The 57,228-nt window shown below is 68.0% G+C and carries 44 protein-coding genes and 3 pseudogenes; 22 read left to right on the top strand and 25 right to left on the bottom strand.

Features of this window, described 5'->3' with window-relative positions; translation table 11 throughout:
* From MXD57_RS26315 to MXD57_RS26305, 3 genes and pseudogenes are all read right to left on the bottom strand, one after another.
* Nucleotides 1-183: pseudogene (locus tag MXD57_RS26315) on the bottom strand (IS1380 family transposase); the annotation flags it as partial.
* A 26-nt stretch (nucleotides 184-209) separates the two neighbouring features.
* Entirely contained in the window at nucleotides 210-1,403 is a 1,194-nt protein-coding gene (locus MXD57_RS26310; protein ID WP_250404514.1) for an IS110 family transposase, read from the bottom strand.
* 228 nt (nucleotides 1,404-1,631) lie between these two features.
* Nucleotides 1,632-2,289: pseudogene (locus MXD57_RS26305) on the bottom strand (transposase); the annotation flags it as partial.
* A 947-nt stretch (nucleotides 2,290-3,236) separates the two neighbouring features.
* On the opposite strand from MXD57_RS26305, the gene larB reads away from it, so the two are divergent.
* The 3 genes from larB to MXD57_RS26290 all read left to right on the top strand — a co-directional run bounded on the left by larB (nucleotide 3,237) and on the right by MXD57_RS26290 (nucleotide 5,813).
* Entirely contained in the window at nucleotides 3,237-4,061 is an 825-nt protein-coding gene (gene larB / locus MXD57_RS26300; protein ID WP_250404513.1) for a nickel pincer cofactor biosynthesis protein LarB, read from the top strand.
* Nucleotides 4,058-5,302 carry a nickel pincer cofactor biosynthesis protein LarC gene (gene larC, locus MXD57_RS26295; protein WP_250404512.1) on the top strand — a complete coding sequence of 415 codons (1,245 nt, stop codon included), beginning with the start codon at nucleotides 4,058-4,060 and terminating at the stop codon, nucleotides 5,300-5,302. The genes larB and larC overlap by 4 nt, the downstream gene beginning before the upstream one ends.
* 193 nt (nucleotides 5,303-5,495) lie before the next feature.
* The gene (locus tag MXD57_RS26290; protein WP_250404511.1) at nucleotides 5,496-5,813 is read left to right on the top strand and encodes a hypothetical protein; all 318 of its coding nucleotides are present in this window, start codon (nucleotides 5,496-5,498) and stop codon (nucleotides 5,811-5,813) included.
* Nucleotides 5,814-5,878: 65 nt separating this feature from the next.
* Here MXD57_RS26290 and MXD57_RS26285 read toward each other — a convergent pair whose 3' ends face one another.
* Nucleotides 5,879-6,607 carry an adenylate kinase family protein gene (locus MXD57_RS26285; RefSeq protein WP_250404510.1) on the bottom strand — a complete coding sequence of 243 codons (729 nt, stop codon included), beginning with the start codon at nucleotides 6,605-6,607 and terminating at the stop codon, nucleotides 5,879-5,881.
* 557 nt (nucleotides 6,608-7,164) lie between these two features.
* Here MXD57_RS26285 and ileS point away from each other — a divergent pair.
* From ileS to MXD57_RS26250, 7 genes are all read left to right on the top strand, one after another.
* A complete protein-coding gene (ileS, locus tag MXD57_RS26280) occupies nucleotides 7,165-10,302 on the top strand; it encodes an isoleucine--tRNA ligase (protein WP_250404509.1) in 3,138 nt (1,045 codons plus the stop codon).
* A 304-nt stretch (nucleotides 10,303-10,606) separates the two neighbouring features.
* Nucleotides 10,607-11,632: a radical SAM protein gene (locus MXD57_RS26275; RefSeq protein WP_250404508.1), complete on the top strand. Its 1,026-nt coding sequence runs from the start codon at nucleotides 10,607-10,609 to the stop codon at nucleotides 11,630-11,632.
* Nucleotides 11,633-11,691: 59 nt separating this feature from the next.
* On the top strand, nucleotides 11,692-12,624 hold the full coding sequence (locus tag MXD57_RS26270) for a PHP domain-containing protein (protein WP_250404507.1): 933 nt from the start codon (nucleotides 11,692-11,694) through the stop codon (nucleotides 12,622-12,624).
* The gene (locus MXD57_RS26265) at nucleotides 12,621-13,925 is read left to right on the top strand and encodes a lactate racemase domain-containing protein (RefSeq protein ID WP_250404506.1); all 1,305 of its coding nucleotides are present in this window, start codon (nucleotides 12,621-12,623) and stop codon (nucleotides 13,923-13,925) included. The genes MXD57_RS26270 and MXD57_RS26265 overlap by 4 nt, the downstream gene beginning before the upstream one ends.
* 95 nt (nucleotides 13,926-14,020) lie before the next feature.
* The gene (locus MXD57_RS26260; RefSeq protein WP_250404505.1) at nucleotides 14,021-14,965 is read left to right on the top strand and encodes an alcohol dehydrogenase catalytic domain-containing protein; all 945 of its coding nucleotides are present in this window, start codon (nucleotides 14,021-14,023) and stop codon (nucleotides 14,963-14,965) included.
* 38 nt (nucleotides 14,966-15,003) lie between these two features.
* Nucleotides 15,004-15,849, top strand: a complete 846-nt coding sequence (locus tag MXD57_RS26255; RefSeq protein WP_250404504.1) for a carbohydrate kinase family protein — start codon at nucleotides 15,004-15,006, stop codon at nucleotides 15,847-15,849.
* Nucleotides 15,846-17,087, top strand: a complete 1,242-nt coding sequence (locus MXD57_RS26250; protein WP_250404503.1) for a ferric iron reductase — start codon at nucleotides 15,846-15,848, stop codon at nucleotides 17,085-17,087. The genes MXD57_RS26255 and MXD57_RS26250 overlap by 4 nt, the downstream gene beginning before the upstream one ends.
* Nucleotides 17,088-17,769: 682 nt before the next feature.
* Here the strand turns inward: MXD57_RS26250 and MXD57_RS26245 are convergent.
* Nucleotides 17,770-19,008 (bottom strand): cytochrome P450, encoded by a 1,239-nt coding sequence (locus tag MXD57_RS26245; protein WP_250404502.1) that lies wholly within the window; start codon nucleotides 19,006-19,008, stop codon nucleotides 17,770-17,772.
* A 153-nt stretch (nucleotides 19,009-19,161) separates the two neighbouring features.
* On the opposite strand from MXD57_RS26245, the gene MXD57_RS26240 reads away from it, so the two are divergent.
* The 6 genes from MXD57_RS26240 to MXD57_RS26215 all read left to right on the top strand — a co-directional run bounded on the left by MXD57_RS26240 (nucleotide 19,162) and on the right by MXD57_RS26215 (nucleotide 24,807).
* On the top strand, nucleotides 19,162-20,202 hold the full coding sequence (locus MXD57_RS26240; RefSeq protein ID WP_250404501.1) for an aldo/keto reductase: 1,041 nt from the start codon (nucleotides 19,162-19,164) through the stop codon (nucleotides 20,200-20,202).
* Nucleotides 20,203-20,244: 42 nt separating this feature from the next.
* Complete coding sequence (locus MXD57_RS26235) at nucleotides 20,245-21,201, top strand: TIGR03557 family F420-dependent LLM class oxidoreductase (protein WP_250404500.1); 957 nt, start codon at nucleotides 20,245-20,247, stop codon at nucleotides 21,199-21,201.
* Between the two features lie 86 nt (nucleotides 21,202-21,287).
* On the top strand, nucleotides 21,288-22,280 hold the full coding sequence (locus MXD57_RS26230; RefSeq protein ID WP_250404499.1) for a phosphotransferase family protein: 993 nt from the start codon (nucleotides 21,288-21,290) through the stop codon (nucleotides 22,278-22,280).
* Complete coding sequence (locus tag MXD57_RS26225; protein ID WP_250404498.1) at nucleotides 22,277-23,257, top strand: hypothetical protein; 981 nt, start codon at nucleotides 22,277-22,279, stop codon at nucleotides 23,255-23,257. The genes MXD57_RS26230 and MXD57_RS26225 overlap by 4 nt, the downstream gene beginning before the upstream one ends.
* Nucleotides 23,254-24,141, top strand: coding sequence for an ATP-dependent sacrificial sulfur transferase LarE (larE, locus tag MXD57_RS26220; RefSeq protein WP_250404497.1), 888 nt, complete (start codon nucleotides 23,254-23,256; stop codon nucleotides 24,139-24,141). Before MXD57_RS26225 ends, larE begins: the two co-directional genes overlap by 4 nt.
* 33 nt (nucleotides 24,142-24,174) lie before the next feature.
* The gene (locus MXD57_RS26215; RefSeq protein ID WP_250404496.1) at nucleotides 24,175-24,807 is read left to right on the top strand and encodes an HAD family hydrolase; all 633 of its coding nucleotides are present in this window, start codon (nucleotides 24,175-24,177) and stop codon (nucleotides 24,805-24,807) included.
* 18 nt (nucleotides 24,808-24,825) lie between these two features.
* Here MXD57_RS26215 and MXD57_RS26210 read toward each other — a convergent pair whose 3' ends face one another.
* The 3 genes from MXD57_RS26210 to MXD57_RS26200 form a co-directional block, all read right to left on the bottom strand.
* Nucleotides 24,826-25,542: an HAD family hydrolase gene (locus tag MXD57_RS26210; RefSeq protein ID WP_250404495.1), complete on the bottom strand. Its 717-nt coding sequence runs from the start codon at nucleotides 25,540-25,542 to the stop codon at nucleotides 24,826-24,828.
* A gap of 14 nt (nucleotides 25,543-25,556) precedes the next feature.
* The gene (locus tag MXD57_RS26205; RefSeq protein ID WP_250404494.1) at nucleotides 25,557-25,901 is read right to left on the bottom strand and encodes a hypothetical protein; all 345 of its coding nucleotides are present in this window, start codon (nucleotides 25,899-25,901) and stop codon (nucleotides 25,557-25,559) included.
* A 419-nt stretch (nucleotides 25,902-26,320) separates the two neighbouring features.
* Nucleotides 26,321-27,673 (bottom strand): glutamine synthetase family protein, encoded by a 1,353-nt coding sequence (locus MXD57_RS26200; RefSeq protein ID WP_250404493.1) that lies wholly within the window; start codon nucleotides 27,671-27,673, stop codon nucleotides 26,321-26,323.
* Between the two features lie 513 nt (nucleotides 27,674-28,186).
* Between MXD57_RS26200 and MXD57_RS26195 the strand changes: the two genes are divergently transcribed.
* A complete protein-coding gene (locus MXD57_RS26195) occupies nucleotides 28,187-29,164 on the top strand; it encodes a LuxR C-terminal-related transcriptional regulator (protein ID WP_250404492.1) in 978 nt (325 codons plus the stop codon).
* Between the two features lie 75 nt (nucleotides 29,165-29,239).
* On the opposite strand, the gene MXD57_RS26190 is transcribed toward MXD57_RS26195, so the two are convergent.
* The 15 genes and pseudogenes from MXD57_RS26190 to MXD57_RS26125 all read right to left on the bottom strand — a co-directional run bounded on the left by MXD57_RS26190 (nucleotide 29,240) and on the right by MXD57_RS26125 (nucleotide 49,353).
* A complete protein-coding gene (locus tag MXD57_RS26190; RefSeq protein ID WP_250404491.1) occupies nucleotides 29,240-33,511 on the bottom strand; it encodes a non-ribosomal peptide synthetase in 4,272 nt (1,423 codons plus the stop codon).
* Between the two features lie 114 nt (nucleotides 33,512-33,625).
* A pseudogene (locus tag MXD57_RS32085) lies at nucleotides 33,626-33,676 on the bottom strand (hypothetical protein); the annotation flags it as partial.
* Nucleotides 33,677-33,704: 28 nt separating this feature from the next.
* Nucleotides 33,705-35,000, bottom strand: a complete 1,296-nt coding sequence (locus MXD57_RS26185) for a condensation domain-containing protein (RefSeq protein WP_250404490.1) — start codon at nucleotides 34,998-35,000, stop codon at nucleotides 33,705-33,707.
* A 12-nt stretch (nucleotides 35,001-35,012) separates the two neighbouring features.
* The gene (locus MXD57_RS26180; protein ID WP_250404489.1) at nucleotides 35,013-35,789 is read right to left on the bottom strand and encodes an ABC transporter permease; all 777 of its coding nucleotides are present in this window, start codon (nucleotides 35,787-35,789) and stop codon (nucleotides 35,013-35,015) included.
* Nucleotides 35,786-36,583: an ABC transporter permease gene (locus MXD57_RS26175; protein WP_250404488.1), complete on the bottom strand. Its 798-nt coding sequence runs from the start codon at nucleotides 36,581-36,583 to the stop codon at nucleotides 35,786-35,788. The genes MXD57_RS26180 and MXD57_RS26175 overlap by 4 nt, the downstream gene beginning before the upstream one ends.
* Nucleotides 36,580-37,545 carry an ABC transporter ATP-binding protein gene (locus MXD57_RS26170; protein WP_250404487.1) on the bottom strand — a complete coding sequence of 322 codons (966 nt, stop codon included), beginning with the start codon at nucleotides 37,543-37,545 and terminating at the stop codon, nucleotides 36,580-36,582. The genes MXD57_RS26175 and MXD57_RS26170 overlap by 4 nt, the downstream gene beginning before the upstream one ends.
* Nucleotides 37,538-38,983: an AMP-binding protein gene (locus MXD57_RS26165; RefSeq protein ID WP_250404486.1), complete on the bottom strand. Its 1,446-nt coding sequence runs from the start codon at nucleotides 38,981-38,983 to the stop codon at nucleotides 37,538-37,540. Before MXD57_RS26165 ends, MXD57_RS26170 begins: the two co-directional genes overlap by 8 nt.
* 3 nt (nucleotides 38,984-38,986) lie before the next feature.
* Nucleotides 38,987-40,729 (bottom strand): non-ribosomal peptide synthetase, encoded by a 1,743-nt coding sequence (locus MXD57_RS26160; protein WP_250404485.1) that lies wholly within the window; start codon nucleotides 40,727-40,729, stop codon nucleotides 38,987-38,989.
* Nucleotides 40,726-43,731: an AMP-binding protein gene (locus tag MXD57_RS26155; RefSeq protein ID WP_250404484.1), complete on the bottom strand. Its 3,006-nt coding sequence runs from the start codon at nucleotides 43,729-43,731 to the stop codon at nucleotides 40,726-40,728. The genes MXD57_RS26160 and MXD57_RS26155 overlap by 4 nt, the downstream gene beginning before the upstream one ends.
* On the bottom strand, nucleotides 43,725-44,939 hold the full coding sequence (locus tag MXD57_RS31885; RefSeq protein WP_250404483.1) for a cytochrome P450: 1,215 nt from the start codon (nucleotides 44,937-44,939) through the stop codon (nucleotides 43,725-43,727). The genes MXD57_RS26155 and MXD57_RS31885 overlap by 7 nt, the downstream gene beginning before the upstream one ends.
* The gene (locus MXD57_RS26145; RefSeq protein ID WP_250404482.1) at nucleotides 44,936-45,616 is read right to left on the bottom strand and encodes a hypothetical protein; all 681 of its coding nucleotides are present in this window, start codon (nucleotides 45,614-45,616) and stop codon (nucleotides 44,936-44,938) included. The genes MXD57_RS31885 and MXD57_RS26145 overlap by 4 nt, the downstream gene beginning before the upstream one ends.
* A gap of 62 nt (nucleotides 45,617-45,678) precedes the next feature.
* Nucleotides 45,679-46,644, bottom strand: coding sequence for a thioesterase II family protein (locus tag MXD57_RS26140; protein WP_250404481.1), 966 nt, complete (start codon nucleotides 46,642-46,644; stop codon nucleotides 45,679-45,681).
* On the bottom strand, nucleotides 46,641-47,885 hold the full coding sequence (locus tag MXD57_RS26135; protein WP_250404480.1) for an aminoacyl--tRNA ligase-related protein: 1,245 nt from the start codon (nucleotides 47,883-47,885) through the stop codon (nucleotides 46,641-46,643). Before MXD57_RS26135 ends, MXD57_RS26140 begins: the two co-directional genes overlap by 4 nt.
* Before the next feature lie 17 nt (nucleotides 47,886-47,902).
* Nucleotides 47,903-49,075, bottom strand: coding sequence for an acyl-CoA dehydrogenase family protein (locus tag MXD57_RS26130; protein WP_250404479.1), 1,173 nt, complete (start codon nucleotides 49,073-49,075; stop codon nucleotides 47,903-47,905).
* The gene (locus MXD57_RS26125; RefSeq protein WP_250404478.1) at nucleotides 49,072-49,353 is read right to left on the bottom strand and encodes an acyl carrier protein; all 282 of its coding nucleotides are present in this window, start codon (nucleotides 49,351-49,353) and stop codon (nucleotides 49,072-49,074) included. Before MXD57_RS26125 ends, MXD57_RS26130 begins: the two co-directional genes overlap by 4 nt.
* 308 nt (nucleotides 49,354-49,661) lie before the next feature.
* On the opposite strand from MXD57_RS26125, the gene MXD57_RS26120 reads away from it, so the two are divergent.
* A protein-coding gene (locus tag MXD57_RS26120) for an IS5 family transposase (RefSeq protein ID WP_250404477.1) occupies nucleotides 49,662-50,470 on the top strand; the annotation gives its coding sequence in 2 pieces (ribosomal slippage) (nucleotides 49,662-50,009 and nucleotides 50,012-50,470; 807 coding nt in all).
* A gap of 36 nt (nucleotides 50,471-50,506) precedes the next feature.
* On the opposite strand, the gene MXD57_RS26115 is transcribed toward MXD57_RS26120, so the two are convergent.
* Entirely contained in the window at nucleotides 50,507-51,052 is a 546-nt protein-coding gene (locus tag MXD57_RS26115) for a DUF3885 domain-containing protein (protein ID WP_250404476.1), read from the bottom strand.
* Between the two features lie 1,515 nt (nucleotides 51,053-52,567).
* A complete protein-coding gene (locus MXD57_RS26110) occupies nucleotides 52,568-53,707 on the bottom strand; it encodes a PucR family transcriptional regulator (protein ID WP_250404475.1) in 1,140 nt (379 codons plus the stop codon).
* Nucleotides 53,708-53,794: 87 nt separating this feature from the next.
* On the opposite strand from MXD57_RS26110, the gene MXD57_RS26105 reads away from it, so the two are divergent.
* The 4 genes from MXD57_RS26105 to MXD57_RS26090 all read left to right on the top strand — a co-directional run.
* A complete protein-coding gene (locus tag MXD57_RS26105) occupies nucleotides 53,795-54,850 on the top strand; it encodes a ferredoxin reductase (protein WP_250404474.1) in 1,056 nt (351 codons plus the stop codon).
* A gap of 7 nt (nucleotides 54,851-54,857) precedes the next feature.
* Complete coding sequence (locus tag MXD57_RS26100; protein WP_250404473.1) at nucleotides 54,858-55,976, top strand: fatty acid desaturase family protein; 1,119 nt, start codon at nucleotides 54,858-54,860, stop codon at nucleotides 55,974-55,976.
* A gap of 422 nt (nucleotides 55,977-56,398) precedes the next feature.
* Nucleotides 56,399-56,845: a hypothetical protein gene (locus MXD57_RS26095; RefSeq protein ID WP_250404472.1), complete on the top strand. Its 447-nt coding sequence runs from the start codon at nucleotides 56,399-56,401 to the stop codon at nucleotides 56,843-56,845.
* A gap of 84 nt (nucleotides 56,846-56,929) precedes the next feature.
* Nucleotides 56,930-57,228: cyclic nucleotide-binding domain-containing protein (locus tag MXD57_RS26090; RefSeq protein WP_250404471.1), on the top strand; the 299-nt coding region annotated here is incomplete at its 3' end.

Below are 57,228 nucleotides of genomic sequence, written 5' to 3'. Positions count from 1 at the left end.
GGCGGAGGATCCGCCGACGGCCGGTGGTCACGAGCTGTCCGGCCGCGGTGAACAGGCGGTGCCGCAGGCGTCGGGCCCCCAGAGTCTGGCTTTCCCGGTCAGCGCGAGCATCAGCATCCAGGCCAGCCGGTTCAGCGCGATATGCACGATCTCCAGCCAGATGCGGTTTTGGGCGGTGTGCTGCGGGGGGGGTGCCCCTATGGGTTTCGTCAACCCGTGGCGGCGGGTTGGGGGTCGTAGAAGGTGCCGTCTCGGAGCATCGCGAAGAACACGTCGGCTCGTCGTCTCGCGAGGCAGAGGAGGGCTTGGGTGTGGTGCTTGCCCTGAGCAATCTTCTTGTCGTAGTAGGCCCGCGAGACAGGGTCGGCCAGGGCCGCGAACGCGGACAGGAAGAAGGCCCGTTTGAGCTGCTTGTTTCCCCGGCGGGAGGGCTGTTCGCCGCGGATCGACGAGCCCGAACTGCGGGTCGCCGGAGCGAGTCCGGCATAAGCGGCGAGGTGGGCGGCGGACGGGAAGCTGCTGTCGTCGCCGACATCGATGAGCATCCTGGCTCCGGTCCTGACGCCGATGCCGGGCATGGACGTCAGGACCTTGGAAAGAGGGTGGGCCTCCAGCAGTTGCTCGATTCTCGTGGCGAGGAGTTTGCGCTGGTCGAGGACGGCTTGGAGCGAGCTGGCGAGGCTGGGGACGATCAGGGCGGCGGCGTCCGTGCCGGGGACGACGACGGTCTGTTCGTCGAGCGCGGTAAAGATGTCCTGGCCCAGCCGCTCGGCCATCCTCGGAGCCTTCGGGCGTATCAGGCTGATCAGTCGGCGCCGTCCGGCCTTGCGGATCAGGGCCGGCGAGCCGAACTGGTCCAGCAGTTGGAGCACGGGGATGCGCGGGCCCAGGACACGTTCGAGGTGCGTGCGGATCTGGGTGAGCAGGCCGCGCAGCCGGTTGCTGATGCGGGTGGCCTCGTCGGCCAGGTCGTCGTCGAAGCCGACGATCATCTCCAGTTCGGCGATGGTCTCGTCGTCCAGCTCGATGGAGCGGAGCGTGTGCGGCATCGACCGGGCGGCGTCGGCGATGACGAAGGCGTCACGGGCGTCGGTCTTGGCCTCGCCGGGGTAGAGGTCCGCGATCCGCCGCATCGTCAGACCGGGCAGATAGGCGACCTGGCAGCCCATGTCGCGGGCGACCGCGATGGGCAGGGCGCCGATGGAGGCCGGCTGGTCGACGACCACGAGCACGGTGCCGTGCTTGGCCTGCAACTTCGCAAAGAGCCCGCGGAGTTTGGGCTCGCTGTTGGGCAGCCGCTTGTCGAAGGCTTTCTTCCCGGTCGGGGTGACGGCGGTGGCGTGGTGTTCGCCCTTGCCGACGTCCAGGTCGAGGTAGACGCCGATGCCGCTGGTGTCGATCACGTGCAGTCTCCGGTCGTTCTCGCCCGGCCGTCCAGCGGCACCGATCGCCACATCCACATTACAAAGAGCCTCCTTGCCTCCGGAGAAGCCGGTGGTCATGCCCCTAATCAGCGGTCTGTCGATGCCACCGGAGCTGGCGCCCCCCGGGCCATGCATTCGACAGGGGCGAGAAGTCATGCCAGCTCCAGAGGCCGGGGCCCCATTGCGGGGCCACGAAGAAGGTAATGGGGGGAGGTTCCTCAGCCCGGTGGCCCGGGCGGCAGGACTCGGTCCTCGGCCCGAGCCCGCAACCGGTGACGGAACTCGAGCTCGGCGACCGGCCGGCCAGAGATGTTGGTGGCGAAGCACGTCAGTGGCATGCCGTCCGCGCCGGTCAGCCTCGACTGAGTCCTGGGGTGCTGCGGCCATTCCTTCCGAAGGATCAGCCGCATACCTTTGGGCCAGCCATCGTGGACGTCGCCGGTGAGTTCGGAGACCGAGGCGCCGTCGCGGATCTCGCTGTCCGCTTCGACTGCCGGTGTCCAGGCGGACGCCGGAACCTTCAGCACGTGCTCGTGGATCGCATCTGTGATCATCATGCTGACCGAGTAGGACAGCCACCGTCCCCGCCGGTCCAGCCAGGCGACGAAGTCATGGGTGCCACCCGCGGAGTCGGTGTGGATCAAGGTCTGAAACCCGCGCCGGTATCGATTCGGCAGCTGGGCCAGGCCGGCGGCTGTGGTGTGGTCGACGGCCGTGTTCAAGCCCGCGTTCCCGGCCGCAGCAGGACGGCGACAGGTTCGCCGGTGCCGCCCAGACCGTGGTCGACGAACCCCATCAACGGGTGACGGCCGTAGGACTTCTTCCAGGTGGGGGCAGCGTCCTGCTTGTCCGAGTGATCGATCACGCCGGTGGCACAGCGCCTTGACGCCGGTGTCGTTCAGCGGCATGGCGTCGGCATAGAGCCGGTGCGGCAGCATCCAGGACAGCACGCACCGACTGAGCCTCGTGACCGGCATACCGTCGATGTCGACGTGCAGCGTGTCGGTCAGCCGGACCTCTTCTGCGGGCCTCACACGGGTACCAATATCGTCAGAGAGATGCTTGAGCGTGTAATGGAGGCCGACCGACAACTTGAGGCTGGCCCGGCCGTCCGAGAACAGAACAGCGGCGGAAAGATCTGCATGACCCGACTGCTCTGAGCGACCAGTTCCGGTATCGGGGCCATCGTGCCAGAGGAGCACGCTGGCCGAGCGAGCAGACCGGCCGCTCCGTCACCTCGACCACGTGCGCGGGCATGCAGTACGCCTTCCCACTCTGTGCCCGAAGGTCCGGGACATAGCCCAAATCCCACACCTGCGCCACGGCTCGGTCGAGATCGCGGCGACGAGCATTCCGGGTGATCGCATTGTCTTCGTCCTCGTCCGCTGCATCCGGAAAGGGCCGTAGCGCCGTTCTGATGAGGTCGATGCGATCGCGGGGACTGGAAGTGGGACTGCTCAGCGTTCCCCTTTAGCAGTCCGCACGCAAACACGTCCCCATCCGGTGTCGTCGCCATTTTCACCGTTTTCGATTCTGGAAACATGGATATGCACAGTCCGTTCCCCCTTCGGTTTGTGCCGTCAACCGGACCTCACGGAAAGCCTCTCGGGCATTTGGCGCGGTCCGACGATAGAAGGTCGTTCACAACTTGTACAGCGCCAGGAACGTCATCAAACTGCATGGCAGCAAGCGGGCAATCGGACGGGCAAACAACAATAAAAAGGACATCCCTCTCTCCGGGAGAATAGACAGTCGAAGAATGCGGCTCCTAGACTTCCGGCACCAGACCGGAATCCACGAGAGCGAGGGAACATGGACCGAGCCGACGTCCACGATCTGCTCATCCGCGTCTCCCGCGGTGAGGAGTCGGTCGAGGTGGCCCTTTCGCACCTGACCACGGGTCCGCTCACTCCCGGCTTGGCCACGGACCCGGACCGGGCGGACGGCTTCGTTGACCTCGGGTTCGCCCGGGTCGACACCCACCGCGGGATGCGCACCGGCGATCCCGAGGTGGTGTACGGCGCCGGCAAAGGCCCTCGGGAACTGGTCCCGATCGTCGAAGCACTGCGCGCCGCCTCCAGCACCCGGCCCGTGCTCGTCACGCGCCTGTCCCACGACGGTGAGGTCGAACTGCGCGCGGCGATCCCAGGAATCACCGTTGACGAGCCGTCCCGCTGCGCGCTCGTGGGCGAACCGCCCAAGCCGATGGGCCGTGTTGCAGTGCTCAGCGCGGGAACGTCCGACGGACCCGTGGCGGCGGAAGCCGCGTTCGTGGCCCGGGCGATGGGCGCGGTGGCCGTCCGCTACAATGACGTGGGCGTCGCCGGGATCCACCGGCTGCTCGCCGTCGCTCCCGAACTCGACGCATATGACTGCCTGGTGGTTGTGGCCGGCATGGAGGGGGCTCTGCCCAGCGTCGTCGGTGGCCTCGCCGGGGTCCCACTAGTAGCGGTGCCCACCAGTGTGGGCTACGGCAGCTCTTTCGCCGGGCTGACCGCGCTCTTGGCGATGCTCAACTCCTGCGCGCCCGGCGTTGTCGTGTCCAACATCGACAACGGCTTCGGCGCGGGCGCGTTCGCGGCGCGCGTGGCGCGGCGTTCGGCGTCGCAGGCCCCGGCCGCGGGAGCCGTACGATGACCACTGCCTGGTTCCACTGCGCCGCGGGGGTGAGCGGCGACATGCTGCTCGGGGCGCTGATCGATGCTGGCGCGGATGTGGAGGCGGTGCAGCACGCCATCGACGCGGTCGTGCCGAGCAGGGTGCGGCTACGTACCGAGCGGGTCTCGCGGCGCAGCATCTCCGCACTGAGAGCACACGTGGAGGTCGCAGACGAGGCGCACCACCGCACCTGGTCGACAGTCGAGGCGCTGATCACCGGCGCAGACCTGCCCGCACAGGTGCGCACCCATGCGCTGGGGGCCTTCGCCCGGCTGGCCCGGGCAGAGGGACGGGTTCACGGCGTTCCGGCCGAGGACGTGCACTTCCACGAAGTGGGCGCCCTGGATGCCATCGCCGACATCGTCGGCAGCGCGATGGCGTTGCACTGCCTCGGCGTGGAGCGGGTGGTGAGCTCGCCCCCGACCTTGGGTGCCGGACAGGTCGGCACGGCCCATGGGCTGCTCCCCGTGCCTGTGCCGGCGGTCGTCCAACTGCTCGCGGAGGAGGGTGCCCCCGCCCACTCCGGAGGCGAAGAGCACGAGATGTGTACGCCCACCGGTACCGCTTTCCTCCTGACGGTCGTCTCGGCCTGGGGAGGCATGCCGACCCTGCAGGTCCTCGGCACCGGAACTGGAGCAGGCGGCCGGGACCTGCCGCGCGTCCCCAACATCCTGCGCGTGGTACTGGGCACGCCGGTCGCTCCGTGGGACGCTCCCGAACACCGTGCGGAAATGAGCGACCTGCAGGTGCGTCCGGCTCTCGTCGTCGAGTGCAACGTGGACGACATGGACCCGCGCATCTGGCCCCATGTGCTGTCCCGGCTGCTGGAGGCCGGCGCCGCCGACGCCTGGCTCACTCCGATCCTCATGAAGAAGGGACGGCCCGCGCACACCCTGGCGGTGCTCTGCCCGCCCGACCGGGTGGACGCCGTCAAGGAGACGATCCTCGTGGAGACGGCGACGATCGGCATGCGCGTCCACTGGGTCGAGAAGTGGGAGGCGGCACGGGAGTTCGTCACGGTGGTCGTGGAGCGTGTGCCCATCCAGGTGAAGGTCGCGCGACTGCGCGGACGCGTGGTGAACGTGCAGCCTGAGCACGGCGAGGTGGCGGCGGCCGCCCAAACCCTAGGAATCCCGGTGAAAGCCGCCCATGCCCGGGCTCTGGCAGCAGCGCAGGCCCTGTGGGACGAGCGCGGCGAACCGGTGCCGTCGGTTTCCTGAATCAAGCCGCATCGTGAACCCAGCCGGTGCGCAAGCCCAGCCCCCTCATAAGCCAAACCGTCATCGGTCCTGCCGCGCCAGGATGGAGCCGGCCCGGTCGATGTCACCCGCGTCGCCCTCGTCACCGCCCACGTCTGGGCTGAACACAGGGCCGAGCCCTGTGGACCGGGGCAAGCCGGGTTCACTGGCCCCGGTGAAGGGCCTGTTGCGCAGGGCTCCCCCGCCGCTGGTCCTGGACGAGCCGACCTCGGCGCTGGACCCGCAGGCCGAGCACGATCACTTCGACCGGTTCCCGGCCCGGACTCGCGACGTCTCCGCACACCTCGGCCCGATCACCGTGCTGATGTCCCACCGGTTCTCCACGGTGCACATGGTCGACCACGTCGTCGTCCCGGAGGAAGGCCGCATCACCGGACAGGGCAGCCATACGGAACCACTGGCCGTGAACAGCCTGCGCTCACGGCTCTTCACCGCGCAGGGGGCGGCATACGGCGCACCCGGACCCCGCTGAGAAACCCTTGACCGTGCCCGCCACTCGGGCACGGTCAAGGGCCACTGCTCATCCGGCCGTCACGATCACTCGCCTCGAGGCGCCGTGTCGCCGGCCTCCACCAGCGCCCCGGGCAGCATCGCATCGCACAGCGCATGCGCCACCACCTCGGGGGTCCCTGTACCGTCGACGCGCATCACCAGGTCACGAGTCGCGTAGTGGGCGAGCAGCTCCCGCACACTCTCGCGGTGGTGCCGCAACCTCTCCCGGAAGACCTCGGGCGCGTCGTCCCGGCGCAGCACCACGGGGCCCCCGCACCGCGGGCAGACAGCGTCCGGCACGGGGATCCCGTTCTCCACGAACGTCTCACACCGCTGACAGACTCGGCGCTGCCCCACGCGCGCCGTCGCGACCTCGTCCGGCACGTCCATGTATACGAAACGGGCCAGTTCAAGGCCGAATCCGGCAAGCACACGGTCGAGGACCCGCGCCTGGTCCGCGTTGCGGGGAAATCCCTCGAGCACGACGCCCTCGGCGTCGGGAAGTTCCGCCTCGAGGAATGCGGTCAGCCCCTCACCCACGAACTCGTCGGGCAGCCAACGGGCCTGCGCAGCATACTCCTTCGCGCGCAGTCCCAGGAGAGTTCCCGCTGCGGCCTGCCGTCCGAAGAAGACCCGGACGGCAAAGTGCACAAGCCCCGGTCGCGCCGCGAAGACCGCACGCATCGCCGTGCTCTTTCCGGCGGCTGGCGGACCGACCAGCGCGATGACAGGTACGGCCGGACGGGCGGCACCATTCGACTCGACGTTCGTCAAGGCGTTCCCCTCAGGTGGAAGTCGTCAGGACAGTTTCGCGTTCGCTTCCCGTTCGGCCTTTTCCCCTGTGATGCACGGGGTGGCGCAGCGTCACACGCAGTGAGCGGCCGGTGCGACGAAGATGTGGCCCGGGCCGCTGGAGCGCAGAAGTAAGTCCGCTCGGCGCGCAGTCTACCCATTGCCGTCGGAGCCAACTCCCCATCAGTGACAGAAAATCGACGCGTGCATCGACTCCTGCCTCTACACTGGGCGAAGCGAGAAGCGTGGATGGGGACGAGTAGCGGCGTACGCAGCCCAGAGCGACCCGGGGACGGTGTGAGCCCGGGGGCACGCGCGACGTGAAGATCACCCCGGAGCCGCCGGAAGAAAGCCGCAGGCAACCCACCGCGGCCAGTAGAACCGGCATCGCGACCCCAATGAGGGGGCTCACCGAGGCACCATGCGTCGGCGGGCCAAGGAGGGTGGTACCGCGGGAGCGCGCCGAAAGCGGCGTAAGGAAAGACATGGCTCTCGTCCCTCCGACGGAATGCAGCAAGTCCGTTGGAGGATGCTCGCAGATGACAGCGCCGACGTACCGCCAGGTGCCCGCCCAGGTCGACCTGCCCGCGCTTGAGCACGCCGTGCTCGACTTCTGGCGCGAGCAGAAGATCTTCGCCAAGAGCCTGGAACAGTCCGAGGGACGCCCCGAGTGGGTGTTCTACGAGGGCCCGCCCACCGCGAACGGCATGCCCGGCGCCCACCACATCGAAGCGCGCGTCTTCAAGGACGTCTTCCCGCGCTTCCGCACCATGCGCGGCTACCACGTGGCCCGCAAGGCCGGCTGGGACTGCCACGGACTCCCGGTGGAGCTGGCCGTCGAGAAGGAGCTCGGCTTCTCCGGCAAGCAGGACATCGAGGCGTACGGCATCGCCGAGTTCAACGCCAAGTGCCGCGAGTCGGTGACCCGCCACACGGACGCCTTCGAAGAGCTCACCACCCGCATGGGCTACTGGGCCGACCTCCAGGACCCGTACCGGACGATGGACCCCGAGTACATCGAGTCCGTCTGGTGGTCGCTGAAGGAGATCTTCGGCAAGGGCCTGCTGGTCCAGGACCACCGGGTCGCCCCCTGGTGCCCGCGCTGCGGCACCGGCCTGTCCGACCACGAGCTGGCGCAGGGCTACGAGACGGTCGTGGACCCGTCCGTGTACGTCCGCTTCCCGCTCACCTCCGGCCCGCTGGCCGGCGAGGCCGCCCTCCTGGTGTGGACGACGACCCCCTGGACCCTGGTGTCCAACACCGCGGTCGCCGCGCACCCCGAGGTCACCTACGTCGTCGCCACCGACGGCCAGGAGAAGATCGTCGTCGCCGAGCCGCTCGTCGCCAAGGCGCTCGGCGAGGGCTGGGAGACCACCGGCCAGACCTTCACCGGCGCCGAGATGGAGCGCTGGACGTACCGCCGCCCCTTCGAACTCGTCGAGTTCCCGGAGCCGGCGCACTACGTGGTGAACGCCGAGTACGTGACCACCGAGGACGGTACGGGCCTGGTCCACCAGTCCCCCGCGTTCGGTGAGGACGACCTCAAGGTCTGCCGCTCCTACGGCCTGCCCGTGGTCAACCCGGTCCGCCCGGACGGCACCTTCGAGGAGGACGTCCCGCTCGTCGGCGGCGTCTTCTTCAAGAAGGCCGACGAAAAGCTCACGGAAGACCTCCAGCAGCGCGGCCGGCTCTTCAAGAACATCCCCTACGAACACAGCTACCCGCACTGCTGGCGCTGCCACACCGCGCTCCTCTACTACGCACAGCCGTCCTGGTACATCCGCACCACGGCGATCAAGGAGCGCCTGATCCAGGAGAACGAGAAGACCAACTGGTACCCGGACACGGTCAAGCACGGCCGCTACGGCGACTGGCTGAACAACAACATCGACTGGGCCCTTTCCCGCAACCGCTACTGGGGCACCCCGCTGCCGATCTGGCGCTGCGAGGACGACCACCTCACCTGCGTCGGCTCCCGCACCGAGCTGACCGAGCTCACCGGCACCGACCAGTCCGGCCTCGACCCGCACCGCCCGTACATCGACGACGTCACCTTCGACTGCCCGCGGTGCGCGAAGAAGGCCACGCGCGTACCGGAGGTCATCGACGCCTGGTACGACGCCGGTTCGATGCCGTTCGCACAGTGGGGCTACCCACACCGCAATAAGACTCACTTCGAGTCGCACTATCCGGCGCAGTTCATCAGCGAGGCCATCGACCAGACCCGCGGCTGGTTCTACACGCTGATGGCGGTCGGCACGCTGGTCTTCGACAAGTCGTCGTACGAGAACGTGGTGTGCCTCGGCCACATCCTCGCCGAGGACGGCCAGAAGATGTCCAAGCACCTGGGCAACATCCTGCAGCCGATCCCGCTCATGGACCAGCACGGCGCGGACGCGGTGCGCTGGTTCATGGCGGCCGGCGGCTCCCCCTGGGCGGCCCGTCGCGTCGGCCACGGCACCATCCAGGAGGTCGTCCGCAAGGTGCTCCTCACGTACTGGAACACGGTGGCCTTCCAGGCGCTGTACGCCCGTACGTCGAACTGGGCGCCGTCCGAGGCCGATCCGGCCCCGGCCGAGCGCCCGCTGCTGGACCGCTGGCTGCTGTCCGAGCTGCACGCGCTCACCGACCAGGTGACGCAGGCGCTGGAGGCGTACGACACCCAGCGCGCCGGCAAGCTGCTGTCCGCGTTCGTCGACGACCTGTCCAACTGGTACGTCCGCCGCTCCCGGCGCCGCTTCTGGCAGGGCGACAAGGCGGCGCTGCGCACGCTGCACGAGGTCCTGGAGACGGTCACGAAGCTGATGGCCCCGATCACCCCGTTCATCACCGAGCGAGTGTGGCAGGACCTGGTCGTGCCGGTGACCCCGGGCGCCCCGAAGTCGGTGCACCTGGCCTCCTGGCCGCAGGCGGACCTCGGCGCGATCGACCCGGAGCTGTCGAAGCAGATGGTGCTGGTGCGCCGCCTGGTGGAGCTGGGCCGTGCCACGCGCGCGGAGTCGGGTGTCAAGACCCGCCAGCCGCTGAAGCGCGCGCTGATCGCGGCGACAGGCTTCGAGTCCCTTGAGCGCGAACTGCACACGCAGATCACGGAGGAGCTGAACGTCGAGTCGCTCGCGTCGCTGAGCGAGGTCGGCGGCAGCCTGGTCGGCACGACCGCGAAAGCCAACTTCCGCGCCCTGGGCAAGCGCTTCGGCAAGCGTGTCCAGGACGTGGCGAAGGCCATCGCGAACGCGGACGCGGCGGCGCTGTCCCTGGCCCTGCGCGAGGGCACGGCGTCGGTCGAGGTCGACGGGGAGACGGTCGCCCTCGCCCCGGACGAGGTGATCATCACGGAGACCCCGCGCGAGGGCTGGTCGGTGGCGTCCGACTCGGGCGTGACGGTCGCCCTGGACCTGGAGATCACCGAGGCGCTGCGGCAGGCGGGCCTGGCCCGTGACGCGATCCGGCTGATCCAGGAGGCCCGCAAGAACAGCGGCCTCAACGTCGCCGACCGGATCACCCTGCGCTGGACCTCCACGGACACGGCGGTCGTCACGGCCCTGACCGAACACGCGGAGCTGATCGCCGACGAGGTCCTCGCCCCGGAATTCGCCCAGGGCGAGGCGGACGACAGCTACGGCGACCCGTTCACGGACGAGTCCCTGACCCTGACGTTCCGCCTGCGCAAGGCGTAGCCCTCCCGCCCTCGCCCACGCCCCGTCCACGGTGCCAGTCGATCGGGGGTGTCTGTCACTGCGCAGTGACAGACACCCCCGATCGACGTCTTTCCTCTTCCTGCCATGCATTTTCCTGAATACCCGCGACTCTGGACTCCGGTCACCTTGCGTTGCGACGCTGATCACACGGCCTTTGATCGAAAAACCGTGTGTGCCGTCTCGTCAAGGAGACCTCGTGACCGTTTCCCCGGAAATATCCCTGGCAGACCGACCCACCCTCGAGGACCCGACCCGGTGCGTGGTCCGGAGGATCGGGCCCGAAATGGAGGAATACAACGGCCGCCGGTACCAGAACTGTAATGTTCTGCATTTCGACGGTACGGAATACCTGTTCAGCCATCGCGCCATATTGACGCTGGTGACCACGGCGTCTTGCAACGCCGCCTGCAAGTTCTGCTCGAACGAGATCACCTTCACTCCCAACGGACCCTTCCTGGAGATGAACCCGGATCTGGGGCGAGTCATCGACTTTGCCGAGCTTGCCGGTGTACGGAAAGTCGCCTTCACCGGTGGCGAACCGACGGCCAACCCCGCCAAATTGGCGCGACTGGTCAGCGCCGTGGCACCGCGCTTTCATCGTGCCAGGCTCCACACGAACGGGTTCGGCCTCGCCAAGACCGTTGAGACGCCGCACGGGCACCGCGAGCTGCTCCCTGTGTTGATTGCGTCCGGCCTGACCGGAGCGAGCCTCAGCATCGCGCACCACGAGACCACGACGAACCGGCACATCATGCGGATCAAAGGCCGCTGGGGCGGGATGAGCGAGGACGACGTGCGCTGGGTGGCGAGCCATGCCTCGGACCGGTTCACGCCGCGGCTCAGCTGTGTTCTCAGTTCGGAGGGCGTACACAAGCTGAAGGATATCCTCGAGTACATCGAATGGGGTGTCTCGCTCGGCATCAAGAAGTTCATCTTCAGATCCTGCTCACAGATCCCGGAGCCTTTCCAGAAGGGGACAGCGTATTCGGACTACAACGAGGCAGAGTACATTCCGATCGAGCCGCTGGTCAGGGAATTCGGGATGCTAGACGGCGTCCAGGAAACATACACTCAGCACAAATCAGACTCCCACGTGCATGTTTTTCAGCTCGGCGACGACGTCACCGTGGACATCGACGAGTCAAGCGAGGAAGAGGATCCGGATTCCAAGATCCGCCGCATAAACGTCATGCCCGACGGTGTGGCTTACACGAGTTGGATCGACCCCCGGTCCCATCTGTTCGCCGATGACGCGACCCGGGTGAGCGACACCATCCGCCGCGAGCTTCCCCTGCTCTCAGCCCTGTGACTCAACCACCCTCGAGGCAGGAGGAGACTGTGCTGACGCCCATCGCTGAGGAGCGGTCCGTGGCGCCTGTCGACCTGCATACCCACACATCGGTCAGCGACGGCCGACTCGGTCCGGAGCAACTGATCGCGGCCGCGGCCGAAAGCGGCGTACGGGTCCTGGTCATCACCGACCACTCAGCAGTCACCTGGTCGAAGGCACTTGTGCGTCGTGCCGCGGCTCTCGGCGTGTCACTGCCCTTCCCCGGCATGGAACTGAGCACGGTGCACGAAGGCGAGCGCTACCACGTGCTCGTCTACGGCTCGGGCTGCCTGGATCCCGGCTTCGCCGTATACGCGAGCCGACCGAACCAAGTCAAGAACGAGCGCATCGGACGGGCCCTCGACGTGCTGCGAACAGAGCACCGAGGAATACCCGACCTGCCCGCCGTCCTGCGGGGCCGGCTGCCCGACGGCTCGCAGCTCCACCCGCACAAGCGGCTTCTCTCCCGCACCGACACCTGCAACGTCCTCGCCTCGTTCCTGGACCGCGGTGTGGAGGACACGCGGGTACTGCTCAGCGCCGCCCTGAGGGAAGTGGACCGGCGCGACCCCATCTTGGGAAGCCACGAGAACACGTACTTGCCTACTGCGGAGACGATCGAACGGGCCGTCGAGGCCGGTTGCCTGCCAGTCCTCGCGCATCCCCTGTGGCGTCTGCCCGATGAGGACAGCGACCGTTCACGGCTCGAACGGGATCTGCGGCTGTTCCGGCGGCTGGGCCTGCGCGGCGCCGAAGTCGCCTCCTACCATCACCCGCGTCCGGGTGCCGATCCCCGGCTAGTGGCTCTGCTCCCGGATCTCGGTCTTGAGCGCTCAGGCGGCTCGGACTTCCACGGCAACGGAAAGAGCTGGTTGGGACGGTACGGACTGACGTCTGCCGAGTTCGACCGGCTGGCCCGCCTCATGCCGAGGAACGGCAGTGAGACGAAACAGAGTGGGACCCTGGTATGACAGTGCTGTCACCGGTTCGCAAGCCGTCTCCCGGTACGTGCTCCGTGGCACTTCCGTTTGGGGCCGGCGCACAGACTGTGCTTCTGCCGGCCTCGACCGAGGTGGTCGGTCCCAGTGACTCATTGGGCCGCTGCACCGAAGGGCACACGGCGGCGGACTCCTCCAAGGAGGTACAGCGCGCCGTCGAGCCGGGGTTGACGGCACTGGACAGCGACGGACGTCTGCGCAGGGCCCGGCGCATCGCCGTATGCGTGACCGACGGAACACGCCCGACGCCCGTGGAGCTGATGCTGCCCGTGCTTCTGCGTGCTCTGCTGCGAGCATGTCCTGAGCTGGTGGAGCTGACGTGCGTGATGGCCACCGGTCTGCACCAGCCAGTCGGTCTGGAACGGCTGGTGGCCGGAGTGGCAAGGGCCGGTCTGACCGGCCGGGTCGGCGTCCTCGCGCACGACGCTCACGCCGACGACCTGGTGGAAGTGGGCACAACGAGCAGTGGGACACCCGTCCTGATCAACGCCACCGTGGCCCGGGCTGACGTCGTGCTATGCGTAGGGGTGATCACCGCCCACGCCGAGGCCGGCTATTCGGGCGGTGCGAAGTGCGTGGTCCCTGGAGTGGCCGGCGCCAAGACCATCGCGGCCTTGCACGACCATGCCCGGCAGCCCCTGGAACTTCGGGGCGAGTTGCGGTGCAACCCTTTCCGCGCCTTCTTGGAGGAGGCTGCCGGTCTCCTCGGCTCTGTCCACGTCCTCAACGCCGTGCTGCACGCGTGCGGGCAGGTGGCCCGAGCGGAACTGGGCCCGCCGGTGTCCGCCCACCGGCAGGCATGCGCATGGTTCGCCACTCGTTATGGTGTCGCCCTGCCGCAGAATGCCGACGTCTTGATCCTCGGCGCCGGCGGCGCCCCGACCGACTCCTCGCTCTACCTGGCCGAGGGCAAGGCATGGCGCACCGGTCTCGACCTGATCGGAGCCGGCACAGCGGTCGTTCTGGTCGCGGCTTGCGAACAGGGCGTGGGCGGCGCCGACTTCGCCGCCGCGCTGACCGGTGCCGACTGCTCGGAGCACGCCGAGCGCAAAGCACGTTTTCTGCGCTCCCTCATCACCGGAGCACGCGCGTCATATCTGGTCCACTCGGGCCTTCCGTGCGACGTCGTGGCCACGCTGGGGGTGACGGGGGCCACCAGTAGCGCACAAGAGGCAGTGGACCGTGCCCTCGCGGCTGCTCCTGCGAGCCATGTCGTCGCAGTCCCCAATCCGAACTTCGTCGTCTGGACGGCTCAGCCCGACCAGACGTCCTGACCCAGCCGGCAACCGTCGGCACAGAGGAGTTTTCAGCCATGCTGAGCGTTGTCGTTCCAGAATCGGGCCGAGGCTGGACGCTGCAAGAGCGTGACATGCCGGCTCCTGGCCCCGGGGACGCCCTGGTCCGCGTCCTGGCCAGCGGCGTTTGCACCATGGATGTACGGCAGGCCCGTGGCGAGATGGGCTACCCCCGGCTCGTGCCGGGACATGAGTTCGTCGGTGAGGTGGTGTCCCTCGGGCCCGGCGTCAACGGGCTCGGGCCGGGAGACCGAGTGGGCGTGACGTGGCACCAGCGGTGGTGCCGAACGTGCGACCACTGCGTTCGCGGGCGGCTTGAACTGTGCAAGGACGCCGACGAGACCGGCATCCACATCGATGGCGGACACGCCGAGTACGCGCTGGTGGATGCGGCCAGCACGGTCCCGATTCCCCGGGGCTTGGCCCCCGAGGCGGCCGCCGTTCTGCTCTGCAGCGGTTACGCCGCGTACTCGGCGCTCATGGACGTCGCGGCAGGACCGGGAACGTCCCTGGCGGTGATAGGCATAGGCGGCATCGGCCACCTGGCCGTCCAGTACGCCCGTGCCATGGGCGTCGACCGGATCGTCGCCGTCACGGAGTCGGCGGAGAAGGAACGTCTGGCGAAGGAACTGGGCGCGGACGAGGTGATCGTGAGCGGAGGCGGGGACTTCTCCCCCGCGCTCAAGTCGTCGGGGCTGGTCGACGCCGCCGTGCTGACCAGTGAGGCGGACGGGGCGCTCGCCGCCGCCGTGGAGGGACTCGCGCCCTACGGCCGGCTCTCGGTGTTGCCGGCGACCGTGGCACCGGTCCCGCTGGTCCTCCAGCGCCTGCTGCACTTCAAGCTCACGATCCGCGGATCCTCGCAGGGGCCGCGCCATCGGCTCGCGGAGATGCTGCGCCTGCACGAACGCCATGACCTCACCGCCCTGGTGGAGAGCTACCCGTTGGACAAGGCGACTGACGTGCTCGAGCGTGTGGCCCGGCGTGAAGCTCACCTGCGCACCGTGCTGGTCCCGTGAAGATCGCTGCATACGGGGAGCTGTCCTTGCACGTAAGCGTGGCGCCGTCCGACGAGTCGGATACCGCGCCGCCCGGATTCCGGCTGCGGGACGTGCACATGGAGGTCGGGGGCAGCCCGCACTACGTCGCTGCCCAAGCCGCGGCAGAAGGCGACACGGCCCTGCTGGTGGGAACGGTCGGCCCCGATCCGGCCGGCCATTGGGTGCGCGGGGCCCTCGCTCGGTGGAAGCCGCCCGCAACGTCCCTCCATGTTTTCGATACCGGCACATGCAGTGCCCGCCTCGTCATGGAGCCGAGCATCGGTGGGGACGACGTCGACATCACGGCCGACCCCGCTGACGGAAGCATCGACGTGCTGGCAGGCCGGACGGCCGTGTCCGACGGCGCAGACTACGTTCACCTGTCCTGCTTTCCGGGCACCGACCGGCTGCGCGAGGCTCTGGTGAACACCGGGATTCCTTTGATCGCGGATTTCGGGTTCCTGCCCTGGCGGCGGGACATAGAGGCCCTGGCGCAAGCCGTCCGGCCGCGGCTGGCGGGGGTGTCGGTGGCCGTGTTCAACGGGCTGGGCGCGGAGGAGGAGACCGTACCCGTGGCCCGGGACGCGGTTGCCGCAGGAGTGCGGGTCGCCGTAGTCACGTTCGGCAGGGGCGGAGCCATGGTGTGCGACGAGCACACCACACGTCGCCGGCCGGCTCCGGACGTGCGCGTCGTCAACCCGGTGGGCGCCGGTGACACGCTCACCACCGCGTTCGTCCATGCCTGGCACCACGGGGCGTCCCCCGGCCAGGCGCTGGAATACGGGCAGGCAGCCGCGGCCAGACATGTGAGTCGGCGTCCTGCCGAGGCGGGGGCAGGTACACGCACGAGGAGTGTGGGATGAGAACGGAACAGCTCATGAAGGATCCCGTACGGTCCCTTCTCCACCTGGAGCGATGGTGCAACGACGGCTCCCCGAGCGGTCTGTCCTTCGGGGAGCACCAGGTTTCGCCCGCGTATCGTCCACGGGGGGACGCCGCGTCCTTCCCGGCGGGCAGTCGTGTGCTGCCGTGGAGTGACGTCGAGGTCCTCCTGGCCGCTCCGTCCCCTGCCCTGGCCAACGAGATCGTGAGGCCCGACGGGGTCGTCTTCGTCATGCACCCGGACAACCCCGATTCCCGCACGGGGACTTCGTGCGAGTCGCGGCTGGTCGCCCCCACCGCCTCCGCACGCACGGTCCTCGTGCTGGACTCCGGGCCGGTGCACTACGCGAAGCTGCACTATCCCGGGCTGCTCGGCCGGGTACCGCGCGAGATGGACACCAAGCGGGTACGGGCCAGTGTGCGCATGTCGGCCGCGCTCGACCAGGAGGCCGGGCTGCTGTCGGACGGCTGTGCATACCTGCCGGAGTCCATCGGCGTCACCACGCGGCTGACCGGCACGGAACAGGGCGTCGTCTACCGGGAGTTCATACCGCGCTCCCGTTCCACCGACAGTGCCGACGGTGTCGTGCGCCCGCAGATACCGCTGTTCTCCCTTTTCTCCACCGACCTGCACTCCCCCGAGGACCCGCCGCTTCTGGTGGACCTCCTGTGCGGGGCCGGGGGTGGAGGGCGGCCTGCCGAGGCGTTCGTCTCACTCGTCGATCTGCTGATCGAGTCGTACTGCGCACTCGTCTTCGGTGTGGGGCTGGTACCGGAGGACCACGCGCAGAACCTGCTGATCGAGCTCGACTGGTCCGGGGCGCCGCGCCGCGTCGTGCGCCGCGACCTCCTCGACTGGTATGCCGACCTGGAGATCCGCAGGCTACGCAAGCTCCCGACGGACTTCACGCGTGTTCTGGACACCGAGCACGACGCCGAGAGGGCGTACGGCGGCCGCAGCTACGCCTTCGACTTCCGGCTCGGCGAGTACGTGCTGGATCCGCTCATCGACTGCGCCGCCCGGCACCTGCGGGTGAAGGCGGAGGAGACCCGCGCATGGGTTCGGGAGCGGGTGCACGCTCTGGCAGCGGATCACGACATCGACCTGCACGACTACTTCCGGCCGTTCGAGCACACCAGCCGGTACGCGCGCGGCCTGCGCATCTGGCGCGACGGCCGCCCTCTGTTCCAGGCGGGCCCGGCGCCCACGTACCGATAGGAAGGCCGGAGATGCGGTTCCTCAGACACCGCCGGACAGGATGGCTGCGACCGTGAGAATCGCCGTGTGGACGATGCGGCACGGAGGACAGGAACGAACGGCGATCGCCCGCACCGTGGCCGGTTGGGGCGCGGATCTCACGGTCGTACCCGAGTACCGCAGAGGAGACGGAGGCGGTGATCTCGAAGCCGAGCTGCTGCGGCACGGGCTGGCATCCGCCGTGGACTCCGCTCCGCGACCGGGTCGCAACGGCGTTCTGGTGAGCGCCGGCCGCGGCGGTCTGACCGTGTCGCAGAAGGATGGGTGCCCACTGCCCGACCTGCGCAGTCGGGTGATCCGTGTCAGCTGGCGCGGCCTGTCGCTGCTGGCGTTCAGCGCTCCCTCGCCCAAGGGCGGTCCCGACAGGCAGGAGCGTTTCGCTGAAGCGCTCTGGCACATGGTGAGGCTGCGGCCCGACGCGTGGCTGGCCGGAGATCTGAAAAGCGACGGGCCGGACGACGGGACACCGACAGGGGCCCTGATCGCACGCCTGATCCGCGCGGGGTACCGGCGCCTCGGGCCCACGGGCGCCAGGTCCCCGCACCTCTTGGTACCACCCGACGCCGCGCGGGTCCGATCGGCCTGCTTGCTGCGGCCGGCCGGTGATCTCTCCGACAGACCCGCGTTGCTGGTCGATCTCGCGTCACTCGCGGTCCCGGCGGGGCACGAGGACCACGTTGCAGCCCCGGCCGGGAACGATCGTGATGGACTGCCGGCGCGGGGGCTCGGACGCGGCACGGGCGGGTCGCACGTGGTACTCCCGCAACACGGCGGACAACGCGGTACGGGCCATGGACACGGCCAGCCTGTCGCCGAGACAGCTCCGCGTCCCGCCGCCGAAGGGCAGCCAGGCGGCGGCGTCCTTGGGCAGAGAGAAGCCATCGATCGCGTCGAAGCGCTCCGGCCGGAAGGCACGTGGTCGCAGATACACGGCGGGGTCATGATGAACCAGCCACGCCGCCAGGCCGAGTTCGGTGCCCGGGGGGAGTTCATGGCCGGCCACCGCGTACGGGGCGCCGAGCGTTCGGCTGAACACGGGTATGACCGGGCGCTGCCGCAGCGCTTCCAGGACAACGAGGTGGAGGTAACGCTCCAGCCCGGCGCGGTCCCGGGCACGGATCCGGCGGTCGATCTCGCTCAGAACGCCCGGTGTGTGGGCCACTCGCTCCACGGACCAGGCCAGGGCGGTCGCGGCAGTCTCGTGTCCCGTGATCATCACTGTGGCGAGCGTGTCGCGGAGGCTCCCCGTGACGGTGCTTGCCAGCCCCTCGATGCCGTAACCGGGCCTGGCGTTCGCCACCGCCTCCCGCAGGGCACTGTCGAACCGCGCCGCGTGGTCGGCGAGGTGCGGCCACGGTGCCGGCGCAGGTCCCGGCCTGGCCCACCGACGGGCGCTCCGACTGCGGGTGAGGTCATGCAGCAGCAGCTCCCGCAGGGAGGCGGCAACCGGTGTCCGAGCGGTGCCGAGCAGTGCGTGCAGCAACAGATCGAGCATCAGCCCCTGGCAGTGGCGGAGCAGTGCCACGGACCGGCCTGCGGGCCAGTGCCGTACGGTCCGTTCCGCCAGCTCGCCCAGCTCCGCCCCGAAGTCGGTTCCCCACCGGCCGAGCGGAGCGCGCAGTTCCCGCCGGCGAGTGCGGTGTTCCGCACCCCTGGCGACCAGGACGGACGACCGGCCGACGAGGGAACCGAGGACGTCGTTGGCGTCGGCGCCGCCCCCCTCGTGTCCGGTGCGGCGAAAGGCGTCCATGACGTCGGTCGAACGGCCTGCGACCACGAGCGGGGACCGTCCGGTGCAGTCGATCCGGAAGGCGGGGCCGATCAGGCGTCGGCCCATGTCCAGCAGAGCGGTGGGCCGATGCGCCCACAGATGTAACTGCACTCTCGCAGGCAACGGATAACCAGGGACTTTTCCGGTTTTCACCATCTCGACTCCCTCAGCTCCACAGGGAACAGAAATAAAGAGCGGAATTCGCTCACGAGAAGCCAGTAGACACGAACATCCCGAAACACGCAAGCGTCCCGCAGGAGAATCATGAAGCAGCGAAAGCTCGGCTCGACCGGACTGCTCGTATCCGAATTGGCACTGGGCTGCATGACATTCGGGAACGAAGTCGAAGAATCCGAGGCGCACGCAATCATAGACGCCTTCGTCGAGGCCGGAGGAACTCTCTTCGACACGGCTGACTGCTATCACGGAGGAAAGTCCGAAAGAATCCTCGGAAAAGCGTTGGGGAGTCGACGCGACGACTTCGTGATCGCCACCAAGTCCGGTCTTCGCGTAGGTGACGGGCCGAACGACGTCGGCGCCTCCGCCAAGCACCTCATACGCAGCGCGGAACGCAGCCTCCGCCATCTGGGCACCGATTACATCGACCTGTATCAGATACACTGCTGGGATCCCGAGACTCCCGTCGAGGAAACGCTCGCCGCCCTTGACACTCTGTGGCGGCAGGGCAAGGTCCGGTACTTCGGAGTGTCCAATCAGGCCGGCTGGCAGATCTCGAAGACCTATTTCACCGCACTGCTGCGGAACACACCGCAGATCGTTTCCGTCCAGACGCAGTACTCCCTCGTGGAACGCGAAGTGGAGCGTGAAGTAATTCCCGCCTGCCTGAATCTCGGACTCGGTGTCCTGCCGTGGGGGCCGCTGGGCGGCGGGTTCCTCTCCGGCAAGTACCACGCTGCGGAGCAACCGCCCGCCGGCAGCCGGCTCGCCCGGTCGGTCGCATGGATGGAGGAGCACTGGGAGCGCCGGGCCACGCCGCGGGGTTGGGCCGTACTCGATGCGGTCCGCGAGGTCGCCGCCGCGACGGGTGCCACCTCGGCGCAGGTGGCACTCGCCTGGCTGGCCCGGCAACCCGCCGTCACCAGCCCGATCATTGGTGCCTCCTGCCTGGCGCACGCGAAGGACAACCTGGGCGCTGCCGCGCTGGACCTCTCGGACGAACACCTCGCTCTGCTGGACCGGGCCGGTGCCGTCGAGCCGCAGTACCCGCAGCGGTTCGTGGACGTGGCCATGCACAGCCGAACGGATTTCGTGCCGGACCGGGACGCCTGGATCGGACTGCGCTGAGCTCCGCCCATTCCTCCATGATCACATCTGAACGGAGTGCACATGCCCGGGTACGGCTTCGCGCTGATGGGGGAGGAACATCCCCCGGAGCTCTTGGTCGAGATGGCCGTGCAGGCCGAAGCGGCCGGATTCGACTTCGCCATGCTTTCCGATCACTTCCAGCCCTGGACCTCGGCACAGGGCCACGGCAGCAATGTGTGGCCCGTGCTCGGGTCCATCGCCCACGCCACCGAGCGCATCGCGGTCGGCACCGCGGTGGTCTGTCCCACCATGCGGCAGCACCCCGCGGTGGTCGCGCATGCCGCGGCGACCACCGCACGTCTTCTGCCCGGCCGCTTCCTGCTGGGGCTGGGAAGCGGGGGCATGCTCAACGAGCACATCACCGGCGCACCCTGGCCATCGGCGCGGTTGCGCCTGGAGATGCTGGAGGAAGCCGTCATCCTCATGCGCCGGCTCTGGAGCGGGGAACTGGTGACGCACCAGGGCCGACATTTCACGGCCGTCGACGCCCAGCTGTGGGGCCTGCCGGAGGCCCCGCCTCCGGTCCTGCTCGCGGCCAGCGGGGTGCGGGCCGCCCGGCTGGCGGGTGCCCAGGGCGACGGCCTGATCGCCACGGTGCCCGACAGCCGCCTGATCCAGGCCTTCCGGACAGCGGGAAGGAAGGAAGCCCCTGCCTACGGATGGATCAGCGTCTGCTGGGGGCTCCACCCCGACGAGGCCCTCAGGACGGCACACCGCCACTGGCCCATCGCCGGACTCTCCGGAGACCTCTTCCAGGAACTCCGGCTGCCCCGGCACGTCGAGGCGGCCACTCGGCACGTACGTCCCCAGGACATGTCCGAAGCCGTGGTGACCGGCCCGGATGTCCGTCGGTACACCAAGCGCATCCGGGAGTTCCTGGATGCCGGATTCACGCATGTATGGCTTCACCAGATCGGCCCGGACCAGGAAGGCTTTCTGAAGTTCTGGCAGGAGGAGGTCCGCCCGTGCCTGCCATGAGACACGGCGGGCGGACGGAAAGCGCGGCCCACGGCAACGGTTCCGCCGGCTCCGCCGCACGCCTGCCGCCGGCGGTGGGAGAGCTCGTGGACGAGTTGCGACACCACGGCCTCGACCGCCTTCCCGCTGGGGAACCCCTCACGGGCGGATTCCTGCACGATGTCCGGCGCATCACCCTGTCCGACGGCAGCCGCGTGGTCGTCAAGAGAATCGGCCGGCGTTCGGCCACCACGAGCAGCGACCGGTTCCGGCTGGGCGAGAGCGTTGCCCGTGCGGCCGTCCGGCACTCCATACCCGCCGTTCCGGCCTATCTCCTCGACGACGGCCATCCCATCCTCCGCGTGGGGGCCACGGGCCTGCTCTTCTACCCCAACGTTCACGGCATCGTCCTGTCCACCGCGCACCAGGCCCTCGATCCCGCGCTGTGCCGGCGGGCTGGGGAGCTGCTCGCCCGCATTCATCGCATGCGGCTGCCCCAACACCCCTTCCGGACTGCGGGAGAGTCAGCGCTCTGGGACACGACGGAGGGCGTTCCCTGGGACCGGCTGGTGGCCGCCCTGCGTCATCGCACCGACAGCCGTTTGTCCGGAGAAGACGCCAGGCTACTGACGTACTGGTCACAAGCGTACGCCGTCGTTCTGCCGCAGCTGTCCGGGCGGGTCTCCGTCGGTCACGGTGACCTCGCGCCCCGAAACGTGATGGCGCACGACCACGGGTACTCCGTCATCGACTGGGAGCACGCCGGTCTGACGGAGCCCTGGACCGAACTGGCGGTGGTGGCCCTGGACTGGAGCAGCGGCCCGGGGGGCGAGGTCTGCGGCCCGGCGTTCAGGGCGGTCGTCCGCGGCTATCTGGAAACCACCGCCGACGGGCTCCCGGATGTCAACGCTCTCATCGGGCGGGCCGGTCGTCTGCTCGCGTGGTTCCTCTACAACGCTCGCCTGGCCCTGCAGGACCGGAAGGGGCCATATGTGGAACGGATCGAGAACACCGTGCACCTACTGCACGTGCAAGCCGAAACCATGACGGAGTTGAGGGAGTGGTTCTGCCAAGTGCCCCGAGCGAGAGGGCAACGGTGACGATGGATGCCCGACCCGCCGTCCAGCCTGCGCCCCGCGCGTCGGGCGAGCGGCACCCCGCCGGCCGGGAGCGCGACATCGTGTTCCTGTGTGATGAGCCCGACGCGCAGGACCTGCGCATGTTACGAGACGAGATCAGCAACCTGGGAGCCTCATCGAAGCAGTTCCACCCGAACGCGATGACCATCAGCTCGGCCTCCGGAAAGGCCCAGGTGTGGTGCCAGGGCCAGCCGCACACGGCCAGCGTGCTCATCGGCTGGGTGCGGGGCCAGGCCCGGTCTGCGGCGATGGCCAAGTTCTGGGCGCTGGAGCGGCTCGGACTCGACGTCGTCAATGGCTGGGGCAGCATGTTCCTGGCTTCGAACCCTTTCTACCGGAGCGTCCTGCTGCACGCCTCGGGGCTGCCTCACCCTCCCTTGTTCTCCGGTCACGAGCCACGGGCGGCTCTGTCACTGGCGGCGCGCATCGGTTACCCGGTGACGGCCCATCCGCTGGCCCTCCCTCCCTCCCAGGGCCACGCCCCTCACGACGCGCTCCACTTTGAGGACGAGGAGTCACTGCGCTGGTTCTTCGCGCATCAAGTGGCCACCGAGCACTTCTACGTCCACGCGTACAGAGGCGGAAGAACGCTGCGCGTGATCTGTGTGGGCGACACCCCCTTGCTCAGCTGCTACGACGACCAACCGTGGGGTGAATACGGGCTGCCGGCTCCGGGCCCCGCTGCCCTGGATGCCCTGCCCGAAGTGCCGGCGACGCTGGCGGTGCGCGCAGCGGCAGCGGTCGGGCGCCAGTTCGCTCTGGTCCGGCTCGCCGAGGACGACCTCGCGCCCGGCGGCTACTGGGTTCTCGACGCCGTCCCGTATCCGGCGCTGGATCCCACCGGGTGGCCGGGGGGCGGGGTCGCCCCGGTCCTCGGCCACCTGGCGAAGGCGCTGTTCCAGCGAGCAAAAGACGGAACACAAAGGAGTTCGGCATGAAAGGGACGATGGAATCCGGGCCTACGACCGGTCAGGCGGGCCTGTTCGCACACGACTTGCCGGCCGGGATCCGCGCACGCTCGGAACGTGCGCTGGCAGCCCTGTTCGAGGCGGGTCCGACTGTCGTCGCCTTCTCCGGTGGAGCCGACTCCGCCCTCGTACTCGCCATGGCCGTGCGGGCGCTGGGCGCTGATCAGGTGATCGCCGCGACCAGCGTGGCGCCCAGCGTGGCCCGGTCCGAACTGGCGTCCGCCGAAGCGTTCGCAGCGGAACTGGGTGTGCGGCACGAGTGGCCGCGCACTCAGGAACTCCGGCGCGCCGACTACCGGGCCAATCGGCGTGACCGCTGCTATTTCTGCAAGTCGGAGCTGGCGGACACACTGCTGCGGCTGGCGGAGGGGCTGGGGTGCCGGACGGTGGCCACGGGAACCAACGCGGACGACGCGGTGGATCCCTTCCGGCCCGGCATCCGCGCCGCCGACGAGCGGGGGGTCATCGCGCCGCTGCGCGACGCGGGGCTCACCAAGCGGGAGGTACGCGAAATTAGCAGAAGCTGGGGGCTGCGGACCTGGAACAAGCCTGCGAGTCCTTGCCTGGCCAGCCGCATCGCCTACGGCGTCCCCATCGACGCCGCACGGCTCGAGCGCGTCGAGGCCGCCGAGGCATCCGTCCGAGAGGCTCTGGGATCGCTGGGCGTGGAGAGCCGGAACCTGCGCGTGCGCGACCTCGGCGAGCGCGTTCGGATCGAGCTCGACGCTCCGTACGACCAGCTCCTGGAGGAGGCGGGGGAACTGCGCTCCGCGATCGACCGCGCCGGCTTCACCGGCGTACCCCTGGACGTCAGTGCCTTCCGCTCCGGCGCGCTGAACCTACTGGACACCTGAAGACCTGAAAGGCGGTGCCTGTCCTTGCGTGCCGTGATCTTCGACATCGACGACACCCTGCTGCGGACCCACCCGGTCGCCTACCGCAAAAGCGTACTGACCGCTCACGCGTTGGGTGTTCGGCCGCCCTCCGTCCGCAGCTTCCGCCGGATGTTCGGCCGGCTGTCGTTCGAGGAGTGCCTTCGGAATTGGCACCCGCAAGTGTCACCTGAGGACTACTCCCACGTCTATGACTCCATGAGCGAATCCGTTCCCTATCTCCCTGTCGACGGGGCTCGCAGCACGCTTGACGAGCTGAGGGAGCAAGGGACGACCATAGCCGTCCTGACGAACGGCCCCGGCGTCAAGACCGTGCGAAAGCTGGCTGCCCTGGGCATCGGAACACACCAATTCGCCTTCGTACGCCATGCCGACAACGCCCGTCATCTCAAGCCCCATCGAGAGGCGTTCGTGGATCTCGTCTCTGATTACGGTGTGGATCCTTGCGGATCGGTCTACGTGAGCGACCTCCCAGCCGACGGAATAGGCGCGCGAGCGGCGGGCTTCGGCTTCATCGGGGTACTGACCGGACTGTGGTCCGCCGCTGATTTCCACTCCGCTGGGATACCGGAGACGGACGTCCTGGAGAGCGTCCGCCACATCGGCCAGGTGCTTTCCGCCCGGTGAGTGAGCGGGCGGGCGCCGTCAGGGGCTGTGCCGGCTCTGCTCCAGCAGGGCCGGCACAGCCTTGAGTTCGAAGGCCCGGAGACCGGGGAATCCTGATGCGGTTGCCGACCCGTGGCCCGGTGTACCGCTCGGGCTCACCCAGACGGCCCACGCCCCCGCGGCCAAGGCCCCGCTCACGTCATGGACGAGATCGTCACCGACGTGCACAAGCACCGAGAGGGGCACACCGAGAGCATGCGCCACGGCGCGGAAAGCCCCGGCGTCCGGCTTGTGCACCCCCAGATCCCCCGACACCACGACCTGGTCCACCAGTCCGGCCAGCCCGCAAGCACGCAGTTTGCGCAGCTGCGTCTCCCTCTCACCGTTCGTCAGCACGCCCACGGGCAGGCCTGTGCGGCGAACCGCCATCAGTGCCCGGCGGGCGCCGGGAAACACGATCGCCGTGTCGTTCAGTGTCCGGGTGAAGACCTCGGTCACCTGATCCAGCTCATCGGCGGAACAGACCACGCCGGCCTCCCGCAGGGTTTCCGCCCACTGGTCGCGTACTGGCCACCAAGGCTTTCCCGCTTCGTCGGACGATCGCTTCATCCGCGATCCCACGGAGGCGAAGCACCGCCTCACGTCGGCGGCGGGGACGTCGGCCAGCAGCGACTCCATGGCGCAGAGCGTGGCGTCGAAGGAGCGCTGTACCGCCGCCTTGTGGTCGCACAGGGTACCGTCCAGATCGAATGACACGGCGCCGATCGTTCTCATGCGAGTGACCGCCACTCCGCGGGTATCCGGTTCATGAGCCGCGCGGCGACCTCCGCACAGAGCAATGGCAGCCTGAGCACAGCGGCGCAGTGCCGTGCTCCCTCGGGCACGGCGGGAACAGCGCCGCGGCCGCCGCGTGTGGGGCCCGGACATGGCTCCTCCTGGGCGGTCACCTTCCGGTAGAAGGGCTCGTCGTCCCAGGTTCCGTCCCAGCGTCCATCACGCACGAGCCGGTCCTCCGCCGCGACGATGTCGTCCAGGGTGACGTCGACTTGTGCCTCCAGAAGGTCGCTCGGGGGCACGATGCCGGACTCGGAGGCCTTCGAGTACGGGCTCGTCATCCCGTAATGGTCGCGAAGTCGGCAGAGATAGCGACGATCTCCGCTCCTCCACCACTGCGCGTCCATCGAGATCCCCAGAATCGAAGGAAGCCTGTCGGGGCGGGACTCGTACCATTGCCCATAACTGGCCGGCGGCTCCTCACCCCACAGTCGCAGGGTCGACATCGACACCCCGAAGAAGACGGCCATGAGCAAAGTACGGTGGAGTTCCGCGTCGCCTGCCCCAGGAGCTCCCCCGAAGCGGAATACAGCGCTGTCGGGTCTGACCAGACCATGCGTTCGGACGTCTGCCAGCCACGAGGACCGCAGGGAATGGATTCCCAGATTCCTCCTGACGTGCCCTGAACACGTGTCAGGATTCTTCATGCTGAGCGTCCTCACGTCACCCGCTCGATCGCCGGACGGACGGTGTCCGGTCGTCACACGCTCTCCAGATACCTGTCCACCTCCCAAGGGGTCACCAACTGGTGCCATGCGTGCCAGTCCGCGCGCCCCCGCGCAGTCCAGGAGCGGGCAGCGAGTTCCCCCACGGCGGCCAGCACGGTGGCGTCCTCCTCCAGAGCCCTGAGCGCGGCGGGAAGGTCTGCGGGCAAACGGCCGACGGGGCACGTGGTTCCTCCGGGCTCGCTCGGCGAGGCGTCGAGTTCCTCGTACGCCCCGGGTAATTTCAGGCCCCGGTCCTGACCGTCCCAGAACGCGGCAAGAATCGCGGTGAACAGCAGATGGGGATTGGTGGCGGAATCAGGACTGCGCAGCTCCAGTCGCATCGACTCGGGTACGGCCTCGTCACCTGCGACCTTGAACGCGGTGGACCCGTTGCAACGGCCCCAGGCCCGGTACACGGGTGCGCCGGGTGCCGGTGCGAGGCGTTTGTAAGAGTTGACCGTCGGGTTCCCCAGGGCCGTGAGCGCGTCAGCGTGCTCCAGGACGCCCGCGAGCGACTGCTGGAAGAGCGTGGACATGTTCCCGGGGGCGTCGGGGTCGTGGAAGAGCGGCCGCGCCTCGGTGTCTGTTCCACTCAGCGACACATGGACGCGGAGCGCATTGCCGTGACGGTGAGCCAAAGGCTTCGGCATGAAGACGGCCCTCATGCCACGGCGGCGCGCCATCGTCCGCGCCGTGTGCTTCAGCAGCAGCAGACGATCAGCAGTGGCAAGCGCGTCTCCGTGGCGGAAGACGATCACGCGCTGGCCGGGACCGGCCTCGTGACGGTGACCGGAGACGGTGCAGCCCATCAACTCCAGGGCATCGCTCGTGTCTCGACAGACCTCATCCGCCTGTTCCTGGTCGACAAGGTCCCAGCAGCACCCGTTGTCGGTCGGCGCCATCGCGGGCTGAGTGTCACGAAGCAGGTAGAAGTCGGCCTCGGCACCGAACACGGGAAGTTGTCCGCGCGCCTGGGACCTCACGACCGCCTGGCGCAGCCGAGTGCGGGCATCGGCCGCAAAGGGCTCTCCGTCCGCGTCGAGCACATGGCAGAAGACCAGGCCCACGCTCCGCCCCGACGGCGTGTGCCACGGCCGGACGAGGAAGGCGTCAGGGTCGGGTACCAACCGCAGATTCCCATGACTCCGGTCGCCCTCTCCCAGCATGACGGAGCCGTCCACACTCCAGCCTCTGTCACGGGTGGCCCTCCACCGGGAGGACGGCACCTCCAGACTTTTCAGGCGTCCGGCCACATCGGTGAAGAGCAACTGGATGTAGTCCATGTCGGCCGGCGAGATGCCGGCCGACATGGCAATTCGAGCGTTCACAATGCTCCTGAGCGGCACATAACAGGGTCGGAGGGAACGGGGACACAGTCGCGTGTCCTCGCCTCGGCAGCACCACCGCCGCGGGCGGGCCCGGGGACGCCCCGTAGGCCACCACTTACGGGGCCGGCTGCCCACAGTCCCTCGGGCTGGGGTCAGGCACCCACCTGCGCGCAGCGATCGAGGTGAGGACCGTGGCGGGCACGCGCTCCGCCGGCTCACCCCCAACCGGTGTCGTCGCCGTCGCTGTTGAGAGCAACGACGCGGGAGGTACCGACGGGCTCCTGAGTCGCGGCGGACACCGAAGCAAGGGGCACAAGGACCAGAAAGAGTGTGAAAAAGCAGGACATTGCCTTGCTCATACCTAGATCCCCCATTCACAGAATCTCGTTCGCGTTTTCCTGGTTCGATGCTGCTGAATCCTCCCTCCGCTCGCCATGCCGTCGAGGGATCATGGATAGGCAGTGCCGGAACAGGAAGGCTGAGCAAATGGCAAAAAAACGGGGGAAAGATGACAGCATCAGACAAGAATCGGTGACCCTGGCCATGCAGCGGCTGTACGTGGAGGCGTTACGGCAAGGTGCGCGCACGCGCGAGGAATTGACCGGTGCCGTCGACTTGCCGCCTTCGGTGACAGCCCAGGCCTTCGAACGGCTCCTGGCTCTTGGCGTACTGGAACCCCGGAACGATCGCTCCGATGTCTACGACCAGCGCCTGCTGAATGTGGCCGAGGCACGCGCCGTCGCACCACTGCGCAAAGCCCTCCATGATGTCGAGAGACGCATGGACACCGTGACAGAGGAGTTCGGGGCACTGCGCGAAGCGCATGAGGCCGCCGGGGAGGAGCACCGGCCGGACCGCATGTTCGAGGTGGATGCGCGTGACATCAACCCCATGCTGGAGGAGACGGCGAAGGAGTGCCGCACAGAGGTGCTGACGGCTCAGCCCGGCGGCCCCCGTCCCGTCGACGTCCTCAGCCAGGCCCAGGACCGCGACATCGCGATGCTGGAACGGGGCGTGGCCATGCGCACGATCTACCAGCACAGCGCTCGCTTCAGCCCTGCCACAGAGGCGTACGCCGCGCGTCTGGGGGAGGCCGGCGCGGAGGTCCGCACGCTGGACATCCTGTTCCCCAGGCTCATCGTCTTCGACCGACGTGTCGCCTTCATCCCCGCGAGCGGGGCGGGAGCTCTGTGCATCCGTCACGCAGGAGTGGTGTCGTTCTTGGTCAGTGTCTTCGAAATGGCCTGGCAAGCCGCCTCGCCTTTCGCATCCGCGTACGAGTCTCGCCGTGAGGGCTTCGTTGTCTCGGATGTGCAGCAAGCCATCTCACGTTTGCTGCTCGTCGAGGAGAAGGACGCCGCGATAGCTCGCCGCCTGGGTATCAGTGAACGGTCCTGCCGCCAGCACGTTTCCAAGCTCATGGCTCAGTTAGGTGCGCGCAACCGAACCCATCTCGGATTCCTCCTGGCCCGCGAATCGAACGGGGAGAATCCTGACCTCCTGACGTGATGTGCCTGAGCCCAGGCGCTCGTCCTGCCCGGGGACGACGAGTCTTCGGTGCTCCGGCCCCGCACCGCCGACCGTCTACAGCCGCTCGTTCAACGCGGCCCCTATCTGTCCCAGAGCACCGTCGCGCAGCATGGCGCCATGCGTGCAGGGAAGCCGGTGAACCTCGATCCGACCGCTGATGTACCTCTGCCAGGACTCGGGGGCGGGCGTCGCGTGCCGCTCGTGCTGCGTCGCAGCGAACAGAAGCAGGTCCCCCTCGTGGACACCGCCGGACAGAGCTCCCGTGAGAGCCATGTGCGCAGCGAACACGCGAACTATGGTGAGAAGGTCCTCGTCGGCCACCCCCTGAAGGGGACTGTCCTCCTTTCTGGCCCGGGCGAGGAAGGCAGCCGGCGTCATCGATTCCGCGGCTTCAGGAGGCTCCGGTGTGATCCCCAAGGACATCAGCACAGAACGGAGCAGGTCCGGGCTGTCGATGGACGGACTGGTTCTCGTCAAGGTGTCCACAGGCTCTGCCGGATACCCGTCGAGCACGGCGAGAAGGCTGACCTCCTCTCCTGCCGCCTGGAGTCGCACCGAGATCTCATGGGCCACGCCTGCGCCGAACGACCAACCGAGAAGACGGTACGGGCCGTGCTCCTGGACCGATCTGATGTACTCGACGTACTCCTTCGCGAGGCTCTCCATACTCTCGACGGGCGAGTCCGCGTCGCAGAGCGCAGGGGACTGGAGGGCGTACAGCGGAACGTCTTCCACGTGAGCGAGCAGGCCCGCGTAGCTCCAGCCGATGCCTGCCGCCGGGTGGATGCAGAACAGCGGGGGCTTGCTGCCCGCCGTCCGGAGCGGAAGCAGGACGTCCAGGGCACGGGAGGGGTCGGCGGTACGAGAGCCGGCTCCTCCCGGCCGTCTCTCGCCCTCGAGTGACTCGGCCAAACCGGACACGGTCGGTGTCCGGTACAAAGCACCGACGCCGAGCTCCTTTCCGAGCGCGACGCGGATGCGGTCGACGAGGCCGACGGCCAGAAGGGAGTGGCCGCCCAGCTCGAAGAAGCTCTCGTCCACGCCCACCTCGGAGCATCCGAGCGCATCAGCGAACAACCGCGCGAGAGCCTTTTCTGTGTCGGAGCGCGGCAGGCGCCGCCCGGTGTCCGGCGTCGCCTGAACCGGTGCGGGAAGCACGCGACGGTCCAGCTTGCCGCTGGGGGTGAGAGGCAGTTCAGGGATGATCACGAACGTGGACGGAACAAGCGCGCCGGGAAGCAGTTCGGCCATCCGTCTCCGCAGCCCCGAAGGCTCCGGCCTTGCGCCCTCGGCGGGCACCACGTAAGCGACGAGCCGCTGGTCTCCCCGGCGGTCCTCGCGAACGACCACGGCGGCCCGGCCGACCTCGGGTTCCTCGGCCAGAACGGACTCGATCTCGCCGGGTTCGATCCTGACCCCACGGATCTTGACCTGGCCGTCGGCCCGGCCGACGTACTCGATCACGCCGTCCGCCGTCGAGCGCACGAGATCACCCGTGCGGTACATCCGCGTGCCGGGTGCCCCGAAGGGGTCGGCCACAAAGCGCTCGGCGGTGAGCCCGGCGCGGTTGAGGTAACCCTGCGCCAACTGCACTCCTGCGAGGTACAGCTCACCCACCGTTCCGGGCAGCGTCGGATGCAGCCTCTCGTCCAGCACGTACACCCGGGTGTTGGTGATCGGGGTACCGATCGGCACGGTGTCACCGTCGTGCTCAGGACGGCATCGCCAGTGCGTCACGTCCACGGATGCCTCGGTGGGCCCGTACAGGTTGTGGAGCTCGGCGTCGAACAGCTGGAAGAAGCGCCGCGCCAGGGCGGCGGACAGCGCCTCTCCACTGCATATGACCCGGCGCAGCGTGCCGCAGCGTGATGCCTCCGCCGACCGGAGGAAGACGTCGAGCATGGAGGGGACGAAGTGCGCGGTGGTCACCCGTTCCCGCTCGATGAGCGACGTCAGGTAAGCCGGGTCCTTGTGCCCCTCCGGCCGTGCGACCACAAGTGTCGCTCCCGCCATCAGCGGCCAGAAGAACTCCCATACCGACACGTCGAAGCTGGACGGAGTCTTCTGCAGAACCCGGTCAGTCCCGTCGAGAGCGAACCGCCGCTGCATCCACAGCAGACGATTCAGGATTCCCGCGTGGGTGATCTTCACCCCCTTGGGGCGGCCGGTCGACCCGGACGTATAGAGGACGTAGGCCAGGTCGTCCGGCGACGGCCCCGAAAAGCCCGGCACATCGGCATCGGCCACCGGCTCGTCCATCAGCGAGGCGTAGGACTCCGGCGTCAGCACGAACCCCGGATCCGCATCCGACAGGACCACTTCGGTGCGAGCGGGCGGGTCGCTCGGGTCGAGGGGCAAGTAGGCCGCACCCGCCAGCTGGACCGCGTGCACGGCGATCACCAGTTTGCAGCAGCGGGGCAGCGCGACAGCAACCAGCCGGCCCGGACCGATCCCTCGTCCTCTCAGCGCTCGTGCCAGACGCCGGACCTCGGTCCGGAACTGCGCGTAGGACATACGGGTGTCGCCGCAGACAACCGCCGTGCGTTCAGGGGTGAGCGTTGCCTGGGCCTCGAAGGCATCGGGCAAGGTCATGGCCGGCAGCGGCTGCTTCTCGCCGTTCCACATGTCCAGCAGCCGCTGCTGCCGGTCCTCCGGCAACACCCGCAGATCGCCGATGGTCCGGTCGGGATCCTCGGCCACGGACTCCAGGACACACACCAGGGCCTCGACGAGGCGTTCCACCGTGGAACGGTTGAACAGATCGGCCGCGTATTCGACGGATCCCGCCAGACCGGCCGGCCGGAGGTCCACCGTTCCCTCCTCCGTGAAGTACACGGAGAGGTCGAACTTCGCGGTGCGCGAAGGCACCGGCTCCGGCGCCACCGCCACTCCGTCAAGGTTCAGCTCGCCCTGCGCGTTGTTCTGCAGGAGCAGAAACACCTGGAACAGGGGGTGCCTGGCAGTCTCCCGGGTCGGCCTCAGGTGCTCGACCAGGCTCTGAAAGGGAACGCTCTGGTGCCCGAACGCCGCCAGGTCGAGCTCTCGGACACGGGCCAGCAACGCGCGGAAGGACGGATTGTCGGACGTGTCGGTGCGGAGCACGATCGTGTTGACGAAGAACCCTACAAGGTCGTCGAGTTCAGGCGCCTCGCGCCCGGCCACGGCGGTGCCAATGGGGAGATCCGTCCCGGCACCGATTCTCGTGAGCAGCGCCGCCAAACCGGCATGCAGCACCATGAAGAGCGTCGTGTCATTGTCGCGCGCGACCTGGATCAAGCGGGCGTGCAGGTCTGCTCCGATGGAGAACGGCACCACGGAGCCCGCGTAAGTGGGCTCCGTCGGGCGCTTCCGGTCGGTGGGCAGCGGCAGTTCCTCGGGAGCACCCTTCAGCGTCCCGCGCCAGAAGGCAAGTTGTCCGGCGAGCAGGGTTCGCGGGGCGGAGGCTTGGCCGAGCAGCTCGCGCTGCCACACCGAGTAATCCACGTACCGCACGGAAAGGGGATCCCACTCCGGGCGACGGCCCGCCCTGCGCACGGCGTAGGCGGTGCCGAGGTCGGCTTTCAGGGGAAGCATCGACCAGCCGTCACAAGCTATGTGATGCACCGTCAGCACGAAGACGTAGGCGTCCGCAGCGACGCGAAGGAGCACTCCGCGCACCGGGAGTTCGGCGCTCAGCCGGAACACGCCGCCGACGGCCTCGGCCAGCCGCCGGGGCACTTCCTCCGCTTCGCAGGTGACGACTTTCAGCTCGGGTGTCGCCCGTTCGGCAGGGATGACGCGTTGGACGGCCTCGCCGTCACGCGACTCGTACACCGTCCGGAGCGTGTCATGGCGGGCCACCACGTCGCCCAGGGCCGCTCGAAGCGCCTGGACGTCCAGCTCGCCGTTGAGCCGGAACGCTTCCGTGACGTTGTACGTGGCGCTCGGCCCCTCCAGTTGATCGAGCAGCCATATGCGCTGCTGGGCGAAGGACAGGGGTGCGACATCGCCGTGAACAACCGGTCCGATCCGGGGCGGGGTGGGTCCCATGTCGTCGCGAGAAGCGATCCGGTCCAGCAGCCCGGCGACCGTAGGCGAGCGGAACAGGTCGCGCAGGGCCAGATCCGCCCCGAACTCCGCTCGGACATGGCTGATCAACTTGGCCGCCAGCAGGGACTGGCCGCCGAGTTCGAAGAAGTCGTCGTCCGTCCCCACCTCGGCCAGGCCGAGCAGGTCGGCGAAGATGCGGAGGAGCCTCTCCTCCTGCGCGTTCCTGGAGAGTTTCCCGGACGATCCGCGGGGCGGAGCCTTTGGACGCTCACTCTGCCGGTCGTCCGGGGCGGCCACGGCAGCCGGTACCGCCGCCGGTGGGGCGGTACGGCGTGGCCCGGCTCGTCCCGTCTCAACGTATCGGAGACACGCATCCCTGGTGTCGTCGACATGGACGGAGCGCCAGCCCGCCGGAATCATGAGTTCCGTCGGCCACAGGGAGTGGTCACCCTGCTTGTTCACGAGGACCGAGTAGCGCCCGGACTCCTTCTCAAATGGGCTGGGCACTGCCTTTTCCCATCAGTATGCGCTGGAACGTCTCCAGGAATTCCCTCGTCTCCTGGACGAATCGGGTTTCGTCCTTGCCGCTCACCCCTGCCGCCTCCTTGCGCAAGCTCAGCTGACACCACAGCAGGTCCGGGGAGGTGCCGGCTTGGAAATACAGCGGGTAGCCGATGTCTCGCCCCTCGGAAGAAACCTCGATCTCGCTCTCGGGGCTTGCGGACCCGCCGACGGCCGAGCCCACCGGAGTCTGCGAGAAGTTGAAGATGTAATCGAAGCCGTCTCCGTTGCCGTGACGCCCGTACTTCTGCGCGAGCGGCTCCACGTCGTCGACGTCGAATGAACCGTGTCGGTAGGCCAGCAGCGTCTTCCAGTGGATCCGGCGAGCGAACGAGTCGGCATCGCTCTTCCCGTCCACCTCGGCCAGGAAGGGGACCAACTGGTTCTGCGAGGCCACCAGGGACCGGGACTCGGAGTCGTTCCGGTTGCCCGCCATCAGTCCGATCAGCATGCGCTTTTCGCCCGTCCGCGCGGCAATCGTCTCGCACAGTACGGCGAGGACGGCACTGTGCAGGGAAATGCCGAGCCCGTCAGCAAAGGTCACGGCGGCGTCGAGTGCCGGCGCGGAGCGGAGAACGCCGGAGAACATCAGCGCGTGCGGCCCGGCAGGAGGAACCGGCGGCGGCGCCGCCTGCAGCGTCTTGCACCAGTGGTCGACAGCGGCGGCTCTGCGCACGGCCCATGCCTCGGACTGCTGCGTCTCCGCCACGGCACGCGGCGTGGCAGCAGGCGCTTCGAACGACCCGCCCGAGAGCAGCGTGCACAGGTCGTCGTGCAGCAGCCCCAGTGACACGCGGTCGGCGGCCATGTGATGGACGCTCAAGCAGAGGTAGCGTGGCTGCCCGCCCCGGCAGAGAGCCACAGCACGCCAAAGGAACTCACTGCCCAGGTCGAAGGGCTGCGCGGCGAGGCGACGCGCCGCCTCCGCCGCTTTCTGCTCCGCGTCCTCATCCGCCTCCAGCACCTCCAGGCGGACGGGATCAGCGGCCCAGACCTCCTGCTCGATCCCGCGCGGTCCCGATCTGCGGAACTTCGTCCGGAGCGCCTCATGACGCTCCACCAGGTGGGACAGCGCTGATTCCAGGCCGGTCAGTGAGCAGTCTCCGGGCAGCGCCCAGACCCGATGGAGGTTGGCCACGCTGAGATTGTCGGCGCTCAAGTCCTGAATGGACCTCCACAATGACAACTGCCCGAAGGTCAAAGGCGCGACTGCGATGATCGACATGACGGGGCACACTCACATCTCGTCGAGAACAGCATGGCGACGGCTGTTCTGCTCCAGAACCCGCAGCACCACGAGCGCGATGCCCAGGTAGACCAACGCTTTGAGGAACTCGAGGAGCATCAGTCCCCCGGCACCCGTGGTCCCCGCGAGTACCTCTCGGGCGGCTTGGATCCCGTGCGTCATCGGCATGAGCCGACCCACCACCTGCAGCCAGTCCGGCAGGCTCTCCAGAGGCACATTGACGCCGCAGACCAGCAGCATGAGGTAGGAGGTCAGGTTCGCGATCAGGATCGCTTCCCGGGTGCGCAGGCCGATGGCGCCGATCAGCAGCCCGAAGGCACAGCACGAGGCCGTCGTCACGAGGACAGCGCCGACGAGTTGCGGAAGCCGGGCCCAGGGCAGCTCCACATCGGCCACGACCACGCCCAGGGCGAGCATGACGACGGAGGTGAGGAAGCCGATCAGAACGGCGGGAACGACCCGGCCGAGGAACATGACGCTTCTTCGGGCAGGGGTGGCGAGCACCGCGGTCAGGGTCCCGCTGAACCGCTCTCCCTGGATGGACATGGCCGGGGCGAACAGGCCCGCGATGGCGCAGGCGTGCAGGGCGTTGCCCACGGCGTAGTAGGCGACCGGATGTGTGCCGACGTAGTGGCCGAGATAGACGAACCAGATCAGTTGCACGGTGGGCACACCGATCACGGTGGGAAAGAACGCCGACGGCCGCATCCATCGGAACAGCGCCATGTGGGAACGCCAGCCGGCCGCGAAGAACAGTCGAAGCGTCACTGAAGCGCCAACGTTCCGCTGGAGCGTGCCAACCATTCGAACCTCCTCAGCAGTATGAGTGTGATCAGGGCGTAGAGAACGGAGAGAAGCGAACAGGCCAGCACCGCCGGAAGCGTGCCGCCCTCACCCGTGGCGGAGCGCATGATCGCCTTCACGCCCCAGGACGGGGCAAGCACATCGGCGAGGTACCGCACCGGTTCGGGCAGTGAGCTCACGGGCACCAGCACACCGCTCAGCATCCAGATCGGGTACTCGAAGAAGTTCGCCAGGGACTGCGCCGTGGGGTACAGGATGAACGCAGAGGCCAGCAGCAGCCCGAGCAGCGCCAGCGAGACCACGGTGACCAGCAGGGCGACCGCGAAGAGCAGGGGGCTCGCCAACTCCACTGGCATTCCGAAGAAGAGCGTGCTCCAGACCAGGGTGGCCCCGAGCGAGTAGATCCCCATCGAGGCCGTGGCGAGCGCGAAGGGGACGGAGAACAGAAAAGTGGACGTGGGACAGGCGACCAGGGGCTCGAGCACCTGCATGAAGCGGAGCCGGTTGATGGCGCTGCCGGATCCCATCAGCGTGGTGGACCACATGCCCATCAGGCCTGCGCTCAACGCGATGACGAGCGGCCCCTCCGTCCGGTGCGAACCGGCGAACATGTAGTGCGCGAGCGAGGCGAACACCAGGGGAAGGATCACGGCTGTCACCAGGTACAGCCGGGACCGCATCAGCTGGCGGAGCTCCAGCAGCCACCCGCGCGAGATGACCAGCGTCGAGCTGGCGACACGTCGGGTCAGGACGTTCATGCGTCATCACCACCCGAAACCAGGGAAATGTAGGCGTCCTCAAGCGTCGGCTCACGCTTCGACACACGCAGCACATTGAGATGACGCAGCTCTGCCATGACCGCCGCCGTGACATCGGTCTGCTGATCGCAGTGCAGGTCGAGACGCTGGCTGCCGTCTACTTCGGCCACACTCAGGGAACCTACGCCGGGCAGCAACCGAAGCCGGTCGAGATCCGGCTCACCGACGCCGATGATGTCCAGAGACAGGACGACCTGTCCGTCCGTCTGCTTCTTCAGCGACTCCGGCGTGCCCTCGGCGATCTTCCTCCCGCCACGCATCACGGCGACCCGGTCGCACAGCTCGTCGGCCTCGAACATGTAGTGCGTGGTCATCAGGACGGTCCGCCCATCCCGGACGGTTCCCCGTACCAGTTCCCGCAGCTCGCGCGCGCCCACCGGGTCGATTCCGTTACTGGGTTCGTCCAGGATGACGACCTCGGGATCGTGTAGCAGGCCGCGGGCGATGTGCAGCCGCTGCTTCATCCCGCGGGAGAACGCCTCGACACGGGTCCGCTCGCTCTTGAGCAGACCCACCATGTCGAGCAGTTCGCCGATGCGCCGCTTCTGCTCACGGTAGGGAATGCCGTACAAGTCGGCGAAGAGCAGAAGGTTGTCCCGCGCGGACAGACGCGCGTACAGGCCCGCGTCACCGCCCAGGATCACGCCGGTCCGGCGACGGACCCGCTCGACCTGGGCCACGACGTCGTCACCCAGGATGCGCGCGTGCCCCGAGGTCGGCAGAAGCACGGTCATGAGGATCTTGACCGTGCTGGTCTTGCCGGCACCGTTGGGGCCCAGCAGGCCGAACATCTCTCCGCGCTCGATACGCAGTGACAGCTGGTCAACGGCGCGTTTTGTCTTGCCTTGACCGGCCCGGAAGACGCGCGACAGGTTGTCGAGTTCGATCGCGTAATCACTCATGTAAAGCACCTTGGTGTGTGAGGTTCGCCAGTCGGACCCGGTCCACCTTGCCCGCGCTGGTACGCGGCAGCGAAGGATGGAGGGATATCTTCGTCGGGCACTGCGCGACAGGCAGCCGGTCACGCACCCAACGCCGGATGTCGGCCTTGTCGGCAGCGGGCCCCGCGGCGACGAAAGCCTCGAGATGACTGCGCTCCGGGCGCTCGGCATCGCGCAGGAGAACGACCGCGGCAGAGACGTGGGGGTGCTCTTCCAGCACCGCCTCGACCTCACCCAACTCGATGCGGTGGCCGCGGAGTTTCACCTGGTCGTCGTTGCGCCCGAGAAACGTCAGGGAGCCGTCAGGACTCCGGCGCGCCCGGTCACCGGTGCGGTACACCAGCCGTCGTCCCTGATCGGTCTCGTGAAGACGGAACCGTTCGCGCGTCAGGTCGGGTCGGCCGAGGTACCCCAGCGCGAGCCCGGGCCCGTACAGCAGGATCTCTCCTTCCTGGGAGCCGTCTTCCGCACGAGGACCGTCCAGACAGAGCCCCGAGTCCGGGAGGGGGGACCCGATCGTCACCGGGTCGAAAGAATCGATCCGCGCGGCCGATGCCCAGATGGTCGCCTCGGTCGGGCCGTAGAGATTCCACAACTCCAGTGAGCGACTCCCCAGCCGGCGCGCCAGCCCCGGCGTCAGGGCCTCTCCCCCGCACCAGATACGGCTCTTCGGCGCGCCAGCCCAGCCTCCAGCCAGGACCATGCGCCAGAAGCTAGGAGTGGCCTGGATGAGGTCGGGCTCCCTCTCCTCCACCACCGCGGCGAAGACGTCAGGGTCCCAGCGAGCCTCCGGCGGAGCGTCGATCAGGTACCCGCCGGTCACGAACGGAAGCAGGATCTCCGCGAGCGAGATGTCGAACGACAGCGCCGTCATCGCGAGGATGCTCTCGCCCGGCTTCATCCCCGGTGTCCTCGCGAGTCCCGAGAGGCGGGTGAGTAGCGCTGTGTGGGGCACCATCACGCCCTTGGGCCGGCCCGTGGAACCGGAGGTGTAGATGACGTACGCGACACGGGCGAGGTCCGTTTCCCCCGCAGCCCTGCCGGTGCCCAGGCCGGTCTCCTCGACGGCGAAGTCGCCTCTGTCCGCAGCCACGACCTGCAGTGCTGGACGGGCGTCGGTGAGGATCCGCTCCCGATGCGCCTGTGGGCTCTGCCCGTTGAGGGGGAGGACAGCGCACGCGCACCGGGCCGCGGCCAGGAAGCCGACCGCCGCGTTCACCGCACTGTCGGCCTCCAGCGCCAGGAGGGAGCCCGGCGGCGCGCTCCGTTCGATGCGTGCCGCCAGTAACTGAGCCTGCTCATGAACGTCCTGGTAGGTGTACCTGAGGTCACCGACGGCTGCGAGCGCGGACGGCTCACGCGAACGCCGTTCGTCGAACAGGTGCCATATCGTACGCATCGGTCACCGTCTCCCTGCGCGCAGCCCGTCGACACGGCGTGCGTACTCCGAGAGGACCGGGTGCCCGAAGATCTCCTGCAGGCCGACGTCGATTCCAAAGGCCTCACGGACCCGACTCGTGACCCGCGCGGCCGCCAGGGAATGCCCACCGATCTCGAAGAAGTTGTCACCGGGCACCGGCACCTGGCCGAGAAGGGCACCCCAGATGTCGGCCACCGCGTCGAGCGTGCCCGCAGACTCTCCGAGCGGCTCGTCATCCGCCTCGGTCGCGGGACCGGCGTCCATCGCGGTACGGGCCAGGGCCGTTCTGTCGATCTTGCCGCTGCTGTTGAGCGGCAGCTCCTCCAGGCGGTGGAATGTCCCCGGCACCATGTATGTGGGCAACGCGCGGCTGAGCTCAGCCCGGAGCTGCCCCGTACTCGGCGCCCCGCACACGAACGCGACGAGGGATCCGCCGAACTGGTCATCGCGGACTACGACCGCGGCCTGCTCCACTTCGGCGACCGCCAGTAACGCCTGTTCGATCTCGGCCAGTTCTATGCGGTGTCCGCGAAGATTCACCTGGGTGTCCTGGCGCTCGACGTACTCGAGCTGACCGTGCTGGTTCCAGCGGCAGATGTCTCCCGAGCGGTACCAGAGCGAACCGTCCTCGGTGCACCGGAACCGTTCACGGGTGAGGTCTTCGTCCCGCCGGTAACCGAGCGCCAGCCCCGCGCCGCCGATCCATAGTTCACCGGCCTCGCCGATCCCGGTGACCTCCGCACCGGACGCGTCGACCAGGCGGACCACCGCCCCTGAGATCGGCCGGCCGATGTCCGGAAGAGAGCCGCGGTCGCCCTTCCTCAGATCGTCGCTGGCCGTGGTGACGACGGTCGCTTCCGTCGGCCCGTAGTGGTTGTGCACCGCCGCGGGGAAGTCGACGGGTGGGTGGACCCGCAGGCGGTCTCCGCCTGTGGTGAGAATCCGCAGGGTGGCAGGCGATTCAGGCAGTGTCACCAGTTGCTCCGCCAAAGGCGTGCTGAGGAAGCAGTGGTCGACGCGGCGGCTGGTCAGGAAGTCCCGGATGGCGAGCGCGTCGACGGTGATGCTGTCGTCGGGAAGGACGAGGGCCGCCCCGCTCGACAGGGTCGACCACACCTCCCAGACGGTGGCGTCGAAGGCCAGTCCGGCGAACGCCGCGACCCGGGTGCCGGGCTTGGTGTCGTACGTCCGCCGGTGCCAGCCGACCAGATTGGCAAGACTCGAGTGGCCGACCTCCACGCCCTTGGGGGTGCCGGTGGATCCCGAAGTGTAGATCACGTACGCGCAGGTGGTGGGTGCGGTGCCGGAGCCCTCGGGCACGGCGCGGCTGCTGTCGGGATGGCGCACGGGCACGGACGTGGCCACGGCCGTTCCCTCGCCCTCAGGCGCCAGGACGCCGAAGGGGCGAGCATCCGCCAGGATCACTTCCAGACGACCGCGGGGAAGCTTCGGGTCGAGGGGCAGATACGCGCAGCCCGCCCGCCAGGTGCCCAGCTGGACGGTGATGCCCTCCGCGCCACGCGGATAGAGCACGCCGAGGAGCCCACCGGGCCGGAACTCCGGCAGGTTCCGGAGCCAGGCGGCGACCGATCCCGACCTCTCCCAGAGCTGGGCGTAGGTCACTTCCTCGGTCGTGGTCTCGATGGCCACGGCCGTGGGCGCGTCGAGCGCCAGCCGCTCCAGCGCGCAGAGAATGGACGTGAACGAATCAGCAGCAGAGGTCATCGGTGGTCCTTCTCGGTCAGCAGGGCCTGATACACGTCAGCGACTCGCCGCGCCCCGTCGCGCCGCACCAGCGATGCCCGAAAGGTCACGTCCACCCGCAGCCCGCCGTCGGAGCGCGGCCACGCCTCGCAGACCAGCTCGGCCGGCGGTGCGACAGGTGGCTGCGGCAGGAGACCGACGGTGCACCCGTCGAGCCACAGCTCCTCGGCGGCGTTGTCCTGGTAGGCGAACACGGTCTGATACAGCGGGTTACGGCCCGTACGCGGAGGAGCCAGAGCGGCCACCACCTCGTCGAACGCGATGTCCTGGCAAGCCATGGCCGCCTCGACCACCTGATACGCCCCACGCATGCGCTCCCTCAGCGAACCGGGCGCATCCGCAGGCGGCAGGCGAACACACAACATGTCCACCAGACACGCCACGGCGCGGACCGCGTGCACGCCGCCCCGACGCGCGACCGGAACGCCGATGCAGAAGTCGTCCTGCCGGAGCACCTCGCGCAGGGCGGCGTCGTATGCGGCGAGAAGGGCCAGGAACAGCGTGCCCCCGCACTGCCGCGCATCCCGTGTCAGGCGCTCGACGGCGCGGGCATTGACCCCGAAGCGGAAGACGCCCACCGACTCGTCGTCCGTCGAGCGCGGTCTCGGTAGATCCAGGTCCGGCACGCCGCGCAAAGCCGCCGCCCAGTGGTTCAGCTGCCGTTCGTGGTCCGGGTGGCGGCGGACCGCGGCCTCTTCCTGGGCGAGTTCGACCAGGGTGGGGGCGGGTCCGTCGAAGGTCTCGCGGGCCCCGGCGACCCGGCTCCGGTACGCGGTCCCCAGCTCCGAGACGAGCAGCGCTTCGGACCAGCCGTCGAATGCGACGTGGTGCACGGCCAGGCCGAGCAGGGTGCTGCCGCTCCCCGCTCTGACCACCACGCAGCGCCAGACCTCACCCGCGTGGATCGACAGCGGACGCAGCAGGGCCTCCTGCAGGGCGGATTCCGCCGCCCCGTCGTCGTTCCGCTGCCCCAGGTCGGCCAGCACGGCATGGTCCGCTCCGGGAGCCAGGTGCGCGACCGGCCCGTCCTCCAGGACGTAGGAGGCGCGCAGCGCCTCGTGCCGGTCGTGCAGGTCGCCCAGGGCCTGCTCGAGCGCCGCCAGGTCGACCGGACCGTCGATCCGCCACGCCCTCCGGCACAGCGCAGAGGTGTCCTGAGGACTCATCTCGTGCGCCATGCAGAAGTGCGCTGCCATTCCTACGAGCGGGACCGCCTTCGCGTCGGACGGCGCGGAAACCTCGCGGACGGGCAGGGCCACGGCCTTTTCCACCAGGCGTCGCAGCCCGTTGAGGCTCGGATCCCGCATGAAGTCGGACACGGTCACGCGAACGCCTAGCTGCGCCTGGATCCGGGCGCACAGGCGCATGGCGTCCAGCGAGGTGCCCCCGAGAGCGGCCCAGGTCGTGTCGGGCGTCAAGAGGCCGAGCGGCCTGTCACCGGGCCGGAGGATCTCGCGAAAGAGGTCCTCGAGGTCCGTGCCGGGTCCGACCTCGGGCGGCCCCAGCCTGGCCAGGAGCGCACGATGATCGGTCTTGCCTTGTCCCGTCAGCGGGAACACTGCCACTTCCTCGATCAGGTCTGGTACGCAGTAGGCGGGAAGTACCTTGCGAAGACGTGCGGTCAGCGACGGCGGACCGGCCTGACGCCCCGCTGCCGAGGCGGTGTAGAACAGCGCGAGGCGCCTGACCGACCGGTTCGTTCCCTCGACGGGGACGACGACGGCGCGGTCCACCTCCGGCAGTGCCTCGCAGGCACTCTCCACCTCGGCCGGTTCGACCCGGTGGCCCCGGATCTTGACCTGCCGGTCCGCACGGCCCAGGTAGTGGAGGACCCCGTCGTCGTCGAGTAAGCCGAGGTCTCCCGTGCGGTACAGACGGGTCTCGCCGTCAGCCGTCGGGACGGTCACGAACCGTTTCCTGGTCTCCTCCGGGTCGGCGAGGTACTCGAAGGCCAAGCCGTCACCGCTGATCCAGATCTCGCCCGGCCTGCCGGGCGGCGCCGGCACCTTGTCCCGCATCACGACGACCTGTGTGCGCGGCACCGGCCGCCCCAGCGGAACACCGCCGCTCCGCCCTGTGTCGGCGAGCGTCACCCGGTGCGTCGTCGCGAAGACACAGCTCTCCACGGGACCGTAGCCGTTGAGCAGGGTCACGGTGGGATGCGAGGTGAGGAACCGACGGACGTGCGCGGGCGAGAGCCGCTCCCCGCCGATGATCAGTTGTGACAGCCCCCGGAAGCAGTCGAGCTGCTCGTCCACGAACAGGTTGAAGAGCGAGACGGTGAGCCAGGCCGTGTTCACGCCGCGGTCGCGGATCATCGTGGACAGCGCGTCCGGGAGGAAGTACTCGCCGCCCGCGAGGACAGCCGTACCCCCGCTGACCAGCGGGCCCCACAGTTCCAGCGAGAACGCGTCCCACGCCGTCGCGGCAGCCACGGAGGTGACGCAGCCCGGCCCGAAGTCGGCGAAACTCCCGGCGGTGAACAGCCTGGTGGTGGCACGGTGCGGAGACACCACGCCCTTCGGCGTGCCGGTCGTGCCGGAGGTGAAGAAGACCGTCGCAGGCGCTTCGCCTCCGGTCACAGCGTCTTCCACCCTCCGGCCGCTGAGCATGGCCACGGACACAGGCCGGGTGTGCGACACCACGACCGGCGATCCGAGCCGGCGGACCACCTCGCTCCGGCGCTCCTCCGGCCACCTGAGGTCCACGACGGAATAGGCGGCCCCCAGCTTCAGCAGGGCGAGCAGCGTCGCCACCAGCTCCGGTGAGCGTGGCAGGAGGACGGGCACGAGGTCGCCCGGACGAACCCCGAGCGCCGCCAGCTCGGCTGCGTAATCGTCCGCTGCCCGGGCCAGCTCGGCATAGGTCAGAACCGTCTCGCCCTGGATCAGCGCCACCCCGGCCGGCCTGCGTCGCACCTGTTCGGCGAACGCCCCGTGGATGGTCTCGTCCCGCGTCAGCACGGCTCGCCCCGGATCTTGAGACTTTCCAGCACGGTCACTCCGTTGTGCGGGCGGGTGGCCGGTGGGGCCGCGAGGCGGGCAGAGGGCCAGCGTGCCGCCAGCGCCGCGAGGACGACCTCCGTCTCCAGACGGGCCAGCCCGGCACCGAGGCAGTAGTGCGGGCCCTGCCCGAAGGCCAGATGCCTGCGGATGCCTCGCTCGGTGGACAGGTCGTCGGGCTCGGGAAAGACCGACGCGTCCCTGTTGGCGGCGCCGAGCATCAACAGAACCAGTTCGCCGGCCTCGATGCAGTGTCCTCCCACCGCGACCGGTTCCGTGGCGACCCGGGCGACCTGCTGGACGGAGGTGTCGAATCTGAGCAGTTCCTCCACCACCGAAGAGGGACTCCGGGTGGTCAGGGAATGCCACGTTCCGGAGTGGAACAACGCTCGCACCGCCTTCCCGATGAAGGTGGAGGTGGTCTCGTACCCCGCGTAGACCAGCAGACTGGCTGTGGCCGGCACATCGGCCTGGTCGATCAGCCCGTCGCGGACAGCGCGCCGCAACACGCCGAGACTACTGGTCTCCCGGGCTTCGCCGCCGTCGAGCACCTGCGCGATCACGTCCTCGATCTCCCGCAGCGCCGTGTCTCCCCGCACGACGACCTGAGGCAGGTAGTCGGCGATGAGCAGGGCGGCGATGTCCTGCGCCCATCCGTGCAGTCGCGGGGCCACCGTCTCCGGGAGGCCCAGGATGTGGCAGATGACCCGGCTGGATAGCGGAACGGCGAGGCCGGTCATCACGTCCAGCACGTCGTCCGTACTGCGGGCGGCCAGCAGTTCGTCAACGACAGCCTCGACGTAGGGGCGCAGCCGTGAGATGCGCTCCGGCGTGAACAGGGGGGCCATCAGCCTCCGGAGAGTCGCGTGGCCCGTGCCGTTCCTGAACATGAACCACCGGCGCACGGTGTCCGACGTGCGCGCCCTGCCCTCCCGGTCCGGGCCGGACAGGTGGAGTTCCGTCGCGCCCTGCGCCGGCCAGGCCGACGACAGTGCGGGGCTCATCAGCAGGCGTGACACTTCCGCGAAACCCGTCACCACCCATACGCCGAGCAGCTCGTCCCTGCGCACCGGAGCATCGGTCCGCCAGGGAAGGTAGTCGGCACAGGGATCGGGGCGAACGGTGGGATCCTGCGCGTACGGGCAGCGCACCGGCGTGGTCTTCGTCACCTGCATGTCACCCCGATGCCCAGGATCTCGGACAGCTCGGCCGCCACAGCCGGGGACCGGAAGAGGTCGGTGGGCGAACCTCCGACGTGGTGGACCTCGGGGCCGCGGCCTACCTGCCACGATCCCGAGTCGCTGAGGAAGACGTGGTCCGTGCGGGAGGCACCAGCCGGTGTGAAGGCGGTGGACAGGACGAAGCTCAGCCAGGCGCGCTGCCCCGTCGTCAGTTCCTCGGCGATGGCGCGGTCGAGGTCAGGTGCGATGCGCTCGATGAGCCCGGCAAGGAACGCCCCGGCCTGCCGCAGTGACTCTCCGGCAGGGAGATCCGTGAGGTCGGGGATCCGCTCGGTCGCTCCGGTGTCGCCGATGGAGCGAACGAGGTCCTGGAACAGGCTCTGTGGTGCCTGGCTGTCCGGGTACTCCGGGTCGAACAGGATCAGAGTCGCGTTCGAGCCGCCCAGGGCGGCGACGATCCTCTCGGCCAGTGCGGCGGCCGAGCAGTAGGCGAGCACTGCCGACGGACTCCCCGCCGTGCGGTTGATGCGAGCGGCCCAGTACTCCGCCTGCTCGGCGATCGCCACGACCCTGCGGTCCAGGCCGGGGAAGGCGAGCGGGTCGACGACCAGCCGGTTCTCCGAGAGCCTCGCCGGTATCAGTTCCTCAAAGTTCCTGGGGGGCACCTCGTTGCTGAACTCCAGTGTGACTAGGGAACGCCCGGATGTCCCGGTGCCGCGTGCGGGCATCATCGGGGAACTCCGAGCCACCGGCACACCTTCTCCACCACGGCCGCTTCCGAGGTCTGCGCGAAGAAGTGCCCACCAGCCACCGGCTCGATGGCGAACGGCCCTGTGGAGTAGCCACGCCACTGCTCCATGCCCGCCCGGTCGGCCTCCGCGTCGTCCTCTCCGTACAAGGCGAGGACGGGGCACTCCAATGGACCGTCGTCACTGACGCGGTAGTGGTCGTAGATCGAATAGTCAGCGCGCAGAGTAGGCACGTACAACTCCATGAGCTCGTCGTTCTCAAGCAGCTCGGCCGGCGTGCCGCCCTGTTGGCGCAGGCGCTCCTTCAGCTCGCCGAACGGAAGGTCGTGTGTCCGTTCCTCAGGAGTGGCGAGGTGGGGTGCCCGGCAGGCGGAGACGACGAGGTGCCGCGGTTGGGACAGGCTCCGTGAGCGCCGGAACCTGATCAGCTCGTTGGCGATCAGAGCCCCGAAGCAGTGCCCGAAGACCGCGAACTCGCCGTCCCGGTCCCCCAGTGCGCTGGAAAGGTCCTGCAGGAGAAGGGGAAGGCTGTCTATCGCCGGCTCCGCGCTGCGGGAACCGCGCCCGGGCAGCTCAAGCGGCATCAGACGGACCGACTCCGGGAGCCAACCGCGCCAGCTGTCGAATACGCGCGCCGAACAGCCCGCGTACGGAAGGCAATACAGGTCGAGACGCCCGGGCACCCTCTCTTCGGGAGACGCTCCCAGCTCCGAGATGCTCTTCAGCAGCCCCTCCACGGTGGGGGCCCGGCGAATGTCCTTCAGCGGGACCCTGACGCCGCCGAGCGACTCGGTGAGCTCGCTCTGGAGCTGAACCAGCAGGACGGAATTCCCACCGGCTTCGAAGAAATTCTCCCGGTCGTCGGCCGGGTACTCCTCAAGCGTCCGGTACCACGCCTGAACGACGAGGGTCCTGGTCTCCTTCGTAACAGCCTCATAGGTCATCTGCTCGCCTCCGTGGCCCCGGACGACTGCACCGAGCGGCTGACTGCGTCCGGCCAGCCGGCCGGATCGAGACCGTGCTGGCACACAAAGGCGTACGCGAAGCGCTCGAGACCGAAGGCGACGCAGCCAGTGTGGGCGATCTCGCGGTCCGGCGTCCTGATGGAGAACGCCTCGCCCAGGGAACTGCCGTGGGTGTTGAAGGACACGGCCGCCACAGAACGGCCTCCGGGGACCGGAAGGAGCAACTCGTACTTCAGCTGCATGAGGCGCTGGGTCCAGATCTTCTCGGCCGTCTTGGCATCGCAGAAGAAGGGATCGCTGGCAGTCTCCACATGACCTGCGAGACCGAGCTCCTCCACGATGGCGAAGACGTCCTGCATGAACGAATTTCTGGCCTCCGCGACGCGGTTCTCGCTCCCGATGAACACCACCTCGCGCATGGTGAACTCCCACAGGCGCTCCAGCGACCGGTGGTACCGGGATTCGTGCCGGAAGCACGTACCACGCGCCGTGACCGACACCAGATCGGCGTCGAGACTCTTGCCCGCGTGCTGCTCGTAGACGTGATAGCAGACGGCCGGGGACAGCGTGTATCCCGAGTGTGTGCTGTGGTCGGCCAGGGCTCGTGAGACGGCCGCATCCGTGTCCTCGGCCGAGTCGCGGTCGCTCACCTGCTTGACGAAACCCTTGTAGGAGTCCAGTTCGCCGTGGAGTCGTCCGGCGAACATCAGAAACTGCGGAAAGGACGTGAGATAGCCGCTACGGGCGAGTACCCCGGTCGGAATGAGACTGGGATACCTGTGTTCCAGCGCGCCGAATGAGCGCTGCGCGGCCGCCCGGAAGACCTCGTCCAGGTGGGCGACCAGACCTGTGAAGGGATCACCGAATCCCAACTGGCCTTCACCGGAAGGGATGGCGATTCCCTGGTCGAGCATTCGGTCGAACGTGTCGTCATGTGTCGTCACAGGATGACTGGACTGCCAGATCCGATGCTCCATCACGGAACGTTGCGGAAGGATGTCGTCGGAGACGAGCTGATTGAGCATGCTCCGCATCTGCACCGTGTCCGACGGAGCGCGCGTGGTGACGCGCACCGCGCAGACGACGGCGGTCTCGCCCTCCTTCTCCTCGACCAGTTCGAAGCTCTCGATGTCCTCGGACACGAAGAACACGCGCTTCGACAGCTCTCCGGCAAGTCGCAGAGGCACCTTCTGGCTCAGCGGGACCGTGTACTGGTGCATGCTCGTCTCCTCCCGCATCAGAGCAGCGTGACCTTGGGGTCCAGCAACACGAGGGCACCCGTGGCCGGCCACATGCGGTCGTTGGAATGGTTGAGCCGGGCAGAGCGCAGATCCCGGAAATAACGCTCGAACTTGATGGGCGCGAGCCGGCTGTAGCCACCGTTCATCCCGGCGAGCTGGACCAGGCTGTCCGCAACCTTGAACGTCAGCTCGGACGCGGCGAGTTTGAGCGTGTTCACGCGGAGGCGAGTGCGGGTGTCGGACCATGGCCGCCCAGCCGATCGCGCGGCCGTGAGCTCGTCGCACAAGCGCGTGAGGTAGGCGCTCACAAGATCGAGGTCCACCCTTATACGCGCCAGTCGCTCCCGTACCAGATCTGAATGGATGTCAGGACCGCCGCGTCGCGCGGGAGCCCGAAGCCACCGCAGCAGCTCGGAGAAGGCCCCGCGGGCAGCTCCCAGCCAGCAAGCCGACCAGCCAAGATGGGCAAGGGGGATCATGCTCTCACTGGCCATGTCCTCGAACCGTCCCGGTTGGCCCACCACCTGGTCGGGTGGCACCGAGCCCGAGATCGTCAGACCTACGCTCTCGGTTCCCCGCATTCCCAGCGGATCCCAGTTCCCGTGCTCGCTGATCCGCAGTTGGCCGCGCTCTGCGTACACGAGGCTCACCTCGTGCGACTGCGCCTCTGGTGCGGCACGAAGCGTGATCAGAAAAGCCTCGGCATGCCGTCCTCCGGTGACCACCGGAGCGACCCGCTCGAAGCAAGCCTCCTCGCCGCGCAGCGTGAGTGGCGCATCGGCCCTGAGAATGTCGGCGCCCTTGCCCGCCTCCGTCGTGACCGAGGCGAGATAGATCTTCCCATCGGCGATGGCCGGCAGAACCGTCTCCCGCAGTCGTTCTCCCGCGAAGCGGGACAACCCGTCCACCTGGAAGGCATGCATCGTCCAGATCGCCGCGGTCGATGTGCAGGCTGCCGCCAGCTGACTCGCTATGTGCACATACAGATGAAGATCGCTGCCGAGCCCTCCGTATTCCCTGGGCACGAACATTCCCATCAGTCCGGAAGCGCGGAGAGCGGCCATTGCCTCGACCGGGAACCTGGCTTCTCGGTCGGTGCGTTCCGCGTTGTTGCGCGCGACAGCGACAATGTCCGTCAACACGGTTTCGTACTCGTTGACGTCCGTCATTTTGCAGCGTCCAGATTGACTCGCCGCGCGACGAAGTCCCACATGGTCCGCGGCGTGGAAAAGTGTCGATGGTCCAGGTCGTCGTCGAACAGCGTGGTGCCGTAGGCGGTTTCCAGTCGGAGGAGAAGCTCCACCATCTTTACGGAGTTCAATCCCAGCGCCCTGAGCTCCCGATCCCAGATCTCGGGCGTCACAGCGGGCAACTCGGGCAGGATCTGCCTCAGGACGGAGTCAAACTTTTCGTCCCAGCATGGTTGTTCGACATTGTCGACTGACATGCCAGATCCCCTCCTGGCTTCTCGACCAGCACCTCAATTTGCTGCGCTGCTGTAGGACTTCCCAGCATCCTCACGTTGCTCAGAAGGAGTGTCCAGCGGAACCGGTGGCAAGATCCTGCAGCGTCACGTTGAGGTCATCCGCCTTCTCCTGGCTGCTCTCCCCGCAGTTGATGTGGTTAGAATCATGCAGGCCGGAAGTTGATCCCCGTGCGATGAGGGCGTGGTGGAAAGCATGGATCGGCGGTTCCGCGTGTTCGTGTCCGTCTAAGGCGTCGTTTCTTTTGGCGTGATGGTTCGTTGAACCGTGCATGACGGATCTGGTTGAGCGGTTGGTGCCGGAGGAGTTGTGGGTGCTGTTCCGGCGTGTGGTGCCGCCGACTGAGGTGAAGCGTCCGCAGGGTGGGGGTCGGCGGCGGGCAGGTGACCGTGAGGCTCTGGCCGCGATCATCTTCGTGGCGACGTCGGGCTGCACCTGGCGCCAGCTCCCGCCGGTGTTCGGCCCGGCCTGGCCCACGGTTTACCGGCGCTTCGCCCAGTGGAGCCGGGACCGGGTCTGGGCCCGGTTGTATCGGGTCGTGCTCGACGAACTCGGTGCTCGGGGTGAGCTGGACTGGTCGCGGTGTGCGATCGACTCGGTCAGTGTCCGGGCGGCAAAAGGGGGCCTTTGACGGGACCGAATCCGACCGATCGCGGCAAGCTGGGATCGAAGATCCACCTGATCACCGACCGCAACGGACTGCCGCTGTCCCTAGGCATTTCCGGGGCGAACATGCATGACAGTCTGGGCCTTGAGCCGCTTGTGCGCGGGATCCCGCCCATCCGCTCCCGTCGCGGCCCGCGCCGCCGACGCCCGGCGAAGCTGCACGCCGACAAGGGCTATGACTACGACCATCTGCGTCGGTGGCTTCGCAGCCGTGGCATCCGCCACCGCATCGCTCGCAAGGGCGTCGAGTCCTCACAGCGGCTCGGCCGTCACCGATGGGTGGTCGAGCGGACCGTGTCCTGGCTGGCCGGCTGTCGGCGGCTCCACCGGCGCTACGAGCGCAAGGCCGAGCACTTCCTTGCCTTCGTCGGCATAGCGGCACTGCGCATCTGCTTCCGTCGGCTGACTACCTGAATCCGGCGACCTGGGCGGGGTGGCGAGCCGGCCAAGTCAGAGACCCGACGGGTGGCTGGAAAGCCAGTCGGCATGCCGATCGCGTGTCTGATCCCGTTCCCCGGGTGTGGCGAGGAAGACATCGGCGCCGCCGTCGTAGGGGTGATAGATGCGCCGCATCTGGGTGTCGGTGATGAGGACTCCCGCCACCTTGTCTTCAGCGATGTCACGGAGCAGCTCGTCGAAGCAGCCATATCGCCAGGGCTGGCGGGCGGCGAAGAGATGGCAGTAGGTACGGAACTCCGGGTCTGGATCGTCCTCCACCAGCAGGGTCTGCCAGTAGCCACTGTCTGGCTGGGCTGGCGGAACCTCGGCTTCGATCGCCCAAACCGGGTTGATCACGTAGACATCCCCACCGGCGAACAACTCATCGAGGACGGTGTTGTACCGCTCCAGGACGACGTCGTATTCGCTCTCGTCCTCTGCGTATCGCTTCGACTCCGGCAGGCTGTGGAAGCGCACCCAGCGATCCCGGTACGGGTCGCGGAGCTTGTACCCGACCGGAGGACAGTCTGGCCAGTGCTGCTGCCACAGCTCGGTCAAAGCCGTTTGTACGCCTCCAGACACTTGCCGCACCCGTCCTCTCGCCATTGGCTCCCGTCGACGACCATGATGCCCGGCACCCATCCACCAACAGAAACGACGTCTAAGGCCGGACGTAGCCAGGCTCGTCGCCTGCCGCGCGCTGCAGACTGGAGTGAAGCCATCCCAGTTCAGCTGCCGGTGGCCAGCCAGCCGATCCGGCCTCCCGCACTCACTGACCCGGTCGCACGGGGAGGGGCCGCACCCCTCCTACGGACGGATGAGCGGGTGCGATCGCAAATCAGACACCCGAAAGAGTCACAGGCATGCGGATCGTACGAGTCACCGACCGCATCGCGCGCAGCCAGCGCGTTCGATCTCGACCCAGGAGCGGCACCGGAGTGCTCCGGTGCGGCTTCGCCGTCTCACGGATCCGCGCGGAGAACCCGCCACGACGGGCCTCGCCGTATCACTCTCGTGTCACACCGCAATCACCAACTGGTCAGACCGTCCCGGACCAAAACGCCCTGACCTGTAATTTCCTGCCCACGCTGGACTGCCGTAGACGCCCCTGGACGGTCTCTACAACCTGTGCCATGTGGTACCCAGTGAGGGACCCAGGATCAGGACCGGAGCGTCTTCTGGCCCGTCGAAGCGGTATTGCAGGGTGTTCGGTGGTGTCTCACTCACGCCCCAGACCCTCTCACGTCTCACGACGGCCCCTGTAGCGAGGGTTGCGAGTGCACAGGTCTGACCCGGTGGTAGACCTCCCGGGCCGTCCGGCACCTTGAAGCGCAGGAAGCGGCATGGCGCCACGCCACCCGACTGACCGAGTACGTGAGCGCGGTACGCACACGAGTCGAGGCCATGCCACCCGGGCAGACCAGAACCGAAGCCGAAGCATGGATCAGCCGGCAACATCCACCGTTGAGAGCCTCGACCCATTGAACACACCGCCCCGGCTGCCCGACATCCCCAACCCACGGGCCGACGACCTGAAACCCTTCCTCGGGCACTGGAGCCCCTACGGTCCCACCTACTGAACGCCCGCACCGCACATTGTTCGCCCACAACCGCAGTTCAGGAGCTCTTCGCGACCGGTTCAATCGCGGCACACCGACCTGGTGGGCCATCGGAAAGATGTCGACCTGAGCGATCTTCGGAAAACCCGAGGTCAGACACCATTTCCTGGCCCATCGCCATGCATGTGGGTGCCCAGGGAGTCAAACGGGCGTCACGGCCGACAGTCCGCCCTTTCAACCCGGTCGCTCCAGCCTTCGCCAACACCCTGCTCCACGCGACCGGCGTCCTCCTCGGCCAACTCCCGCTCAGTCGCGACCGGGTGTGGCTGGTCGGCCAGACGCGGGCCTGACGGATCGGCAGGTGGGCGACTCGTGGTGGAACGCTCCCTGTCAGCCGACCTGCTGCACCTTGATCGCGTCGCTCACCGAACCGTCCCGGCTGCAAGGACGTCCAGGTAGACACCGAGCACGATGCCGGGATCCTCCGGGAGTTCGTGGACGGTCGAAGTACGCGTCAACTGGCCCGAAGACCGACCGCCAGCGTCAGTTCAAGGACCCGGTGTGGCGATGCGAGATCCGGAAACAGCTCCCGCAGCTGTGACATCCGGTACCGGACGGTCTGGGGATGGACGAACAACGCCGCCGCCACCTCGTCCCGCCTGCCCTGGTGCAGCAGCCACGCCCGCAACGTCTCCTCCAGCCGCTGTGCGGTCGCGACAGGCAAGGTGCGCAACGGTGCGAGGGCTCGGGCACGCAGGTCTGCGAACGCGTCCACGTCGGCGCTCAGCACCAGCTCGGGCAGGTGGTCCTCGGTGTCGCGGATATCAGAGGAGAGGGAGCGCGCGCGTACGGCTCGTGCGTAGGAGGCGGAGGCACGAGTCCATGGCCGGGCCGGGCCGACCACGGCGGTGCGGTCGGTCAGCTGCCGCAAGAGATGTGATCGGTCGGAATCGGGGACGAGCAGCACACCGGTGGCGTCCGGCAGATCTTCGAGGACGAGGGTGCTCGGGTCGAGCGCGCGGTAGGCAGGCCGGGCCTGGGCGGCGGGCAGCAGGACCGCCGTCAGCGTAACCGGAGGCTGCCATCCGGCCCGTTGAGCAGAGGCCAGCAGCACGTCCGGGCTCGCGCCGGCGAGGAGGTCGCGGGCCAGGTGTTCCAGGTGGCGTTCGTGGGCCCTGCCCCGGGCGGCCAGTTCGTCGGCGTGGCCCGCGGCGCTCGCGGCGGAGAGCTCGTCGATGTAGGCGAAGGTCAGCTCGGCGAACTTGGCGACCTCGGCGGCGGGCAGACCTGCGGACACGGCGCCCGCTGCCAGGCATCGCCAGGCCACGCGGGCGCCGACGCGGTAGGCGCTGAGCAGGGCGTCCATCGAACGGCCGTCGCGCACCTCGCCGCGGCCCAGCTCGTAGGCCGCGTCACCGCCGTCGCCGCCCGTGGCGTTCCCGCTCGCGAGGTCCAGGTAGTGCCCGAGGGCGGTGCGAACAGCTCGACGGATGGTGCCGCCCATGCGGCCCGAAAGGGCGTTCGCGTAGGGAGGGACCTCATCGATGATCGCCTGGACGACCTCGTCGGCGGTGGTCCTCAGCGCGGCCCGAAGTGCGGTGACCGTCGTCTCATCCAGGGCCAGTTCGCTGGCCCTCTGGGTTACACGATTCACGTTTTTATTCCCTGCGAACAATTCCACCCACCAGATTCACGTCCTACGGTCAGGACTTTACGCCCTGAGACGCAGCAAGCTGGAGTCATGACGAGTGCAGCCCTTCGCAGCAGGGCATGGAAACTGCTGGAGATGGTCACGACGCCGCTGCTGCCGTCGGACTACCTCGACCTGGTCAGCCCACTGCGTGCGGGCGCTGACCTGCGGGGGCGCATCGAGGCCGTGCACCCCGAGACGGATGACGCCGCGACCATCGTGATCAGACCGGGACGGGGCTGGCGCGGCCACACAGCCGGTCAGTACGTCCGGATCGGGGTCGACGTCGAGGGAGTGCGCCTGTGGCGTGCCTACTCCCTCACCTCGCCGACGAACCGTCCGGACGGCCGCGTCACGATCACCGTGAAGGCGATCCCGGACGGCAAGGTCAGCAACCACCTGGTCCGCAGGGCGAAACCGGGCACGCTGATCCAACTCGACCAGGCAACCGGTGACTTCGTGCTGCCGCAGGCCAAGCCCGCCAAGGTGCTCTACCTGACGGCCGGCAGCGGCATCACACCCGTGATGGGCATGCTGCGCGACACCGAGTTCGACGACGTCGTCATGGTCCACTGCGCGCCACGGCCGCAAGACGTGATCTTCCGCAACGAACTGCACGACCTGCTCGCGGACAAGAAGCTGCGGCTCACCGAGGTGCACACCGACACAGACGGCATGCTCGACATCGCCCGTCTCGACGAACTCGTGCCCGACTGGGCCGAGCGCGAGACCTGGGCTTGCGGGCCCGCGGGTCTGCTCGACGCCGCCGAAAAGCACTGGAGCGAACACGGCGTCCAAGAGCGCCTGCACACCGAACGCTTCCGCCCCAGCATCGTCGTCGCCGGCGACGGCGGCAAGGTCACGTTCAGCGCCACCGGCAAGACCGTCGACGCGGACGGCGCCACACCGTTGCTGGGCATCGGCGAGGAGGCCGGCGTGCTCATGCCCTCCGGGTGCCGCATGGGCATCTGCTTCGGCTGCATCACCCCGCTCAAGGCGGGCGCCGTCCGCGACCTGCGCACCGGCGAGATCACCGAGGCCGAGCCGGGCGTCCTCATCCAGACCTGTGTGTCCGCCGCGGCGGGCCCTTGCGACATCGAACGGTAGGAGCACCTTGACCGCCATCGACCCCACCGCCCACCTGACGGCGGCCCAGATCGAGGAGCTCGGCCACGAGCTGGACGCGATCCGCGACGAAGTGATCGCCGGACGCGGCGAGAAAGACGCCGCCTACATCCGTAGGGTCATCTCGGCGCAGCGCAAGCTCGAGCTGGTCAGCAGGGGTGTGCTGCTTTTCTCGATCTTCCCGCCCGCGTGGCTGCTCGGGACCGCCGGTCTGTCCGTGGCGAAGATCATGGACAACATGGAGATCGGCCACAACATCCTGCACGGCCAGTGGGACTGGATGCGGGACCCGAAGATCCACTCCACCACCTGGGAGTGGGATCACGTCTCGCCGGCCGACCAGTGGAAGCACTCGCACAACGAGCTGCACCACACGTACACCAACGTGCTCGGCAAGGACAACGACCTCGGCTACGGCATCATGCGCGTCGACGAGGACCAGAAGTGGCACCCGTTCCACCTCGGCCAGCCGCTGTGGAACTTCATCAACGCCTGCTTCTTCGAGTACGGCATCGCCGCCTACGACCTGGAGCTCGGCAAGAACCTGAACAAGCACCGCCGCAAGAACCCGGAGTTCCGCGCGCGGGCCAAGGCCGTGGGCCGCAAGATCCGCAAGCAGGTACTCAAGGACTACGTGATCCACCCGCTGCTGTCGGGCCCGTCGTTCCTCACCACGCTCGCCGCCACGTTCACCGCGAACCTGGTCCGCAACATCTGGTCCCACTCCGTGATCATGTGCGGGCACTTCCCCGAGGGCGTGCAGGTCTTCGAGCGCCGGTCGATCAAGGGCGAGACGCGCGGCCAGTGGTACCTGCGCCAGATGATGGGCTCGGCGAACATCAGCGGCAGCAGGGCCATGCACTTCATGACCGGCAACCTGTCGCACCAGATCGAGCACCACCTGTTCCCGGACCTGCCGAGCAACCGGTACGCCGAGGTCGCGGTGAAGGTGCGCGCGCTGTTCGAGAAGTACGAGCTGGAGTACGTCACCGGACCGCTGCCCAAACAGGTGTTCTCCGCGTGGCGCAAGGTCTTCCGGCTCTCGCTGCCGAACAAGAAGCCCAACGTCAAGACGCCGGACCGCGAGCAGGAGCTCGTCGCCGCCTGATTGTCACAAACGCCTGGCTCACAAACCCGAGGGCAGGCGCCCTTGTCCGCAGGCTCCAGAATCGCCACGCACTCCACGTGATGCGTCATCGGGAAGACATGAGACCGAGAAGGAACTGACGTATTCCCAGGTCAGAAGCCATTTACAGCCCAGCCATAGGACCTGCAGACGCTCGGAGCGTCAAACGAGCGTCACGGCCGAGGCATAAGCTGTCGCCCAACGATGCCCAGCCAGCGGTAGGCGCTCGCTCCGCCTCACCGGTGCCGCCCCACATCTCATTGACTACGGACCCACGGAAGGCCGTGGAGTGAGGAGCCTACCGCTGCTCATGCCCTGCGGTAGGCATCACCCCTCGACAGCTGAGAACAGGCCGGCAACTGCCACGACAAGCAGGCGACGGCCACAGAGGGATGCGGGGCGACATGCACGAGCCAGGCAATATTCCGTTGGAGATGGAGCGGCTGCAAGGACACGCTGAACGCGCCTTCGTCGAGGTACAGCGGGCGGATACGAAAGCAACGGCTTTGTGCGGAATAGCCGGCGGCTTGCTGGCTGCAGGGGTTGCCGTGCTGTCGAGTGCGCACGACATGGCCCCTATCGCGTTGTTCTCCTTGGTTCTGATGTGTCTTTTGCTGATGGCCGCGATAGGGGCTGCGCTGCTCGCTCTGCGACCCGTGGTCCCAAGGGCGGGGCTGCATACCGAATTGATGAGCGAAGCGCTCGTACACAACCGGGTCGGTGTGAGTACGGCTGCGCATGGGGAGCTTGAACGGCATGTCGAGGGCCGCCGACTACACGTGCTGGCCCGGCTGGCGGACAGGAAGCTGCGAGCGGCCCGCCTGGCCGTCGACTTTGCCCTGCACTCCTGATGGCTGGAATGTGGCTATTGAGCAACATTCTGGTTAGTTGAGACGATCACCTAAGTGTGTCGGGGCCGCATAGCAGGGGGACGCATGTATCAGCCACATGCCACGGTGATCGGCGACAAGTTATGGGCACGCCTGAAGGCGCTCGCACCGCAGCGCGGAAGGCCCGCTCGGACTGTACTGCTCCGCCAGGGAGATCCAGCAACTCACTTGGTCGTGCTGGAATGCGGGTCAACGTTGATCACCCTGGACGGGGCCTGTGGAGAAAGGGCGCTTCTTGCCGTGCGCGGCGCCGGTGAGTTACTCGGTGAGCTGGCCGTGTTGGACTCCCAGCCGCGCACCGCCACGGTCATCGCCGCCGAGACCTGCCAGATCCGCATCATCCC

Origin of the sequence: Streptomyces cellostaticus (assembly GCF_023630175.1) — a bacterium.
GTDB lineage: Bacteria > Actinomycetota > Actinomycetes > Streptomycetales > Streptomycetaceae > Streptomyces > Streptomyces cellostaticus_A.
Note: the sequence above shows the minus strand (reverse complement) of the source record. Positions and strands in the feature narration are given on the sequence as shown.

Coding starts and splice junctions, on each gene's coding strand:
- MXD57_RS26185 (WP_250404490.1), bottom strand. CDS start 35,000: ATGTCGATCATCGCAGTCGCGCCTTTGACCTTCGGGCAGTTGTCATTG.
- MXD57_RS26175 (WP_250404488.1), bottom strand. CDS start 36,583: ATGAACGTCCTGACCCGACGTGTCGCCAGCTCGACGCTGGTCATCTCG.
- MXD57_RS26125 (WP_250404478.1), bottom strand. CDS start 49,353: ATGTCAGTCGACAATGTCGAACAACCATGCTGGGACGAAAAGTTTGAC.
- MXD57_RS26140 (WP_250404481.1), bottom strand. CDS start 46,644: ATGACCTATGAGGCTGTTACGAAGGAGACCAGGACCCTCGTCGTTCAG.
- MXD57_RS26205 (WP_250404494.1), bottom strand. CDS start 25,901: ATGACGAGCCCGTACTCGAAGGCCTCCGAGTCCGGCATCGTGCCCCCG.
- MXD57_RS26260 (WP_250404505.1), top strand. CDS start 14,021: ATGCCGGCTCCTGGCCCCGGGGACGCCCTGGTCCGCGTCCTGGCCAGC.
- MXD57_RS26135 (WP_250404480.1), bottom strand. CDS start 47,885: ATGCACCAGTACACGGTCCCGCTGAGCCAGAAGGTGCCTCTGCGACTT.
- MXD57_RS26235 (WP_250404500.1), top strand. CDS start 20,245: ATGCCCGGGTACGGCTTCGCGCTGATGGGGGAGGAACATCCCCCGGAG.
- MXD57_RS26130 (WP_250404479.1), bottom strand. CDS start 49,075: ATGACGGACGTCAACGAGTACGAAACCGTGTTGACGGACATTGTCGCT.
- MXD57_RS26165 (WP_250404486.1), bottom strand. CDS start 38,983: ATGCGTACGATATGGCACCTGTTCGACGAACGGCGTTCGCGTGAGCCG.
- larE (WP_250404497.1), top strand. CDS start 23,254: ATGAAAGGGACGATGGAATCCGGGCCTACGACCGGTCAGGCGGGCCTG.
- MXD57_RS26265 (WP_250404506.1), top strand. CDS start 12,621: ATGACAGTGCTGTCACCGGTTCGCAAGCCGTCTCCCGGTACGTGCTCC.
- MXD57_RS26170 (WP_250404487.1), bottom strand. CDS start 37,545: ATGAGTGATTACGCGATCGAACTCGACAACCTGTCGCGCGTCTTCCGG.
- MXD57_RS26250 (WP_250404503.1), top strand. CDS start 15,846: ATGAGAACGGAACAGCTCATGAAGGATCCCGTACGGTCCCTTCTCCAC.
- larB (WP_250404513.1), top strand. CDS start 3,237: ATGGACCGAGCCGACGTCCACGATCTGCTCATCCGCGTCTCCCGCGGT.
- ileS (WP_250404509.1), top strand. CDS start 7,165: ATGACAGCGCCGACGTACCGCCAGGTGCCCGCCCAGGTCGACCTGCCC.
- larC (WP_250404512.1), top strand. CDS start 4,058: ATGACCACTGCCTGGTTCCACTGCGCCGCGGGGGTGAGCGGCGACATG.
- MXD57_RS26095 (WP_250404472.1), top strand. CDS start 56,399: ATGCACGAGCCAGGCAATATTCCGTTGGAGATGGAGCGGCTGCAAGGA.
- MXD57_RS26240 (WP_250404501.1), top strand. CDS start 19,162: ATGAAGCAGCGAAAGCTCGGCTCGACCGGACTGCTCGTATCCGAATTG.
- MXD57_RS26275 (WP_250404508.1), top strand. CDS start 10,607: ATGGAGGAATACAACGGCCGCCGGTACCAGAACTGTAATGTTCTGCAT.
- MXD57_RS26105 (WP_250404474.1), top strand. CDS start 53,795: ATGACGAGTGCAGCCCTTCGCAGCAGGGCATGGAAACTGCTGGAGATG.
- MXD57_RS26160 (WP_250404485.1), bottom strand. CDS start 40,729: ATGACCTCTGCTGCTGATTCGTTCACGTCCATTCTCTGCGCGCTGGAG.